Annotated in this window: 55 protein-coding genes and 1 tRNA gene (1 of these 56 only partly in view); 28 read left to right on the top strand and 28 right to left on the bottom strand. The window is 32.9% G+C overall.

The window, feature by feature from the left end; genetic code table 11:
- Nucleotides 1-1,006, top strand: the 3' end of a protein-coding gene (locus tag ACEN2K_RS09560) for an ATP-binding protein (RefSeq protein ID WP_441759104.1). Its footprint begins 1,235 nt before the window's first position; the window shows 1,006 of its 2,241 coding nt (coding positions 1,236-2,241); its start codon lies beyond the left edge, outside the window; its stop codon occupies nt 1,004-1,006.
- Here the strand turns inward: ACEN2K_RS09560 and ACEN2K_RS09555 are convergent.
- Nucleotides 1,003-1,557, bottom strand: a complete 555-nt coding sequence (locus ACEN2K_RS09555; protein WP_441759103.1) for a biliverdin-producing heme oxygenase — start codon at nt 1,555-1,557, stop codon at nt 1,003-1,005. The two genes, ACEN2K_RS09560 and ACEN2K_RS09555, sit on opposite strands and share 4 nt — an antisense overlap.
- 178 nt (nt 1,558-1,735) lie before the next feature.
- On the opposite strand from ACEN2K_RS09555, the gene ACEN2K_RS09550 reads away from it, so the two are divergent.
- From ACEN2K_RS09550 to ACEN2K_RS09525, 6 genes are all read left to right on the top strand, one after another.
- Entirely contained in the window at nt 1,736-2,686 is a 951-nt protein-coding gene (locus ACEN2K_RS09550; protein ID WP_441759102.1) for an isopenicillin N synthase family dioxygenase, read from the top strand.
- A 171-nt stretch (nt 2,687-2,857) separates the two neighbouring features.
- Nucleotides 2,858-3,187: a translation initiation factor gene (locus ACEN2K_RS09545; RefSeq protein WP_441759101.1), complete on the top strand. Its 330-nt coding sequence runs from the start codon at nt 2,858-2,860 to the stop codon at nt 3,185-3,187.
- A 162-nt stretch (nt 3,188-3,349) separates the two neighbouring features.
- Entirely contained in the window at nt 3,350-4,219 is an 870-nt protein-coding gene (locus ACEN2K_RS09540) for a nucleoside phosphorylase (protein ID WP_441759100.1), read from the top strand.
- A 95-nt stretch (nt 4,220-4,314) separates the two neighbouring features.
- The gene (locus tag ACEN2K_RS09535) at nt 4,315-4,842 is read left to right on the top strand and encodes a GNAT family N-acetyltransferase (RefSeq protein ID WP_441759099.1); all 528 of its coding nucleotides are present in this window, start codon (nt 4,315-4,317) and stop codon (nt 4,840-4,842) included.
- 2 nt (nt 4,843-4,844) lie between these two features.
- Nucleotides 4,845-5,696 carry a substrate-binding domain-containing protein gene (locus ACEN2K_RS09530; RefSeq protein WP_441759098.1) on the top strand — a complete coding sequence of 284 codons (852 nt, stop codon included), beginning with the start codon at nt 4,845-4,847 and terminating at the stop codon, nt 5,694-5,696.
- A 21-nt stretch (nt 5,697-5,717) separates the two neighbouring features.
- A complete protein-coding gene (locus ACEN2K_RS09525; protein ID WP_441759097.1) occupies nt 5,718-6,650 on the top strand; it encodes a transglutaminase in 933 nt (310 codons plus the stop codon).
- On the opposite strand, the gene ACEN2K_RS09520 is transcribed toward ACEN2K_RS09525, so the two are convergent.
- Complete coding sequence (locus tag ACEN2K_RS09520) at nt 6,647-7,564, bottom strand: bestrophin family protein (protein ID WP_441759096.1); 918 nt, start codon at nt 7,562-7,564, stop codon at nt 6,647-6,649. The two genes, ACEN2K_RS09525 and ACEN2K_RS09520, sit on opposite strands and share 4 nt — an antisense overlap.
- 75 nt (nt 7,565-7,639) lie before the next feature.
- Nucleotides 7,640-7,714 (bottom strand) — tRNA-Val (locus ACEN2K_RS09515).
- 215 nt (nt 7,715-7,929) lie between these two features.
- On the opposite strand from ACEN2K_RS09515, the gene ACEN2K_RS09510 reads away from it, so the two are divergent.
- Nucleotides 7,930-9,717, top strand: a complete 1,788-nt coding sequence (locus tag ACEN2K_RS09510; protein WP_441759095.1) for an ABC transporter ATP-binding protein — start codon at nt 7,930-7,932, stop codon at nt 9,715-9,717.
- A 14-nt stretch (nt 9,718-9,731) separates the two neighbouring features.
- Nucleotides 9,732-11,054: a hypothetical protein gene (locus tag ACEN2K_RS09505; protein ID WP_441759094.1), complete on the top strand. Its 1,323-nt coding sequence runs from the start codon at nt 9,732-9,734 to the stop codon at nt 11,052-11,054.
- Between the two features lie 79 nt (nt 11,055-11,133).
- On the opposite strand, the gene ACEN2K_RS09500 is transcribed toward ACEN2K_RS09505, so the two are convergent.
- Nucleotides 11,134-12,303, bottom strand: a complete 1,170-nt coding sequence (locus ACEN2K_RS09500; RefSeq protein ID WP_441759093.1) for a proline dehydrogenase family protein — start codon at nt 12,301-12,303, stop codon at nt 11,134-11,136.
- A gap of 603 nt (nt 12,304-12,906) precedes the next feature.
- Between ACEN2K_RS09500 and aroB the strand changes: the two genes are divergently transcribed.
- The 7 genes from aroB (at nt 12,907) to ACEN2K_RS09465 (ending at nt 19,842) form a co-directional block, all read left to right on the top strand.
- A complete protein-coding gene (gene aroB, locus ACEN2K_RS09495) occupies nt 12,907-13,983 on the top strand; it encodes a 3-dehydroquinate synthase (RefSeq protein ID WP_441759092.1) in 1,077 nt (358 codons plus the stop codon).
- 57 nt (nt 13,984-14,040) lie between these two features.
- Nucleotides 14,041-14,220, top strand: coding sequence for a hypothetical protein (locus tag ACEN2K_RS09490; RefSeq protein ID WP_441759091.1), 180 nt, complete (start codon nt 14,041-14,043; stop codon nt 14,218-14,220).
- 52 nt (nt 14,221-14,272) lie between these two features.
- Nucleotides 14,273-15,673: an arginine decarboxylase gene (locus ACEN2K_RS09485; protein WP_441759090.1), complete on the top strand. Its 1,401-nt coding sequence runs from the start codon at nt 14,273-14,275 to the stop codon at nt 15,671-15,673.
- Between the two features lie 93 nt (nt 15,674-15,766).
- Nucleotides 15,767-16,738 carry a deoxyhypusine synthase family protein gene (locus ACEN2K_RS09480; RefSeq protein ID WP_441759089.1) on the top strand — a complete coding sequence of 324 codons (972 nt, stop codon included), beginning with the start codon at nt 15,767-15,769 and terminating at the stop codon, nt 16,736-16,738.
- Nucleotides 16,739-16,747: 9 nt separating this feature from the next.
- Nucleotides 16,748-17,149 carry a DNA primase gene (locus ACEN2K_RS09475; protein ID WP_441759088.1) on the top strand — a complete coding sequence of 134 codons (402 nt, stop codon included), beginning with the start codon at nt 16,748-16,750 and terminating at the stop codon, nt 17,147-17,149.
- A gap of 97 nt (nt 17,150-17,246) precedes the next feature.
- Nucleotides 17,247-19,358, top strand: coding sequence for a DNA helicase RecQ (recQ, locus tag ACEN2K_RS09470; protein ID WP_441759087.1), 2,112 nt, complete (start codon nt 17,247-17,249; stop codon nt 19,356-19,358).
- A gap of 7 nt (nt 19,359-19,365) precedes the next feature.
- Nucleotides 19,366-19,842: a DNA-deoxyinosine glycosylase gene (locus tag ACEN2K_RS09465; RefSeq protein WP_441759086.1), complete on the top strand. Its 477-nt coding sequence runs from the start codon at nt 19,366-19,368 to the stop codon at nt 19,840-19,842.
- A 1-nt stretch (nt 19,843) separates the two neighbouring features.
- Here ACEN2K_RS09465 and ACEN2K_RS09460 read toward each other — a convergent pair whose 3' ends face one another.
- From ACEN2K_RS09460 to ACEN2K_RS09445, 4 genes are all read right to left on the bottom strand, one after another.
- Nucleotides 19,844-20,359 (bottom strand): DinB family protein, encoded by a 516-nt coding sequence (locus ACEN2K_RS09460; RefSeq protein ID WP_441759085.1) that lies wholly within the window; start codon nt 20,357-20,359, stop codon nt 19,844-19,846.
- A gap of 11 nt (nt 20,360-20,370) precedes the next feature.
- Entirely contained in the window at nt 20,371-22,956 is a 2,586-nt protein-coding gene (locus ACEN2K_RS09455) for a phosphoenolpyruvate carboxylase (RefSeq protein ID WP_441759084.1), read from the bottom strand.
- A gap of 101 nt (nt 22,957-23,057) precedes the next feature.
- A complete protein-coding gene (locus ACEN2K_RS09450) occupies nt 23,058-23,537 on the bottom strand; it encodes an Lrp/AsnC family transcriptional regulator (RefSeq protein ID WP_007139244.1) in 480 nt (159 codons plus the stop codon).
- A 77-nt stretch (nt 23,538-23,614) separates the two neighbouring features.
- Complete coding sequence (locus ACEN2K_RS09445) at nt 23,615-24,769, bottom strand: M14 family metallopeptidase (RefSeq protein WP_441759083.1); 1,155 nt, start codon at nt 24,767-24,769, stop codon at nt 23,615-23,617.
- 311 nt (nt 24,770-25,080) lie between these two features.
- On the opposite strand from ACEN2K_RS09445, the gene ACEN2K_RS09440 reads away from it, so the two are divergent.
- On the top strand, nt 25,081-25,557 hold the full coding sequence (locus ACEN2K_RS09440) for a helix-turn-helix domain-containing protein (RefSeq protein WP_441759082.1): 477 nt from the start codon (nt 25,081-25,083) through the stop codon (nt 25,555-25,557).
- A gap of 54 nt (nt 25,558-25,611) precedes the next feature.
- Here ACEN2K_RS09440 and ACEN2K_RS09435 read toward each other — a convergent pair whose 3' ends face one another.
- Nucleotides 25,612-26,163, bottom strand: coding sequence for a 1-acyl-sn-glycerol-3-phosphate acyltransferase (locus tag ACEN2K_RS09435; protein WP_441759081.1), 552 nt, complete (start codon nt 26,161-26,163; stop codon nt 25,612-25,614).
- A 62-nt stretch (nt 26,164-26,225) separates the two neighbouring features.
- Between ACEN2K_RS09435 and ACEN2K_RS09430 the strand changes: the two genes are divergently transcribed.
- The 3 genes from ACEN2K_RS09430 to ACEN2K_RS09420 all read left to right on the top strand — a co-directional run bounded on the left by ACEN2K_RS09430 (nt 26,226) and on the right by ACEN2K_RS09420 (nt 29,756).
- Complete coding sequence (locus ACEN2K_RS09430) at nt 26,226-26,891, top strand: spermidine synthase (protein ID WP_441759080.1); 666 nt, start codon at nt 26,226-26,228, stop codon at nt 26,889-26,891.
- A 124-nt stretch (nt 26,892-27,015) separates the two neighbouring features.
- Nucleotides 27,016-28,893 carry a glycoside hydrolase family 3 protein gene (locus ACEN2K_RS09425; protein WP_441759079.1) on the top strand — a complete coding sequence of 626 codons (1,878 nt, stop codon included), beginning with the start codon at nt 27,016-27,018 and terminating at the stop codon, nt 28,891-28,893.
- A 152-nt stretch (nt 28,894-29,045) separates the two neighbouring features.
- On the top strand, nt 29,046-29,756 hold the full coding sequence (locus ACEN2K_RS09420) for a potassium channel family protein (RefSeq protein WP_441759078.1): 711 nt from the start codon (nt 29,046-29,048) through the stop codon (nt 29,754-29,756).
- Here ACEN2K_RS09420 and kdsB read toward each other — a convergent pair whose 3' ends face one another.
- Together kdsB and ACEN2K_RS09410 are read right to left on the bottom strand one after the other, a co-directional pair.
- Entirely contained in the window at nt 29,757-30,482 is a 726-nt protein-coding gene (gene kdsB, locus ACEN2K_RS09415; RefSeq protein ID WP_441759077.1) for a 3-deoxy-manno-octulosonate cytidylyltransferase, read from the bottom strand.
- Nucleotides 30,483-30,583: 101 nt separating this feature from the next.
- The gene (locus tag ACEN2K_RS09410; RefSeq protein WP_441759076.1) at nt 30,584-32,008 is read right to left on the bottom strand and encodes an ATP-dependent DNA helicase; all 1,425 of its coding nucleotides are present in this window, start codon (nt 32,006-32,008) and stop codon (nt 30,584-30,586) included.
- A 159-nt stretch (nt 32,009-32,167) separates the two neighbouring features.
- Between ACEN2K_RS09410 and ACEN2K_RS09405 the strand changes: the two genes are divergently transcribed.
- The 3 genes from ACEN2K_RS09405 (at nt 32,168) to ACEN2K_RS09395 (ending at nt 34,959) form a co-directional block, all read left to right on the top strand.
- A complete protein-coding gene (locus ACEN2K_RS09405; RefSeq protein WP_441759075.1) occupies nt 32,168-34,336 on the top strand; it encodes an endonuclease MutS2 in 2,169 nt (722 codons plus the stop codon).
- A gap of 8 nt (nt 34,337-34,344) precedes the next feature.
- Nucleotides 34,345-34,758, top strand: coding sequence for a thiol-disulfide oxidoreductase DCC family protein (locus ACEN2K_RS09400; RefSeq protein WP_441759074.1), 414 nt, complete (start codon nt 34,345-34,347; stop codon nt 34,756-34,758).
- 72 nt (nt 34,759-34,830) lie between these two features.
- Complete coding sequence (locus ACEN2K_RS09395; RefSeq protein WP_441759073.1) at nt 34,831-34,959, top strand: hypothetical protein; 129 nt, start codon at nt 34,831-34,833, stop codon at nt 34,957-34,959.
- 51 nt (nt 34,960-35,010) lie between these two features.
- Here ACEN2K_RS09395 and ettA read toward each other — a convergent pair whose 3' ends face one another.
- The 8 genes from ettA to holA form a co-directional block, all read right to left on the bottom strand.
- The gene (gene ettA / locus ACEN2K_RS09390; protein WP_441759072.1) at nt 35,011-36,705 is read right to left on the bottom strand and encodes an energy-dependent translational throttle protein EttA; all 1,695 of its coding nucleotides are present in this window, start codon (nt 36,703-36,705) and stop codon (nt 35,011-35,013) included.
- Between the two features lie 174 nt (nt 36,706-36,879).
- A complete protein-coding gene (locus ACEN2K_RS09385) occupies nt 36,880-38,004 on the bottom strand; it encodes a hybrid sensor histidine kinase/response regulator (protein WP_441759071.1) in 1,125 nt (374 codons plus the stop codon).
- Nucleotides 37,994-38,551: a chemotaxis protein CheB gene (locus ACEN2K_RS09380; protein ID WP_441759070.1), complete on the bottom strand. Its 558-nt coding sequence runs from the start codon at nt 38,549-38,551 to the stop codon at nt 37,994-37,996. The genes ACEN2K_RS09385 and ACEN2K_RS09380 overlap by 11 nt, the downstream gene beginning before the upstream one ends.
- Before the next feature lies 1 nt (nt 38,552).
- Nucleotides 38,553-39,365 (bottom strand): CheR family methyltransferase, encoded by an 813-nt coding sequence (locus ACEN2K_RS09375; protein WP_441759069.1) that lies wholly within the window; start codon nt 39,363-39,365, stop codon nt 38,553-38,555.
- Nucleotides 39,366-42,455 carry a response regulator gene (locus ACEN2K_RS09370; RefSeq protein WP_441759068.1) on the bottom strand — a complete coding sequence of 1,030 codons (3,090 nt, stop codon included), beginning with the start codon at nt 42,453-42,455 and terminating at the stop codon, nt 39,366-39,368.
- A gap of 146 nt (nt 42,456-42,601) precedes the next feature.
- The gene (locus tag ACEN2K_RS09365) at nt 42,602-43,420 is read right to left on the bottom strand and encodes a hypothetical protein (protein ID WP_441759067.1); all 819 of its coding nucleotides are present in this window, start codon (nt 43,418-43,420) and stop codon (nt 42,602-42,604) included.
- A gap of 97 nt (nt 43,421-43,517) precedes the next feature.
- On the bottom strand, nt 43,518-43,700 hold the full coding sequence (locus ACEN2K_RS09360; protein WP_339920073.1) for a CAL67264 family membrane protein: 183 nt from the start codon (nt 43,698-43,700) through the stop codon (nt 43,518-43,520).
- A gap of 45 nt (nt 43,701-43,745) precedes the next feature.
- The gene (gene holA, locus ACEN2K_RS09355) at nt 43,746-44,750 is read right to left on the bottom strand and encodes a DNA polymerase III subunit delta (protein WP_441759066.1); all 1,005 of its coding nucleotides are present in this window, start codon (nt 44,748-44,750) and stop codon (nt 43,746-43,748) included.
- Between the two features lie 80 nt (nt 44,751-44,830).
- Between holA and ACEN2K_RS09350 the strand changes: the two genes are divergently transcribed.
- The 3 genes from ACEN2K_RS09350 to ACEN2K_RS09340 all read left to right on the top strand — a co-directional run bounded on the left by ACEN2K_RS09350 (nt 44,831) and on the right by ACEN2K_RS09340 (nt 47,221).
- Nucleotides 44,831-45,274: a type I restriction enzyme HsdR N-terminal domain-containing protein gene (locus ACEN2K_RS09350; RefSeq protein ID WP_441759065.1), complete on the top strand. Its 444-nt coding sequence runs from the start codon at nt 44,831-44,833 to the stop codon at nt 45,272-45,274.
- A gap of 51 nt (nt 45,275-45,325) precedes the next feature.
- Nucleotides 45,326-46,315 carry a glycosyltransferase family 2 protein gene (locus ACEN2K_RS09345; RefSeq protein WP_441759064.1) on the top strand — a complete coding sequence of 330 codons (990 nt, stop codon included), beginning with the start codon at nt 45,326-45,328 and terminating at the stop codon, nt 46,313-46,315.
- A 72-nt stretch (nt 46,316-46,387) separates the two neighbouring features.
- Complete coding sequence (locus ACEN2K_RS09340; protein ID WP_441759063.1) at nt 46,388-47,221, top strand: OmpA family protein; 834 nt, start codon at nt 46,388-46,390, stop codon at nt 47,219-47,221.
- Nucleotides 47,222-47,468: 247 nt separating this feature from the next.
- Here the strand turns inward: ACEN2K_RS09340 and ACEN2K_RS09335 are convergent, their stop codons facing one another.
- The 3 genes from ACEN2K_RS09335 to ACEN2K_RS09325 all read right to left on the bottom strand — a co-directional run bounded on the left by ACEN2K_RS09335 (nt 47,469) and on the right by ACEN2K_RS09325 (nt 51,420).
- Nucleotides 47,469-48,089: an L-threonylcarbamoyladenylate synthase gene (locus ACEN2K_RS09335; RefSeq protein ID WP_441759062.1), complete on the bottom strand. Its 621-nt coding sequence runs from the start codon at nt 48,087-48,089 to the stop codon at nt 47,469-47,471.
- A gap of 67 nt (nt 48,090-48,156) precedes the next feature.
- Nucleotides 48,157-50,487 (bottom strand): ATP-dependent helicase, encoded by a 2,331-nt coding sequence (locus ACEN2K_RS09330; protein WP_441759061.1) that lies wholly within the window; start codon nt 50,485-50,487, stop codon nt 48,157-48,159.
- 162 nt (nt 50,488-50,649) lie between these two features.
- Entirely contained in the window at nt 50,650-51,420 is a 771-nt protein-coding gene (locus ACEN2K_RS09325; RefSeq protein ID WP_441759060.1) for a sulfite exporter TauE/SafE family protein, read from the bottom strand.
- Between the two features lie 134 nt (nt 51,421-51,554).
- Here ACEN2K_RS09325 and ACEN2K_RS09320 point away from each other — a divergent pair, with 134 nt between their 5' ends.
- The gene (locus ACEN2K_RS09320) at nt 51,555-52,076 is read left to right on the top strand and encodes a DUF7935 family protein (protein WP_441759059.1); all 522 of its coding nucleotides are present in this window, start codon (nt 51,555-51,557) and stop codon (nt 52,074-52,076) included.
- 97 nt (nt 52,077-52,173) lie between these two features.
- Here the strand turns inward: ACEN2K_RS09320 and ACEN2K_RS09315 are convergent, their stop codons facing one another.
- The gene (locus ACEN2K_RS09315; protein WP_441759058.1) at nt 52,174-54,249 is read right to left on the bottom strand and encodes a M1 family metallopeptidase; all 2,076 of its coding nucleotides are present in this window, start codon (nt 54,247-54,249) and stop codon (nt 52,174-52,176) included.
- 100 nt (nt 54,250-54,349) lie between these two features.
- Between ACEN2K_RS09315 and ACEN2K_RS09310 the strand changes: the two genes are divergently transcribed.
- A complete protein-coding gene (locus ACEN2K_RS09310) occupies nt 54,350-55,087 on the top strand; it encodes a diphthine--ammonia ligase (RefSeq protein ID WP_441759057.1) in 738 nt (245 codons plus the stop codon).
- Nucleotides 55,088-55,143: 56 nt separating this feature from the next.
- Here the strand turns inward: ACEN2K_RS09310 and ACEN2K_RS09305 are convergent, their stop codons facing one another.
- The 5 genes from ACEN2K_RS09305 to ACEN2K_RS09285 form a co-directional block, all read right to left on the bottom strand.
- Nucleotides 55,144-55,572: a hypothetical protein gene (locus tag ACEN2K_RS09305; protein WP_441759056.1), complete on the bottom strand. Its 429-nt coding sequence runs from the start codon at nt 55,570-55,572 to the stop codon at nt 55,144-55,146.
- A 68-nt stretch (nt 55,573-55,640) separates the two neighbouring features.
- Nucleotides 55,641-56,195 carry a DUF1697 domain-containing protein gene (locus ACEN2K_RS09300; RefSeq protein ID WP_441759055.1) on the bottom strand — a complete coding sequence of 185 codons (555 nt, stop codon included), beginning with the start codon at nt 56,193-56,195 and terminating at the stop codon, nt 55,641-55,643.
- Nucleotides 56,196-56,347: 152 nt separating this feature from the next.
- On the bottom strand, nt 56,348-56,794 hold the full coding sequence (locus tag ACEN2K_RS09295; protein WP_441759054.1) for a YhcH/YjgK/YiaL family protein: 447 nt from the start codon (nt 56,792-56,794) through the stop codon (nt 56,348-56,350).
- A gap of 54 nt (nt 56,795-56,848) precedes the next feature.
- On the bottom strand, nt 56,849-56,998 hold the full coding sequence (locus tag ACEN2K_RS09290; protein WP_441759053.1) for a hypothetical protein: 150 nt from the start codon (nt 56,996-56,998) through the stop codon (nt 56,849-56,851).
- A 30-nt stretch (nt 56,999-57,028) separates the two neighbouring features.
- The gene (locus ACEN2K_RS09285; RefSeq protein ID WP_441759052.1) at nt 57,029-57,532 is read right to left on the bottom strand and encodes a TlpA family protein disulfide reductase; all 504 of its coding nucleotides are present in this window, start codon (nt 57,530-57,532) and stop codon (nt 57,029-57,031) included.
- Between the last annotated feature and the right edge of the window lie 139 nt (nt 57,533-57,671).

Here is a 57,671-nt window from a genome sequence, read left to right as displayed (position 1 = left end):
TAATGATTTCCCCGGTATTAATTTCTATTCCCTGAAAAATGATTCTGACTGCCTTATTTGGTATAGAACACACACTATTAAAGAGATTCATTGGGCTGGAAACCCAGACAAAGCTATTGAAAAGATAAATGATAGACTGTCGCCAAGAAAATCCTTTGCTCTATTTACGGAAAGCGTTAAGGATTCGAGTAGAATGTGGTTAAAGTCTGAAATAAATGCCTGCAATAGTTTTTATAATTATTTCCAAATACACTTGCGCTCTATATTATTAAACGAAGAAAAAGAGATCCAGAAGAAATTAACTGAAATCCTAGAAGAAACTAACGCTGAGCTAGAAAATATTAATTGGATTAGTACGCACGACCTTCAAGAGCCACTGCGTAAAATTAGAATGATGGCTTCTGTTCTTGTGGGAGGAAATGAATTAAAAGTATTGCCTGAGGATGTACAATCAAAAATTGTAAAAATTCAGAATTCAGCAGAAAGAATGCAAAATCTGATAGCAGATATTTTAAAATACACTAAGACTGGATCTCAAAATTCTAATTTTGAAGATATTAGTTTAAATAATTTATTGTCAGAACTACGAGAAGAACTTGATAGTACTTTAATCGATTATGATACAACATTAATCATTGAAGATTTACCTAAAATTCAAGGTATTCCATTCTTACTGAAGCAACTATTTTTAAACATAATTAACAATTCACTTAAATTCAGGAGCCTAACTAACAAGCCATTAATTAAAATCAGTGACAAATCTAGTTTAAGTCCAAATAAATACACAATTATTCAAATTGAAGATAATGGTATCGGATTCGATAATGAATATAAAGACAAAATATTTAAAATTTTTGCTCGCTTAAACAATAAAGATACCTACGAAGGTTCAGGAATTGGCTTGGCTTTATGTAAAAAAATCATGATTAAACATAATGGTCTAATTACTGCAGATGGAGAACTAGGAAAAGGAGTAAAAATTACATTGTATTTTCCAGTTGATTAATCTTTAGTCAACCACATCTCTAATTTCTCAAAAGTTTCTTTAGCCCCTTCTACTACACTATTTTCATCGATAGTTAATAGAATGATGTCGTAATTATTTTTGAAAGAGCTCCACATACTCATTGTTTTTTCTCCGTAAGACAAGAAATAACTTAGTTGATTGTTGTTTAGAGATGGTATTTGTTTTTTAAGCATCGAAGCTATGATTTGACCACCTAATGTTGAGCCTTCAATGACATACAGCACTCCTATAGCCGTTGATATCGAATCGATAGTTTCAGCAAAAGGATTTTCAATGTTTTCAACTGTACGACCTAAAGAATTCAAATCAGATTTTAAATTTTCAACATGCTTCCTTTGACTAATATCAGGTACTATTGAGGAATTAATTAAGGAATGAACAGTTGCTTCAACCGTGTTGTAAAACCCGTACAGCTGATAGAGTAATGTAGCGTAATCTTCTTTACTAGATAAATTTTTAAGTTTGCGAACAAGAATTTTTTCAACACTACTATGATGACTTTTTGTAGCCTGTTTGATGGTTTCTAACAAAGGAATTCAATTTAATTAATTAGCACAAAAATACTTTTTTTATTTATTGCTTGCCTAATTAAACAGCAATTAATGATTTTAAAAATTATCAAATCTTTAAAAAAGGAATACAATTATAATTATTATATTTACACCATAAAATTTAATATACCATTTATATTAAAAAATATTTTAAAGTATGCAAAACATTCCTAGTGTTGACTTGCGTGATTTCCTGTCGGATGACCCGGCACGTAAACAAAAATTTGTAAATGAAATCGGAAGTGCATTTGAAGATATTGGCTTCGTAGCACTAAAAGGTCATTTTTTAAATGATCAATTGGTAGAAGAGTTGTATGGTGAAATTAGAAATTTTTTCTCTTTACCCCTAGAAACAAAACGTGGTTATGAGATTCCAGGTATTGGAGGTCAGCGTGGATATGTTTCTTTTGGTACTGAACATGCAAAAGGAAGAAAAGAAGGAGATTTGAAAGAATTTTGGCATTTCGGTCAGTATGTGAGCGAAAACTCAAAATATGCTTCAGAGTATCCTGAAAATGTAGAAGTTAAAGAATTACCTCGATTTAATGTTGTTGGTAAAGAAGCGTATCAAATGTTAGAAAAAACAGGGGTGTACGTTTTAAGAGCTTTAGCGTTGCGTTTAGGTTTAGATGAATTCTATTTTGACAATTATGCCAAAGACGGAAATTCGATTTTAAGACCTATCCACTACCCACCTATTACATCAGAACCTGCTAATGCTATTCGTGCTGCTGCTCACGGTGATATCAACTTGATTACACTATTAATGGGAGCGCAAGGAAAAGGTTTACAAGTTCAAAACCACAACGGAGAATGGATTGACGCCATTGCTGAACCGGACGAATTAGTAATTAACGTAGGGGATATGTTATCACGTCACACGAATAATAAATTGAAATCAACAATTCACCAAGTGGTTAATCCACCTAAAGAATTGTGGGGAACTTCAAGATATTCTGTACCGTTTTTTATGCATCCTGTTAGTGATATGCCGTTAAATTGTTTAGAGAACTGTATTGATGCAGAAAATCCAAAACAATTTGAAGACATTACTGCTGGAGATTACCTATACGAACGTTTAGTAGATTTAGGATTAATCAAAAAATAATTCCTAATTTTACTTCTAGTAATAAAAGACATTGAGTTTACTTAATGTCTTTTTTCTTTTTACTAATATCAGTTAAAAAAGAAATGGAATAATGATAGCAAAGCTTTTACATATTATTATAGATTAAAAAATTAAATCTTTGTTATCTCCGTTCAACAAAAACATTAAAATATGGACTTACAAGACCAATTAAAAAACCTGTTTCCTGATCACGAACCTGGTCCTGAAGAAAAAATAGAAGAAGTTCCGCATGAGTTATATGTTCAAAAAGAACCTATGATTTGTAAATTCGAAAAAAGAAAAGGCAAAGCAACTACTATTATCGAAGGCTATGAAGGAACGGATGAAGACTTTAAAATCCTAGCCAAAGAGATCAAAACAAAACTGAGTGTAGGCGGGAGTTTCAAGGACGATTCTATTATCATTCAAGGGGATTACCGTGATAAAATAATGGAAATTCTTAAATTAAAAGGATTCAAAGTGAAACGTGTGGGCGGATAGCCCCCTAACCTCCATAGAGGGGAGGAAACGGAACCAGTAAAAATAAAAAAAATTGAGGCAGGTTTCCTCATAAAGGCCTCCTCTAATATAAACAACCATGCGAACTTTGCGTATCCCGATAGCTATCGGGATTGCGAATTTTGCGGTTAAACAAAAAAATACATGATACAATCATCAGAATTAATATTAAACCCAGATGGTAGTGTTTACCACTTGAATCTGAAACCAGAGCACATTGCACACGACATTATCTTTGTAGGCGATCAAAATCGTGTAGAGAAAATTACACAGTTTTTTGATAGCATCGAGTTTTCTACTCAGAAAAGAGAATTCAAGACGCAAACCGGAATTTTTAAGGGAAAGAGAATTACAGTAATGTCAACCGGAATAGGTCCTGACAATATTGACATCGTAATTAACGAATTAGACGCATTAGTCAATATCGATTTAGAAACACGCCAACCAAAAGAACAATTAACAAGTCTAAATATCATCCGTATCGGTACTTCAGGTTCTTTACATGCTGATATTCCTGTAGATAGTTTTGTGATGTCTAAATTTGGGCTAGGTCTGGATAATATGCTACGCTCCTACTTGATCGACGAAGTGTCTAATACCAGTATTGAAGAAGCTTTTGTAAACCATACTAATTGGGACATTCGCAAAGGAAGACCGTATGTAATTGCTTGTTCTTCAACATTAGAAAAAGTAATCGAAAGTGATAAAATGCATAAAGGGATCACAGCTACAGCGGGAGGTTTTTACGGTCCACAAGGACGTGTATTGCGTTTGAATATTCAAGATGAAAATCTGAATTCTAAAATGGATAATTTTACTTTTGAAGACAATAGAATTACTAACTTAGAGATGGAAACAGCTGCCATATATGGGCTTTCGGCGCTTTTAGGACACAACGCCTTATCGCTTAATGCTATAATTGCAAACCGTGCTTCGGGAACTTTTAGCGCTGATCCTTACAAAGCCGTAGACGAGTTAATCGCTTATACATTAGATAAATTGGCTACTAATTAATTTTAGGAGCCAATTCCTGCTATCCGCTGTATCTCTTGTGTCCGCTACCGCTGCCACAAGAGGATGCCGCTCCTATCAGGGCTAACAAACCAATCATGAGCATCATCATCGAAACCGAAAGATTACTTTTAAGAGAAATTCTCAATACTGATCTAGAAGGAATGTTTGCATTAGACAACAATCCTAAGGTTCATGCTTTTTTGGGCAATAAACCTGTAATTTCGATTGAAGAAAGCAGCGCATACATTCAAAACATTCGAAAGCAGTATGATGAAAATGGAATTGGTAGGTATGCAGTTATTCTTAAAGAAACCAAGGAGTTTATAGGATGGTGCGGTATCAAGTACATCACAGAGCCAATTAACAATCATGTAAATATTTACGAAATAGGCTATCGATTTATTGAAGATTTTTGGGGAAAAGGATTTGGATATGAGTCAGCCAAAGCATGGCTAGATTATGGCTTCAACACCATGAATATTAAAACCATCTATGCCTCGGCACATTTAGATAATATAGGTTCGCGTCATATTCTTGAAAAAATAGGAATGCAAGCTAAAAACAAATTTGATTGGAATGGTATTCCTTGCATTTGGTATGAAATGGATAATAAAACAATTTAAAAATGACAACAATAAAAATAGCTGGAGTTCCAGAACACTTTAATTTACCTTGGCATCTATCCTTAGAAAACAATGAATTTGAAGCTCAAGATATCGACTTGCAGTGGACCGATGTTCCTGAAGGCACCGGAAAGATGTGCGAGATGCTACGTTCTGGAGAAACGGATATTGCAGTGATATTAACAGAGGGAATTGTAAAAGATATTGTTGCAGGTAATCCATCTAAAATTGTCCAAGTTTATGTGGAATCCCCACTAATCTGGGGAATACATGTAGCTGCTAATTCTAGTTATAAAACCGTAGCCGATTTAGAAAACTCTAAAGTAGCTATTTCGCGTTTAGGTTCTGGCTCTCAATTAATGGCTTATGTAAATGCGAATAATCAAGGATGGAAAACAGATGATTTAGAATTCGAAATTATCAATACCATTGATGGAGCTGTGGAAGCACTGACTGCAGGAACTGCTGATTATTTCATGTGGGAACGTTTCATGACCAAGCCATTAGTTGATAAAGGTGTTTTTAGACGTGTTGGCGACTGCCCTACTCCTTGGCCTTGTTTTGTAATAGCTGTTCGTGAAGAAGTTTTGCATAAACAACCAGAGATTATCAAAACGATTCTAGAAACGATCAATAAAAAGACTAAATCTTTTAAAAATATTCCTAATATCGACCAAACATTGGCATCCAAATACCATCAAAAGAAGGAAGATATTCAAGAATGGCTTTCTTTAACAGAGTGGTCTCAAAATCCATTGTCTAAAAATTTGTTAAACAATGTCCAAAATCAGTTATTTGAGCTTCAAATTATTGATAAAATAGGTACTTTTGAAGAAATTGTAAAAACAATATAGTTCTTACATTTTTTGCTAAACATGATAAACTTTAAAAATATTTCTTTTCAGGATATAAAACAAAAACTACGGGTGAAGAAGCCGTGGGATGATGTGATTATATTTGTATTGAATATTTTAATTGCTGTTCCCGTTTTTATCATAGCACACCAGAATTTAATTGAATTAAATTGGGATTTTAATCTTGATCGAATTCTTCTTTTTTTGATTCTGGTCATCGCCATTCAACTAATCTTACGACTTCTAAGAACGATCATCATCATCTGCATCTTGCTGTACATTTTGATTTTGTTTTACGGGACTGTTTTTGGCAATTATGGTTTTAATAGTGTGTATGAAGATTATGATTCAATGATCTATACCATGTCAGATAATCCCTATCCACAAGACATCATCATTTCAAAATTATTGCCTTTTCCTAACAAGTCTAAAATTTTGAATGCTATTGAGTATAAAAATCCGCAAGTGAGGAATTTTGCTATTATGGCAACTTCTAAAAATTTCAAGGATATAAAAGGCTATTCTGATTACAGAACGATCATTCAGTGCTTTGCCGTTTTTAAAGAAATAAATAGTCGTTGGAATTATGTAAATGACCCTAAAGACACTGATTATATTGCCACAGCAAGTGAATCACTAGATTACTTTTCAGGAGATTGTGATGATCATTCCATTTTGATGGCTGCAGCAGTTAGAGCCATTGGCGGAACTCCGAGATTAATTCATACTAAAGGACACATTTACCCTGAAATATTAATTGGTACACTAAACGATTTAGAAACCGTCAATTTTTTAATCAAAAATGTACTTTTTGTAAATGAAAGTTATAAAAAGCAATTGCATTATCATATTGATGAGCGCAATCAAGTTTGGTTGAATCTTGATTATACGGCCAGATATCCTGGTGGACCATTTTTATCTGAAGAAATTTTAGGAGCGCTTACACTTAACTAAATAATGTAATACTCTTTGGGTGGCGGGATAGCTTCTATTGTTTTGTTATCTATTTCGGCCAACGTATTTTCAATCATTGCAGCCATTGCTTCTAAGGCCAAATCATTTGGCTGGACACCAAAAGGATCTTCTAATTCGTCCGCTATGGCTTCCAGAGCCACAAAAGTGTAGGCAATAAAAACGATGACAAATGGTGTTAACCAAACCATAGTTTCTACAAAACCAAAAGGCAATAAAAAGCAATAAATATAAACAGTACGGTGCAGTAAAATACTGTACGTATACGGTATAGGCGTACTTGCAATACGCTCACAACCGCCTATTATATCAGAAATCTTATTTAGGTTGGTATCTAAGTTGGCTTGCGTTATGGTATCAATCCTACCAGAAACTTTTGCTTTATTGACCCATACGCCTAATTCCTTCAAAATCATAATAGGCTTAAAAACTACAGTTTTAAATCGGTCACTATCCGTACTTGATAACAAGCGATTAAAATCCTTTTCAGTGTCTGTTTGTCTTAATTGATGTTTTAATGCATGAACTAAAGCAGTTAGCAAATGAATAAAATGGGATCGCTCCTTATCATAATCATTTCCTTCTACTAAGGTGTGTGCTTGTCTTGCTAAAGATCGCGTGTCATTTAATAAGGCACCCCATAATTTCCTTCCTTCCCAAAATCGGTCATAACTTACTGTGTTTCTAAACCCGAGAAATATAGCCAATGCAATACCAAAAAGGGTGAAAATGGCTGGATTAATATATAATTCAAAGCCTAGTATTTCATCTCTAAAATACACGATCAACATGGAATAGCAAAAGAGGATAAATAATCGTGGTAATAACTGCGGTAGCACAGATCCATTCCACTCAAAAAGCATTCCGAACCAGTTTGTTTTTTTCTTTGTAATCATAGTGCAAATTTACTGATTAAAGAATGATTTGAATATAAAGCAAAAAAAAACTTCTCAATTTCTTGAGAAGTTTTGTGGGCGATGAGGGGTTCGAACCCCCGACCCCCTCGGTGTAAACGAGGTGCTCTGAACCAGCTGAGCTAATCGCCCTATTTTCACAATTCGAATAATTTCTTGTCCTTATTGCTGGTGCAAATATACACCTAGAATTGGTATTTACAAGCGCTTTTTTAAAATAAATTAATATTTTTTCACAACTTTTTTCTTTGTTCCTCAAGCACAGCTTATTAATAAAAAAGCCACTCCTATTATTTTTTTGTAATGAATTCCTATAGTGGTACATTTGCAGCATAAACAACATAATAATGGCACGGTACAAAGAAAATGATTTACCAAAATCAAAAATTACTCGTAGTTCTCTTAGTAAAGCAACACTTATATTTAAATATGCTGACACCCATCGCTGGAAATTCTATGTAGGTTTACTCTTTTTATTGCTTACTGGTGCCACAGCACTAGCTTTCCCTAAATTGATGGGAATGTTAATTGACTGTGTTAAAAATAAAAGCTATACACAAGCTAATAATATTGCACTGTTACTAATAGGTATATTGTTCATGCAATCTATATTTTCTTTTTTCAGGTTGTCTTTATTCGTCAATTTTACTGAACATACGTTGGCTAACCTGCGCTTATCCTTATATAGTAATTTGGTAAAACTACCTATGTCCTTTTTTTCCCAAAAACGCGTGGGAGAATTAAATAGTAGAATTAGCTCCGACATTACGCAAATTCAAGATACTTTAACTTCAACTATTGCTGAGTTTCTTAGACAATTCATCCTTATTATCGGTGGTGTTGCTTTATTGGCTACCGAAAGTTTCAAACTTACCTTACTAATGTTATCTGTAGTACCGTTAGTAGCTGTAGCGGCTGTGATATTTGGTCGCTTTATTCGAAAATTCTCCAAAAATGTGCAAGATCAGGTTGCTGAGAGTCAGGTTATCGTAGAGGAAACCATGCAAGGGATCAGTATTGTAAAAGCTTTTGCTAATGAATGGTATGAAATTGCCCGCTACAATGGAAAAATTAAAGAAGTAGTAAAACTTGCTATTAAAGGAGGAAAATACAGAGGCTATTTTGCTTCGTTCATCATCTTTTGCCTTTTTGGTGCCATCGTGGCCGTTGTTTGGTTTGGTGTTCGATTGAGTATTAGTGGCGAAATGAGCGTGGGACAGCTGATCTCCTTTGTGTTGTACTCTACTTTTGTGGGGGCCTCTTTTGGTGGGATTGCTGAATTGTATGCCCAAATTCAAAAAGCCATTGGTGCAACTGAACGTGTCTTTGAATTATTGGAGGAAACTCCAGAAAAAATCATGTCAGAACAAAACATAGCTACTTTACAAAAAATAAAAGGGAATGTCAGTTTTAAAAATGTTGCCTTTAGTTATCCTACTCGAAAAGAAATTACTGTATTAAAGGATGTTAATTTCACAGCAAGTTTTGGTCAAAAAATTGCCATTGTCGGACCTAGTGGAACCGGAAAATCAACTATAGCTTCGCTACTACTGCGCTTTTACGATATTGATAGTGGAGAAATAATCATAGATGGCAAAAATATCTATGATTACGATTTAGAAAATCTTCGTGGAAATATGAGTATTGTTCCCCAAGACGTAATATTATTTGGAGGAACCATCAGAGAAAATATAGCTTATGGGAAACCAAATGCTACTGAAGACGAAATCATGATAGCGGCTAGACAAGCCAATGCTTTGAATTTTATCGAAGGATTTCCTGAAAAATTTGAAACCATTGTGGGTGAAAGAGGAATTAAGTTATCAGGTGGTCAAAGACAGCGTATCGCCATTGCTCGTGCCTTATTAAAAAACCCAAGTATATTAATTCTTGATGAAGCAACTTCTTCATTAGATAGTGAGAGTGAGAAATTAGTACAAGAAGCTCTTGAAATATTAATGCAGGGACGTACAAGTATTATTATTGCGCACCGTCTCTCTACTATTCGTAGTGCTGATCAAATCTTAGTCTTAGATAATGGTATCATATCTGAGCAAGGTACGCACCAGGAGCTAATAGCACTTGAAAACGGGAAATACAAAAATTTAAGCAACTTACAATTTACCGACTTTTAATTACGAATTATTCCATGAAATCAAGATTTACTAAAGCAGCTAGCCTACTATTTATAATGCTGTTGCCCACTTTTGCAGCTCAAGCTCAAGAAACCAAAAATCCATTTAAAGTAAACTTAACTGAAGACGGAAAAAAATATATAAAATTTGGTGCTAATTTACAATTATGGGCACGTTATACTGAACTGAATCCGAATAGCAAAATTGGAGATAATGTAGTTTCAAAATCTTCTGATATTGTTATCAGGCGTTTGCGTTTACAAGCAATGGGGATGCTTACAGATAATGTTTATTTTCATATACAGTTGGGTCAAAACAACATTAATTTTAATCAGAATACTGGTCCGTCAAATGCCCCTTTATCCCTATTAGATGCAATAGGAGAATATCATTTTAATGAAAAGCTACATATAGGTGGTGGATTAACAGCTTGGGGCGCGGGAACCACACGCTATTCTGCTAATAGTTCTTCTTCTCAACTAACACTGGATGCTCCTATTTACCAGCAAAACATTAATATTTCTTCGACTTTTGGAAATAGAAATTTAAGTATTTATGCTAAAGGAATGCTTGATAAACTAAGCTACCGCATTGCAATTACAAATCCTTATCGCAATGTGACAAATACGCTAAATAGTAATGCTACAATTAGTACGCATACACCCAAAGCTCAGTATGCAGCAATGTTGACGTATGCTTTCGCAGATAAGGAGACTTATACAGAACCTTATAACAAAGGTACCTATTTAGGAACAAAAAAAATATTCAATATTGGTATGGGATATTTAACACAGTCGAAGGCCATGTGGCGAGTAAATCCTGCAGATGCTGCCGCTCCTATTTATGAAGATATGAAAGTTTTAGGTATTGATCTTTTTTATGATAAACCTGTTAGTACCAGAGGAGATGCTTTGACACTTTATGCGGCTTATAATAATTGTGATTTTGGTAAAAATTATACTAGGGTTATCGCTACACCTAATCCCGCTGTTGCTGACGGTTCGTTAGTAAACGGATCAGGAAACGGTTTCATAGGTATTGGAACAGGAAATAACTACTACGGACAAGTGGGATATTTATTTGCTAAACCTTCCAATCCAGCCATTAAAGGACGAATTCAGGCTTACGCGGCGGGTCAAATTGCCGACCTAGAAGCGCTTGATAACCCCATGAGTTTGTATGAACTGGGTGCCAATTATTATTTGACAGGATCGCTAGGACCTAAATTAAGTTTAGGATGGCAAAACAGAGCTATATTTGAACGACCAGTAACAGGTAAATACACACAAAGTGATCGTAAAAACATGCTAATGATGCAGTTTCAAGTGTCCTTTTAAAATAGGAGTTTGTAAATAATACAAAAGGTTTCGCTGTACTAGCGAAACCTTTTTTTATAAATATAAACTAACAGAAGAATTATGCTTTTTTTCTTCTTTTACGTTCTTTTTTAATCATTTCTAATTCGCGACTAGTTTGTCCCGCTACAGAAGTATTTTCTTCAGCTCTACGTATTAAATACGGCATCACATCCTTAACTGGACCAAAAGGCAAATATTTAGCTACATTATATCCATTTTCAGCTAGATTGTAACTAATATTATCACTCATACCATACAGTTGACCAAACCAGATTCGGTTATCATTGGAAGCTATTCCCGTTTGTTTCATTAACTCCATTAACGCATAAGTACTAGACTCATTATGAGTACCAGCAAAAATAGACATCTGATCTAAATGATCAAGCATATATTGAACTGCTGTATCATAATTCAAATCTGTTGCTTCCTTTGAAGCACATATAGGTGTTGGGTAGCCCTTTTCTTCAGCACGGCTATTTTCTTTTTCCATGTAAGCACCACGGACTAATTTCATACCTATATAAAATCCTTCCTTTTTTGCTACTTCATGAATAACTTTTAAATAATCCAAACGGTCCCAACGATACAATTGTAAGGTGTTAAATACAATCGCTTTCTCTTTATTGTATTTGCGCATCATATCAGTAACCAAATCGTCAGCTGCATCTTGCATCCAACTTTCTTCGCCATCTATTAATAACGCTACATCTTTTTTATGACCTTCACTACAAACTAAATCAAAACGAGCCACTACTCTATCCCACTCTGCTTGTTCAGTAGCAGTTAGTGTTTCTCTTTTCCCAATTTTTTCATACAAGGCAAAACGCCCCAAACCAGTTGGTTTAAAAACAGCAAAAGGTATCGCTAATCGTTCTTTAGCAAATTCGATTGTTTTGAGTGTCATTTTTAAAGCGGCGTCAAACTGCTCTTCTTCTTCCTTCCCTTCAACAGAATAATCTAAAACTGATGATACTCTTTTGGTAAACATTTTGTCAACCACTGATAAACAGTCTTCTTCATTAACTCCACCACAAAAATGATCAAATACGGTTGCTCTAATCAATCCTTCCACTGGAAGATGCGCTTTTAAAGCAAAATTAGTTACGGCTGTTCCAATTCTTACTAATGGCTCATTTGCAATCATTTTGAATAAAAAATAAGCTCTATCTAGTTCAGTATCACTCTTTAATGAAAAGGCTACTTGCGTATTGTTAAATATTTTTTCCATGTACTGGTTTTTTTACGCAAATATAGATATACTTTGATTTTTCTTTGACAATTTCTCATTAAAATAATCAAAATGTTTTTTTATGATAATTTGAACATTATAAAGATGATAAAATTAACTATTTGATAAATTTTAAGTTCCAAATTTTAAATATAAAGTATGGCTTATAAATCTTAAAACTTGATCAAGTTTTGAATGCTCAAAAAGCTTAATGGTGAATCATAAGTTTTTTTATAGATCAATAGCAAAAGATTTTATATCTTAATCTTCGCATAATAACTAGACTACACATTACTTTTTTTAAAATAAAAATAGGCTCGATTTGATCCTTTAAAATATTGTCAACGAAGCAAAAAATCTATTAATAACACAGAAAGGACAAATTTGTTATTTTAAGCTAAATCAATTTGAAACGGCTATATTTTATTTAGAAAAAACCTTAAATTCGCAACTCTTAAAAGGTAGACATGTTGAGATGTACTCAATCCATCTTTTGTAGTATCAAAAATAAACCAAGAAAGCTTTAAGTATGAACACTGTAGCTTTATCAAAAATTTATCCTAATGCTAAAAATTAGCACTAGAATATAGTAAATAATATATTATGTCAAATCCGTTACCAACTATAGAAGCACAAAACCCAATCCATTTTAACGAGAAAGGGTACGAAGCTTTGAACCAGCATTTAGCAGCAACAAAATATTCTACTATTTTCATTATTGTTGATAGCAATACTAATGAATATTGCCTTCCCAAGTTTTTACCCACTTTAGAAACTGATGTTACGATTGAAATAATCGAATTTGAGAATGGTGAAATCAATAAGAATATTGAAACCTGTGTCGAAATCTGGAACGTTTTAACTGAGTTAGGCGCCGATAGAAAAACCTTGGTAATAAATGTAGGAGGTGGTGTAGTAACTGACTTAGGAGGATTTGTTGCTTCTACATTTAAAAGAGGAATAGACTTTATCAATGTTCCTACAACATTACTGTCCATGGTTGATGCTTCAGTGGGAGGAAAAAATGGTGTAGATCTAGGAAACCTAAAAAATCAAATAGGGGTATTTAATTTACCTATCATGGTTATTATTGATAAAGACTATTTAGAAACATTGCCACAAAACGAAATGTGCTCTGGCCTAGCTGAAATGCTAAAACATGGTTTGATTTTCGATAAAAATTATTGGGAACAGTTTATCAATTTAAAAGCAATAGACTTTGCTGATTTTGATGCTTTGATTTACCGTTCAGTAGCAATTAAAAACGAAATTGTAACTTTAGATCCAACTGAAAAAAATATCCGAAAATCATTAAACTTTGGACATACACTAGGACATGCAATAGAAAGCTACTTCCTTGAAAATGAGAATAAAACTACTTTGTTGCATGGGGAGGCTATTGCAGTAGGAATGATTTTAGAAAGTCATGTCGCATTCAATAAAGGTTTACTTACTTTAGAAGAATATAAACAAATAAAGAGCACAATAAAAGCTATATTTGATGATATTAGCTTTGAAGATCGCGATATAGAACCAATACTTGAACTACTGATTCACGACAAAAAAAATGAGTATGGTAGTATTCAGTTTGCGTTGATTGAAACTATTGGAAAAATTAAAATAAATCAATTGGTTGAAAATGAATTAATTCTTCAGGCTTTTGAAGATTATAAATCTTAATTTTTTTTTAGCAAAAAGGATTGCATTACGTATATATTATTTTTTACATTTGTCCCGATGAAAAACCAACAAAACAAAGAGAATTACCACAGCAATCGAAATGAAAACAATAGCTCTTTTTTAAGATTATTGAGACGTTTCTATTCGATTATAGGCGATTCAAATTTTGACGTTTTTCAATATTTAAAAGTGGAACAAGAGAAATTACAAATCATTTATGCCAATATAAGAGTTTGAATTATAGCTTAATTTCGTTTCAATTTAATTAATCTATAATACGCAAAGCTAAATGAATACTAAATATTCCGACTTAATCAATCAAACCTATTATTTCCCACAAGAAGAGTTCACCTTAAACAAGGACAACTTATCATTTCACAATATCGATTTGATGAAATTAGTTGAGAAATATGGAACACCTTTAAAATTCACCTATTTACCTCAAATTTCCAACAACATTAACAAAGCCAAGACTTGGTTTCGTAAATCAATGGAAAAGAACAATTATGACGGTAAATATTTCTACTGTTATTGTACTAAAAGTTCTCATTTTGAATTTATCATGAATGAAGCTTTTAAAAACAATATTCATGTAGAAACATCATCTGCATTTGACATTAATATTGTCGAAAATTTAATGGCAAATGGTAAGATAAATAAAAGTACATACGTTATATGTAACGGTTTTAAAAGAGACCAGTACATTGAAAACATAGCTCGTTTAATTAATAACGGACATAAAAATACTATTCCAATTATTGATAACTATGAAGAGCTTGATTTACTGCAATCAGAGATAAAAGGAAAATTCAAAATAGGAATTCGTATTGCTGCAGAAGAAGAACCAAAATTTGAGTTCTATACTTCTAGATTAGGAATAGGATATAAAAATATTGTGAGTTTTTACAAAAAACAGATTCAGGAAAACGACAAGTTAGAACTGAAAATGTTGCACTTTTTTATCAATACAGGAATCAACGATACAGCCTACTACTGGAATGAATTAGTAAAATGTATTAAAGTATATATTGCCTTAAAAAAAGAATGTCCTTCCCTTGACGGATTAAATATAGGTGGTGGTTTTCCTATCAAAAACTCTTTAGCTTTTGAATACGATTACCAATACATGATCGACGAAATCATCAATCAAATTAAAATAGCTTGTGATGAAGCCGAAGTAGATGTACCTAATATATTTACAGAATTTGGTTCATTTACTGTTGGTGAAAGTGGTGGAGCTATTTACCAAATTCTTTATCAAAAACAACAAAATGATAGAGAGAAGTGGAACATGATCGACTCTTCATTTATTACTACTTTACCAGATACTTGGGCAATCAACAAACGTTTTATCATGTTAGCCGTAAATCGCTGGAATGAAACCTACGAAAGAGTACTTTTAGGTGGTTTAACTTGTGATAGTGATGATTATTACAACTCAGAACAAAACATGAATGCCATTTATTTACCAAAATACAATAAAGAGAAACCTCTGTATATTGGATTTTTCAATACCGGAGCTTATCAAGAAACTATTGGTGGATATGGAGGATTGCACCACTGCTTAATTCCGCAACCAAAACATATTTTAATTGACCGGGATGAAAACGGAATATTAGCAACTGAAGTCTTTTCAGAGCAACAAACATCTGATGATGTATTAAAAATTTTAGGTTACAATAAAAAATAAATAATTACACAATTAGTCAATTTAAAAATTCAGTATATTTGAAAACACACATTTTTTCAAATGATTCATTTTTAAATATTTAAATCCAACAAAATGAGTAAAGGACCTATAAGTCAGTTTATAGAAAAACATTATCTACATTTCAATTCTGCGGCTTTAGTAGATGCAGCAAAAGGCTATGAAGAACAGCTTGCTAATGGAGCTAAAATGATGGTAACTCTTGCTGGAGCAATGAGTACTGCCGAAATCGGAAAGATCTTTGCAGAAATGATTCGTCAAGACAAAGTGCAAATTATATCTTGTACAGGTGCAAATTTAGAAGAAGATATCATGAACTTGGTTGCTCATTCACATTATGAAAGAGTACCTAACTACCGTGATTTGACTCCAGAACAAGAATGGGATTTACTGGAAAGAGGGTTAAATCGAGTAACAGATACTTGTATTCCTGAGCATGAAGCATTCCGTCGTTTGCAAAAGCACATCTACAAAATTTGGAAAGACGCAGATGACAAAGGTGAACGTTATTTACCGCATGAATTTATGTACAAAATGCTTTTATCAGGCGTTTTAGAGGAATATTATGAAATTGATTTGAAAGACAGCTGGATGTATGCCGCTGCAGAAAAAAACTTACCAATTATCTGTCCTGGATGGGAAGATAGTACTATGGGTAATATTTTTGCTTCCTATGTTATTAAAGGAGACTTAAAAGCCTCTACGATGAAATCTGGAATAGAATACATGACGTTTTTAGCAGATTGGTATCCTAAAAATTCTGCTAATGGAGTTGGATTCTTCCAGATCGGTGGTGGAATTGCAGGAGATTTCCCAATTTGCGTAGTTCCGATGTTGTACCAAGATATGGAAATGCCTGAAACACCTTTTTGGAGCTACTTCTGTCAAATTTCTGACTCTACAACCAGTTATGGTTCGTATTCAGGAGCGGTACCGAATGAAAAAATTACTTGGGGTAAATTAGACATAAAAACACCTAAGTTTATTATTGAGTCAGATGCTACCATTGTAGCACCATTAATTTTTGCTTATTTATTAGACCTATAGAATATCAATATGAAAAGAGTAATTGTTGATTACGCAAAACTTACAAACGAAATCTTAAATCTTTTAGTAGAAAGATTTCCTGACGGATATGATGACTCAGATATTATCCGTTTTAGAAATGCTAAAAACGAATTAATTGAGGCGGTTGAAGTTCGCACGGAAGACACTATTTATTTAGTGAAAGTGAGTATGAAATTAGCTGATCGAATTGAAAATCATGATGATGATGATGAAATCGATGACGTTATTGAACCAATCATTCCTATCAAAGGACTTGATTTAGATGATGATGATGACGATGACGACGATGATGATAATCTGGACAAACCAGATATTGATGATGAAGATGATGAAGACTCAGATAAAAAAGATTATTCTGATGAAGATGACGACGACGACGATGAAGATTAATTCATTATAAAATAATAAAGGAACTCTTTTTTTTGAGTTCCTTTTTTTATGACGTCTACGCAATACTTATTAAAACGCTACAGCTGCACTGCTATATATGATTACATCCCAGCAATTACACGATACACTTAAAGATAATTTTGGTTTTGAAAAATTTCGCACCAACCAGGAAGCCATAATTAATACTGTACTTTCCAAACAAGATACCTTAGCAATCATGCCCACGGGTGGTGGAAAATCAATCTGTTTTCAGCTACCTGCTTTGTTATTTCCTGGAATAACAATTGTAATCTCACCATTAATAGCATTGATGAAAGATCAAGTGGACAGTTTAAGAGCTAATGGAATCGAAGCTTGTTATATCAACAGTTCACAATCGGAAGCAGAACAAAATGCACATATCCAAGATCTAAATGACAACAAAATAAAGCTTGTTTACGTTGCTCCAGAAAGTTTGTCTTATTTGGAAAATGTCTTTAATCAGATTACTGTAAGTTTAATTGCTATTGATGAAGCACATTGTATTTCTTCCTGGGGACATGACTTTAGACCCGCTTACACTAATTTGGGTTATTTAAAAAATCGCTTCCCTTCTACTCCCATTTTAGCATTAACAGCTACCGCTGACAAAGCAACTCGTAGGGATATCAGTAAACAATTAAATCTAAAGAATCCGCAAACCTATATTTCTTCTTTCGATAGAAAAAATTTAAGTTTAGAAGTACGACCTGCTATAGACAGAGTAAAACAAATTATAGATTTCATTAATTTAAAACCCAATGATTCTGGGATAATTTATTGCTTAAGCCGAAAAACAACCGAAGAACTAGCTACAAAACTGCAAAAAGTAGGTGTAAATGCAAAAGCTTACCACGCGGGCTTAGATGTTACTACACGATCACAAACCCAAGATGATTTTATAAACGACGAATGTCAGGTGGTTTGCGCTACGATTGCTTTTGGTATGGGGATTGATAAATCTAACGTTCGATGGGTCATTCATTATAATTTACCTAAAAATATCGAAGGATACTACCAAGAGATTGGTCGCGCTGGAAGGGATGGTCTCCCCTCTGAAACAATTTTGTTTGAAAGTTACGGTGACCTGATTCAGTTACAAAAGTTTGCCTCTCAAGGCTTAAATGCTGATGTGCAGTTAGCAAAACTGGAACGCATGAAACAATATGCAGATGCATTGAGTTGTCGCAGAAAAATTTTATTATCCTACTTTGGCGAATTAGTGACATCAAACTGTGGTAATTGCGATATTTGTAAAAATCCTCCCGCCTTTTTTGATGGAACCATACTGGCTCAAAAAGCATTGTCAGCAATCATTCGCTTAAAAGAAGCTGAACCACTGGCTGTTATTGTAGACTTTTTAAGAGGTTCTAAAAATGCTTATATTTTTGAAAATGAATATCAAAATCTTAAAACCTATGGTGTAGGTAGTGATGTTTCTTGGCATGACTGGAATCAATACATCATCCAATTAATTAATCAAGGATATTGTGAGATCGCATTTCATCAACAAAATAAGATAAAATTAACGTCTTTAGCTCGCGAAGTTTTATTTGAAGGAGACAAAGTACAGTTAATTACTGTACAAAAAACAGCGGCCGAAAAAGCAGTTGCTAAAGAAATTAAGGCCAAATCAATAGTAAATTCTCTTTTTGAAACCCTAAGAAAATTGCGCTACGATATTTCTAAAAAAGAAGAAGTGCCTGCCTATGTTATTTTCAGTGATGCGGCTTTACGCCAAATGGAAACACTGAGACCCATGAGTGATGACGAGTTTATCGCTATTGATGGTGTAGGGAAAGCCAAATTAGAAAAATACGGAGATGCTTTTATTAAAGCAATAATCGATTTCCAAAAAAACAAAAGTGTCAGACCCAAAAAAGAGGCTAGTACATATAAAGAAACGTTAGCAATGTATAATAACGGACTTAATCCTAATGAAATTTCGATAAAAAGAAAATTAGGCTTAGGCACAATTATGTCACACTTTGCAAAGTTATATTTAGATGGTGCGCCGATTGATTTAAAACTGTTTGTAAGTAACGAAGAGGTAAAAGAAATAGTAGTTGCTAAAACAAAATTAGATAGTCCATCAACGCTAAAGCCATACTATGATTTTTTTGACCAAAAAATGGCTTATGACAAAATACGTTTAGCATTAGCGATAATTGAAAAGGAAAATTTAAATTAAAATTGTTATGATCAAATCCTTTACTCCATATATAAATGCAAGTACTAAGATAGTAATTTTAGGTACGATGCCTGGAATTGCTTCATTAGAAAAACAAGAATACTATGCTCATAAAAGAAACCATTTCTGGCCAATTATGCATGCTCTTTTAGGTAATGTACCTGTTTCAGAATTGTTTGAGGAAAAAATAAAGCTTTTGCAAGAAAACAATATAGGATTGTGGGATGTTTTAAAAAATTGTGAGAGAAAAGGCAGTTTAGATATTCATATAAAAAACCATGAGGTAAATGATTTTGAAACTTTATTTCAAGAATATCCCGCTATTAATAAAATAGTCTTTAATGGAAAAGAGAGTCATCGCTATTTTATCAAAAAATTTGGACAAATAGAAGGCATCACTTATTACGTAATGCCTTCTACTAGCCCTGCCAATACCATGTCTTTCGAAAATAAATTAAAATTATGGTCGGCATTTTTAGATTAACTTATAAATACCTTTCTTGAAAAATTCTTTGGTGGTGTTTTTGATGACCAATAATGATAAATCCTATTGCTCGCACAGAAACTGTACTATTCGACGCTACTCCTATTCTCAGCAATTGTTCCTCTGTAAAACTTTTAAATAATGATAGCGTTGATTGTCTTACTACGGCAAGTTCAGTCAATAAACTTTGTAAGTTTCTGCCATTTGCATTCGTATTAGCTACATAATCATTTTCTTCAAAACCAGGCAAAGCTGTTTTATCATTTCTTGAAATTCTCAAAGCACGATAGGAGAAAATGCGTTCAGAATCTATTAGATGCTGAATAATATCTTTTATTGTCCATTTTCCTTCAGCATAGCGATAATCAAATTTGTCCATTGGGATATTTTGTACAAATCGTATAAAGTCATGCAGGCAAATTTCTAATTCTTCATTTGCATTATCAGTATCAGCGGCAGCAATATATCCTGCATAAAAAGGAGCAAATTCATTATTTGCCAAGTCATTTGATGTCATATAATAAAGAATTAAGCAGAGTTTCTACTAGCGTTTGTATTTCCAAATAAAGAGCGCATTACTAATTTCTCATACACCTTGATTAAGTTTTCATCCGGAACTGCAGCTTTATTTAATTCGTTTATCCTTAATAAAGCATATTGTTGTATTGTCAACAATGGCAATACAATACGTTCTCTAATTTGAATAGAAGCTTTACCATCAGGATAATTTTCCATCAACTCCTTATGCCCTGCTATTTTCAATAAGAGACGTTTCGTTTCTAAAAATTCATTGTAGATGATAAGCCAAAACTCCCCAAATTCAGGATCATTTTTCATGTATGCTGTAAGTGGAAAAAACGACTTAGCCAAAGACATCATACTGTTTTCTAAAAGCGTTTTAAAAAATAATGAGTTATCGTATAAATCCTGAACACGATCCCATTCACCTGCTTCTTCAAAATATTTTAATGCCGTACCCACACCAAAAAATCCAGGAACATTTTGCTTTAATTGACTCCAAGAACCTACGAATGGAATTGCTCTCAAATCAGCAAAATCTAATTGGGCCGATTTACTTCTTTTAGAAGGACGGCTTCCAATGTTGGTCTTTGCATAATATTTCAAAGTACTCATTTGTTCTAAGTACGGGATGAATTTTGGATGATTTTTAAAACTTAAGTACTTTTTATACCCTAAGTCAGCTAACTGTCCCATCACTTCCTTCTCATTTTCAGAAAACTCATTTTTATTTTTGCTAAAAACCTGATTGGTAACACCGGCACTCAGTAAATTTTCTAAATTATAACGGCAAGAATCCAATGTTCCAAAATTAGAACTAATAGTTTGACCTTGTACTGTGATTTGAATCTCTTTATTTTCGATAGTTGGTCCTAAAGAAGCGTAGAATTTATGCGTCTTACCTCCACCTCTAGCTGGCGGTCCACCGCGACCATCAAAGAAGATGACATTAATACCATATTTTCTAGACATATCGGTAAGCGCTTCTTTGGCTTTAAAAATACTCCAGTTTGCCATCAAATAACCACCATCTTTAGTACCATCAGAGAAACCAAGCATTATGGTTTGTTTCATTCCTCTATCTACTAAATGCTTTGAATACATAGGATTCGTATACAATTGCTCCATAATATTATGTGCATTCAATAAATCTTCGACTGATTCAAATAATGGAACCACATCAACCGTAGGTTCTTCCCAGTTACTCAAACGAATTAAGGCAAAAGTTTCCATTACATTTAGCGCACTCTCGTTGTTGCTTATTATATAACGATTGGCTCCAGCCTCTCCGTTGTTTTCTTGAATTACTTTAATTGCCTGAATAGATTCAATTGTAGATCTGGTGATTTCGTTTTCAAAATCTTTCGGATCTAGATTCCCTTCTACTTTTGAAAGTACTTCAAATTTTTGTTCTTCTGTTAACTCATAATAGTTTTCTGGAAAAATATTAGTACCTGAATTTCGGTAGAAGTCATAAACATCTTTAAAAACAGCGTCATGAATTCTACTATTTTGACGAATATCTAAAGTTGCAAAATGAAAACCAAATAAGTTTACTTTAATTAAAAGTGCTTCTAAATCATCTAAATACAACGACTGATGCTGCTCAATAACTATCGCTTTTATCTTATTTAACTGCGCTTTAAATTCTTCTAATGTGATGTATATTTCACCTTTAGAATAGAACACAGAACGGTAAAGTTTTTGTTCAAGTTCAGTTACTAAAACATCTACATTAAAGAAAGTTAGCTTCCTTTTAAGATTTCGCATTTCGATATAATAACACTTTAAAATTGAAGTTCGCAAACGCTCTGCAACTTTTAAAGTTATCTCTGTAGTCACGTAGGGATTTCCATCACGATCACCTCCTGGCCAAAAACCCAGATTGATAATTGGATTCTTTATCGGATCTCCTTTAAAGACATTTTTTTGAAGGTAATGAACCATATCTCCAGAAGTATGGTAAAAAACATTCTCCAGATACCAAATTAAACTAACCGCTTCATCAAAAGGGTTAGGCTTTTCATTTTTAATAAAAGGCGTTTTTCCCAGCTGCGCTAACAAACGTTTTATATTCAATAATTTATTATCACGAATAGCTTCAGTCAAGTCGTTAATAATCCCCAATACTGCTCCGGGATAAAACTGTGTAGGATGCGCTGTTAATACTGTTCTAACGTTAAAGTTTTCCAGAAACTCAATCAGTTCCTGTTTCTTTCCTTTGGCATCCGCTTTCTCTTTTATATCACGCAAAGAACCTCTACCTTCCATATTATTAACAATTGGAAAGGCAGCATCTTCAACAGCATCAAACAATACAATTTGGCGTTCGATATACTGAATAAAACGGAACATTAAATCTATTTGATCCTCTTCTACTGTACTATGAAGGTATTTCTCAGAGAAAAAATCGATGATTTCTTTAGGAGTTTCTTGTTTCTTAAAACCTGACTCGCAAACCTCTGTAAATAAAGGCAATAACACTCCTGTATTATCTATCGAATCGAAAGGCAAAGTAATAAATACACTATTATAAATATTGTATTTGGACAACACGTTTTGGTTAAAACGCTCAATTTTTGGAAGCGTGTACATAATTTGTTATAGTTGGTTGGTTTAAGTAGAAAATAGTTATAAAAAAATAACCCCAAGAACTAACTTGAGGTTATATTTAAAATATAGCGTTCAAGTTTGTATTACATATTTTTAAAAATAGTATGCATTAAACGCTTCTTATCATTGATACTTTCCTCAAGTGAAATCATAGTTTCTGTTCTATAAACACCATCAATATCATCAATCATAAAAATTACATCTTTAGCATGCTTAGTATCTTTTGCTCTAATTTTACAAAATATATTAAACTTCCCTGTAGTAACAGAAGCCACAGTTACGAATGGAATTTCGTTAATACGTTGCAAAACAAATTTAGTTTGTGATGTATTGTTTAGAAAGACTCCTACATAAGCGATAAAAGAATACCCTAATTTATCATAATCAAGCACCAAAGATGAACCCATGATAATACCAGCATCCTCCATCTTTTTAACTCTCACGTGAACAGTACCTGCAGAAATCAATAATTTTTTTGCAATATCTGTAAATGGAACTCTTGTGTTGTCAATCAACATATCTAAAATTTGATGATCTACTTCATCTAAACGGAACTTACTCATATTTCTTTAATTAATATTATTATTCGCTAAAACAAAGTGTAAAAATATACATAAAAACAACAAAAAGATATAAAAAATTATTTTTTTATCAATCCATTAACAAATTCAATGCTGTTATTTAAATAAAAATCAGCTTTTTGATTTAATTTCGGAATGTTATCTTGCTCATCTGTATACAGCGCTTCTTTTGCATCGTACTCTATGTGTCCAAAATAACCGTCCAAATTGCCAATTTCTACTATATAAGCGTTAAATGTTACATTATTATCAATTAACTCTTCTTTGTATTGCGCAGCAAAATTCGTTATTTTTTCAATACCATCATAATTTATTCTGACATTTTTATATATAAAATCATAAAAAACAGCTTTATTCTGAGGAATATTCAAATATTTGTCAATTCCATTGCTAACTATATCGTTTTCGTTAAGTGCAATAAAACTTGAAATTAATGCGAAAAATATAAATTTCCTTGTTTCTTCACGCTGATAATCACCTGGAAAATGCCCTGCCTCAAACAGTAATGTAGAGGAACCTAAATACTGAAAAGTATCTCCAATACAATTGATATTAAATGAATCATCAAACCTAGCCACTTGCTCAGGAATGTACTGTTGTAAGACCTCATTTATGCTACTAATGAGATGAATGGCTTTTAATCGAGATTCATTTACCTCCCGCTCTTCATTATAAGATGGCGCTAAAAAGGATACCGTTGCCGACTTACCTGTGTTTCCTACACCAAAAATAGTGCGCTGATCATGAAGGTTAAAACTATAATCTGGTTGGAACGTATCAAAAGTAGCTCTTAATACAATACTTTCTGGCTGTGTCAAATCCTGAGAGTCGCGGTTTAAATCTATCAAATTAGCATTCGCACGTGTATACAGGACAGCTCCATCAGGATTCAGCATAGGAATGGCGCAAAACGTAAATTTTGACAATAATTCTTTCGCTAATTCAGAATGATTAGTCAGAACATTTAAAAAGTCAAACAGCGCCTTAGTGGTTGTACTTTCATTTCCGTGCATTTGAGACCAAAGCAAAATTCTTACTTTCCCAGTTCCTATTTGATACTTATAAATAGTCCTGCCTTGAACTGACTTTCCAATAACAGAAAGTTGATTATTGGTATTTAATTTTTCTAATAAAGGTTCTATATCATCTATGGTAAGATATCTACCCGCTATTGATTGCTCTTTATTTTCAAGGAACAATTGTTCTAAATTCATAACTAATTATTTAATTTACAAAAGTAAACATCTTTATTTTTACAAATGTAAACAAGATGTTTAGTGTGCTTTTTAGAATTGTAAACAGTAAAAGTACACTTTAATTACTTTGGGATTAGTAAATAAGTAACAAATGTTATCGCTATTTGTTTTTCGATTTTATAAATTATTAATCAGGTACTTACATTATATTTATTAAAGTAATAATTTAGCCTTTTAGGCGGTTTATCTGCTTTTTACAGTTGTAAAATTGTATGTCTATTGCTTTTTAATTACATTTGTAAATAGTTTTGTTTTAAACGTAATTTACAATGGTAAACACTGAGGATTTTATAAAGCGTCTCGAGATAATTTTGGATTATTTCAGTATTAATGCCTCTTCCTTTGCAGATAAAATTGGTGTGCAACGTTCTAGTTTGTCCCACCTCCTTTCTGGAAGAAACAAACCGAGCTTAGACTTTATACTTAAAATTTTAGAAGTTTATCCGGAAGTGGATTTGTACTGGATCTTAAATGGAAAAGGTAGTTTTCCAAAAACGACAGATATAAGTAGCCAGGAGACTATCAATGTAGAACACAAAACGACTGTACCTTTTACAGCTCCAAAAGTAGAACCAGAATCAGTTCAAGATTTATTTACAGATAACAATAGTATTGCAATGGAAGCTGGTCAAAGAGAAACTAGTAACAAACTAAATCATTTGCTAAACGAAACAACTACTGGGGATATAGAAAAAATTGTCTTTTTTTATAAGGATGGTACATTCAAGGTTTTTAATTCAAAATAAAACAGTTCGTCTTTTCTAAAAAAAAAAGAAACGAACTGTTTCTTTAATTTACTTTTATACTTCGAATCCTTTTTCGGGTACCTTGCCTAATACACCTATGTAATGCTTTTTTAACTGCGCTAGGTCTCGATCTATATCACCAGATGGCATAAGCGGCAAACCTAGATAAACTGTTTTTCTACCAAAATCAAAAGCCACAGGAATAATGGGAACATTTGCTTTTAAAGCGATGTAGTAAAATCCTGTTTTTAACGTATCTACTTTTTTTCGTGTTCCTTCAGGTGCTACAGCCAGTCTAAAAACTTCTCTTCGCTCAAAAATAGCAGCAATAGAGTCTACCTTATTTAAACCACCACTGCGATCTAACGGTTCGCCACCCATATATTTGAAATAATATCCTAAAGGAAATTGAAATAACTCTTTTTTTCCCACCCAGTTCATTTCTAGTCCTGTAATTCCTCTTGTAAAAATACCCAAGTAAAAATCATGCGCGCTTGTATGAGGCATAACCATCATTACACATTTTTTAATTTTGGGATCAATGGAGCCTTGAATTTTCCAACCCATCAGTTTAAAAAATATCCATTTGTAAAATTCTTTCTTCATTGTTGTTCTATTTGTTGCAAAATAAATGATTTAAAACTTATTTTTGATAAAAACTGCGTTTGATGCTAAAAAAAATACTAAGCTACTTTATTCCTATAAAAATTCATTCGGTCAAATCGGCCTTGAGTAAATCAATTGAAGTTACTTGGGCAAATGGTGAATTAGTAATAGATTCTGAAAACACCAATTATTCTTATGGAAGCCTACAGCGTATTCTACGATTGGGTTTGAAAAATATTGGCTTTGATAGAATCGTAAAAATGAATCATATTTTGCTACTAGGTGTCGCTGGAGGAAGTGTCGTGAAAACATTGGTAGACGAAGTTAATTATAAGCAAAAGATCACGGGTGTAGAAATAGATCCGGAAATTATCACATTAGCTAACGACTATTTTAAATTAAACGAAATCCAGCAGTTAGAAATTATTATAGACGACGCTTTTGAATTTATTTTAAAAACGAAAGATAAATATGATCTAATTATTATTGATGTTTTCCAGGATACTACTATGCCTAATTTTCTATTTGAAAACTTCTTTATCAACCGCATTTGCTTTTTATTGAATCGAAAGGGAGTTGTATTATTTAATACTATGCTTTTAAATAAAAAACAAAATCTTAGGAATAAGAATTACATTTCTAGTTTTGATGCAAGTCAGTATAAAGTCAAAGCGATTCCAAGAGTGGAAAGTCATAATGAATTAATTATTGTAGAGAAAACATATTGATTTTCAATTACATATTCGACAAAAATTAGAATCTTTTTTTGTTCCAATAATAAATTAAATGTACATTGCGTCATAATAACACAATAGTTATTAGAACTACCATTAACCTTTTAATTGTTTATTTATGGAAACTTCCAAAATTAAGAAAGCCACAGTAACACTTAGCATTGTTACAAGCATGGCTTTATTCTCGTTTATACCCCCTACAAAATATCGTGATCTCAATAAAAGTGGAAAAATGGATCCGTATGAAGATAGTAGTCTTCCTATCGAAAAAAGAATTGATAATTTGATTTCTTTGATGACATTAGAAGAAAAAGCAGGGATGATGTTCATCAACGGTACCTTAATAAATGCGGATGGGACTATAGACAAAAAAGAAGGAGCTACCGGATTTGCAGCAAAGTTGCCTACCGCTCGCGAATTAATAGTTGGTAAAAACATGAATCATTTTAATTACTGGCAAGCTCCAGAAGTAAAAGAAATTGCGATGGGTTACAACGCCATTCAAAAAGTAGCCGAAGAGACCCGGTTAGGGATTCCTGTAACTATTGCATCAGATCCTCGTCATTACTTTAGTAACAATATTTTTGCTATGCAAGCCAATGGTTTTTCACAATGGCCTGAACAGTTAGGTTTTGCTGCAATAAATGATGCTGCGTTGATGCAACAATTTGGAGATATTGCTCGTCAAGAATACTTAGCAGTAGGCATACGTGAGGCATTACACCCGATGGCTGACCTAGCTACAGAACCACGCTGGCCACGTGTTAGTGGGACTTTTGGTGAAGATGCTACACTAGCTGCTAGAATGATTAAGGCATATATTTTAGGATTTCAAGGAGAACAATTAGGTGTTAACAGTGTCGCTACAATGACTAAACATTTTTCTGGTGGCGGACCACAAAATGAAGGTTTGGATCCCCATTTTCAGTATCATAAAGGACAGGTCTATCCTGGGAATAATTTTGACTATCATTTAATTCCATTCGAAGCGGCTTTTGAAGCCCATACTGCTTCTATTATGCCCTATTATGGCGTTCCAGTTGATCAAACTTCAGAAAATGTGGGTTTTTCATATAATAAAGATATTATAACCACATTATTACGTGGCAAATACAAATATGATGGAGTGGTATGTACAGATTGGGGATTAATAACTGATACGCATATGGGAGCAGTTGTATGGCCTGCACGTGCTTGGGGTGTGGAAAATCTTAGTGAAAAACAACGTGTTAAAAAAATTATTGAAGCTGGTTGTGATCAGTTTGGAGGTGAGAATTGTCCTGAATACATTGTCGCTTTAGTAAAGGAGGGACAAATTAAAGAATCTCGCATTAACACATCAGTGCGAAGGTTGTTACGCCAAAAATTTACACTAGGATTATTTGACAATCCTTATGTTGATATTGAACAAGCTACTAAAATTGTGGGTAATTCTGAGTTTAAAAAATTAGGAGAAGCGACACAACGGCGTTCAATGACCTTATTAAAAAATGACCTCAATCTACCATTATCAACTGCTTCAAAATTAAAAATATATGTAAAAAATATTGATGTAACTGTAGCCTACAAATACGGTGTTGTAGTAGCACTTCCTGAGCAAGCAGACATTGCCATTGTTCGATTAGAGACACCTTGGGTTCCCTTAGAAACTGACAATCCATTTGCTAAAGGTTTTCATCATGGTGACCTGGATTTTAAAGGTAAAGACCTCGAGGACGTACTTGATATTTGCAAAAAAGTTCCAACAATTATTGATATTTATTTAGATCGTCCTGCCGTTTTTCCCGAAATAAATAGTGCAGCAAAAGCAGTTTTAGCCAACTATGGAGCGAGTGATGCCGCTTTAATGGATGTTGTCTTTGGCATTGCAAAACCAGAAGGTAAATTACCATTTGAACTACCGTCGTCGATGGAGGCTGTAAGGAATCAAAAAGAAGATGTTCCATTTGACTCAAAAGATCCATTGTACCCGTTTGGTTTTGGATTGAGTTATTAGTTATAATATCATTGTTTATTTAGTTAATTATTGTTAATGAGAATGCTTCATCAATTGTGATGGAGCATTTCTTTTTTTGTAACTCCTCTTAAATTGGAAAATTCTAAATTAATTATTTGTACTTTCGAGGAGAATAGCAAAACTATAATTGGATGAAAAAGACAGTAAGAAAACTACTTTTAGGAAATGTTGCTCAAATGGAACAGCCAAAATTCAATCCTATTCAAAGAAGAATTCAAAACATTCAAGCCATTTGGAATAACGATCATCAGGACGATAATGGAATAGAAAAAATTGTACGCCTCTTTCTTTCCTCCTCTCAATTATTTTTTCCTGGAATCTATATTAAATATTTAGCTTCAAAAAAAGGACCACAATATGAGGATTTGGCTTTAGATTTTTATGTTCTATTCAAGGTGGCCTTGCCTTTACTTATTATAATCAATGGATGGCAGGACAACCAATTTATTTTAGGTGTAATGGTTTATGTAATGCTGGAAACTGTATTCTATATTCCAACCTTAATTTTTGCCTCAGACTTGTTCTCCAAACCACGTTCTTACAAAAGATCAATGCTACTACTCTTTTTCAATTATCTAGAAATGGTTTTTGCTTTTGCAGTACTGTATTCTTGTCAAAACTACTTAAACAGGCCTTTTGAACACTGGTTTGATGCTATTTATTTTAGTACTGTAACCTCCTCGACAATCGGTTTTGGGGATTACTATCCAGTTAAACCTTTTGGGAAATTTTTGGTAAGCATGCAATCACTTTTAGTACTGATGTACGTAGTATTGTTTTTAAATTTTTTCTCTACCAAAATTAAATCAAAAGGCTATTTTGATCCTGACAATGAAGGCTAATTACAGCATTTTTCGTGCTTTCTCTAAGTCTTCTAAAGTATCAATTCCAATACCAACATGAGTGGTTTCAAGCATTTTTATTCTTTTTCCAAATTCTAAGTAGCGTAACTGTTCTAACTTTTCAGATGCTTCTAATGTCATCATTGGCAAGTTATAAAAATCTAATAAAGCTTGTTTTCTAAAGGCATAAATTCCAATGTGCTGCATATAACGCACTCCTACATTTTTTTCTCTTGGAAATGGGATTACCGACCTTGAGAAATACAACGCAAAATTATTTTGATCCGTAACTACCTTTACGTTGTTAGGGTTATATATTTCCTCTTCATTACTGATTTCGCGCATCAAGGAAGCCAAATCTACCTTTTTATCCAAATCATTTTTAAAGACTTCAATCACTTTTTTCAGTGGTGCCGCATCAATAAAAGGTTCGTCTCCTTGTACATTCACTACAATATCTACCTCTAAATTTTCAACTGCTTCGGCAATTCGATCACTACCCGACTCGTGTTCTTTTATACTTCGAATCGCTTTACCACCATGAGAAACAATTTCGTCATAAATTAAGTCTGAATCAGTAACTACAAATACATCATTAAATAAATCGGTGTTGATAGCGGCTTCATAAGTTCTTAAAATCACTGTTTTACCTCCCAAATCTTGCATTAATTTGGCTGGAAATCGTGTGGATGCGTACCGTGCGGGAATTACTGCTATTATTTTCATTTTATTATCCTTTTGAGAAAGTGCTAAATTAATTGTAAATTTTGAAATAATAAGCATACTGCATTTTCATCTCAATCTTTTTTTATTTAAAATACTTGAACTTATTCTACAAAACTTTCATCTTTAAATCCAATTAAATACAGTTTGTTTTTTGCTCGTGTCATTGCGGTATACAGCCATCTTATATAATCGCGATCAATACCATTGGGTAAATACGGTTGTTCTACAAAAACAGTGTTCCACTGCCCACCCTGTGATTTATGACAGGTAATTGCATAAGAAAACTTCACCTGCAATCCATTAAAATACTCATTTGCTTTTACTTTCTGGAACTTCTTATATTTGGTCGTTTCACTTTCGTAATCTTTCATTACTTCCTCATACAGCCTGTTAGACTCTTCATAAGTCAATGATGGAGACTCACTTTTAATAGTATCTAATAACAACACAGTTTCAAATGGCATTTGTTTTGGATAATCGACCATTCTTATTTTAACTTTAGCAAATTTAAAACCGTACAGTTCCTGAATTTTAAAGATTTCGAGTATTTCAATAATATCTCCATTGGCAATAAAACCAGCTTCATCCGAATCTTTCAACCAAAAATAGTTGTTTTTTACAACCATCAGGAAATCTCCAGTGGAAAGTTCGCTTTCTTTATCTAAAATTTTAGTTCTGATTTGTTCATTGTATTGATTGGCTCTTTTATTAGATCGAACGATAAACGCAGTGTCCTCGATGCTATAATTACTGTAAGCTGAATTTATGGCATCTTGAATATCATATCCATCTGTTAACCGAATGATGTCTTTGAATTTCTTAACATCAAATTGAAAATCAGTAATAAAAGAATCCTTTAGTAATTCACGTAATTCTGTAGCATTGTACAAAATACCTGAGCTCTCTTCTTGTCGCATTACTTCATCTAACTCAATATGCTCAATTTCTTTGTTATAGTGCAGTCCCAAAGTTTGAATATCCAAAGCTGGACTTATATCCAAATTGACAGGAGGTAGCTGCGCTGTATCTCCAAGTAAAATCATTTTACAATTTGTTCCAGAATAAACATACGAAATCAAATCATCCAATAATGAGCCATTTTCGTATAGTTTTGAATCTGAATTAGCGTCGGATATCATAGAAGCTTCATCTACAATAAAGATCGTGTTTTTATGCTTGTTTTGTTGCAGAGTAAAGGACACACCTCCACCCGATGACTTCTTAGGGAAATATATCTTTTTATGAATAGTAAAGGCTGGTTTTTCAGAATAATTAGCAATTACTTTTGCTGCTCGCCCCGTAGGTGCTAATAACACATATTTTTTATTAAGCTCCATTAGGTTGTTTACAATCGTCGAAATCACCGTAGTTTTACCCGTACCTGCATATCCTTTTAATACAAAGATGGTGTCATTGTGCGTATCAGTAAGGAAGACGGCAATCTTTTGAAAAAAGATATCCTGATTATACGTCGGGCTAAAAGGAAATTTTTTTCGTAAAAGACTATAAAATAAGGAGGAATTCATTATGGTGCTGTTGTTGTAAAATGAACCTCAAATATAAGAATGAAATTCCGAGCGACCATATAATAATCCTATAAATCAGCTAAAAAAGGGCAATAAAACTATTGCTAAATTTAACATGGATTCTTTGTAACTTTGCAGCTTTACAACTTACAATAAAGAATGATATCTATTACCGATAAAACATTACAAGATTTACAATTTCCAACTGTTCTCGAAACCATTTCGACAATATGTAATACTGAATTAGGCAAACAAAAAGCATTAGAAATCACGCCGTTTAGAGATAAAGAGAGCTTGATGGATGCTTTGATGCAAACCTCTGAATATGTTTCCTCATTTGAAAATAACAACGCGATACCAAATCACGGTTTTGACGCTATCACACATGAGATTAAATTTCTTGCCATAGAAGACAGTTTTTTAGAAGTGGGCAGTTTTCGAAAAATTGCCACACTTTCGGCTACAGTGAATTTTTTATTGAATTACTTTAAGAAATTTGATGATTATTATCCCTACTTAAATGCAAGAGCGAGTCAAGTTGAATTAACCAAAGATATCGTTACACAAATTGATGTTATCGTTGATAAATACGGTGAGATAAAAGATAGTGCTTCCCCAATGTTACAAGACATTCGTAGGAATATGAATGCTGTGCGCGGGAAGGTTAATCAAAGTTTTGGTTCGGCATTGACGCAATACAATAGTTTGGGTTATTTGGACGACATCAAAGAAAGTTTCGTTCAAAATCGTCGTGTTTTGGCTGTTTTAGCTATGTACCGTCGTAAAGTGAAAGGTTCCATTTTAGGAAGTTCTAAAACAGGAAGTATCGCTTATATAGAGCCAGAAGCGACTTTAAAATATTCTCGCGAATTAAGTAATCTAGAGTACGAAGAAACAGAGGAAATTACTAGAATATTAAAGCAATTATCAAATACCATTCGACCTTTCTTACCTCTATTAATTGAATATCAAGAATTTTTAAGTGATATCGATGTTGTTGCTGCTAAAGCCAAATATGCCAACCGCATTAACGGAATATTACCTCAAATAACAGATAATCGTCGTTTGTATTTTAGAGATGCCTACCACCCTATTTTGTATTTGAACAACAAGCAAAAAAAGGAAATAACGCATCCACAAACTATAGAGTTGCAACAAGAAAACCGCATCATCGTTATTTCTGGACCTAATGCAGGTGGTAAAACCATCTCTTTAAAAACGGTTGGTTTACTACAATTGATGCTGCAATCCGGAATGTTAATTCCCGTGCACGAACGCTCAGAAACATTTTTATTTGACAGGATACTTACAGATATCGGAGATAATCAATCTATTGAAAATCATCTCAGTACATACAGTTACCGACTCAAGAACATGAACTACTTTTTAAAGAAGTGTAATGCTAAAACCATGTTTTTAATTGATGAATTTGGTACGGGTTCTGATCCTGAATTAGGAGGTGCACTTGCAGAGATTTTCTTAGAAGAGTTCTATCACAGAGAAGCATTTGGAATTATTACGACACACTACTCCAACCTTAAAATATTAGCCAATGAACTGCCTTTTGCTACTAATGCCAACATGCTTTTTGACGAAAAAACATTAGAGCCTATGTACAAATTAGTCCTGGGTCAAGCAGGAAGTTCTTTTACTTTTGAAGTGGCACTGAAAAACGGAATTCCGTTTAGTTTAATCAATCGCGCGAAGAAGAAAATTGAAGTGGGTAAAGTTCGATTTGATAAAACCATTGCTACGCTTCAAAAAGAACGCTCCAAGATGGAAAAAACTTCGCAAACATTAAAAGAAGAAGAAACCAAAGCGCGTGAAGAAGGTAAAAAGATGGAAAACATCAATACCAAAATCAAGCAAAAATTAGAAAGCTATCAAGAATTGTATGATAGCAATCAAAAAACGATTTATATAGGTCAAAAAGTAGAAGACTTGGCTAACAAGTATTTTAACAATAAAAACAAAAAAGACCTGATTGGGGAATTTTTGAAAATTGTCGAAATAGAAAATTCTAAACGTAAAAAAGCTACTCCAAAAGAAGTTAAAGCGATAGTTGCTAAGAAAAAGGAAATAATCAAAGAAGCCGAAGTGATTGTGGAAGAAATACGCAAGGAGAAAAAAGAGAAAAAACTTAAACCTGTAATTGAAAAACCTAAAGCCATCATCCGTTTAGGTGATCGTGTGCGTATGCTGGATGGTAAAGCGGTAGGAACAATTGACGCCATCGAAAAGAATAAAGCTACAGTAAATTATGGTATGTTTACTTCAAAAGTTAGCATGGACGAACTAGAATTAGTAGAAGCAATGAAGAAGAAATAATATATAGTATGCAAAAACTACCCGAAAATAAAAAAATTATTCTTTTTGATGGTATTTGCAACCTGTGTAATACTGCTGTTCAATTTGTAATCAAACATGACAGCAAGGACCTATTTCGTTTTGTAGCTTTACAGTCGGATGTAGGACAAGAAATCACCAAACATATTGGGATGGATGACTCCAAAGTTGACAGTATTATTCTCTACGAACCCGGAATTGCTTATTATTATAAGTCGGAGGCAGCTTTAAAAATCGCTAGTTATTTAGATGGAAGCATCCGTTTGCTTTCCATTTTTAAAGTGTTACCTACTGCTTTTTCAAATGCGGTTTATGACTATGTTGCCAGAAATCGTTACCGCTGGTATGGCAAAAAAGACAGCTGTATGATTCCGACTCCAGAATTACAATCTAAGTTTTTATAATTGCAGTCCTTTATGACTTTTATCATATAAATTGTACGTGCCGATTTCTATTTTTGATTTAAAATAAAAATCATGAAAAATATAGCACTTTTTAATTGGGATAACGGTTCAATAATCATTGTTTTCGTTTTTGGATTTGTAGTAATAGCTTTGATTAGTACTGTGTTACTTTTGATGAAAAATGATAAGAAAAAGAAATAAAAAAAGGATATCCAGTACGGATATCCTTTTTTATATAAAAGTAACAAGAGATTAACCTCTGATCAATTTTCTATATTTCAAACGTTTTGGCGTTAAATCACCACCTAAACGTTTTTTCTTATTCTCTTCATATTCAGAGAATCCTCCTTCAAAGTAGTACACTTCAGAGTTCCCTTCAAAAGCTAGAATATGTGTACAAATTCTATCTAAGAACCATCTGTCGTGAGAAATTACAACTGCACAACCTGCGAAATTATCCAATCCTTCTTCTAATGCACGTAGTGTATTAATGTCCAAATCATTGGTAGGCTCATCCAATAACAATACGTTACCTTCTTCTTTCAAGGTCATTGCAAGGTGTAAACGGTTACGTTCTCCTCCAGAAAGTGAAGACACTTTTTTATTTTGATCGCTACCTCCAAAATTGAATCGGCTTAAATAAGCACGAGAATTCACTTGGCGTCCACCCATCATAATTAATTCCTGTCCGTCACAAAAGTTCTCCCATATTGATTTATTAGGATCAATATTAGAGTGCGCTTGATCGACATAAGCAATCTTCACTGTTTCTCCAATAGTAAATTCACCTGCATCAGGTTTCTCTTCACCCATTATCATTTTAAAAATCGTAGATTTACCTGCACCATTGGGTCCAATTATTCCAACAATTCCAGCCTGTGGCAAAGTAAAGTTTAAATTATCATATAATAATTTCTCTCCAAATGCTTTTGCAACACCCTTAGCTTCAATAACGTTCGTACCTAAACGAGGTCCATTAGGAATATAAATTTCTAATTTTTCATCTAAGGCTTTTTGATCTTCGTTTAACAATTTGTCGTAGTTCTGTAAACGTGCTTTTTGTTTTGTTTGACGTCCTTTGGCTCCTTGACGAACCCAGTCCAACTCACGTTCTAAGTTTTTTCTACGTTTTGATGCTACTTTTTCTTCTAATGCCATACGGCTTGACTTTTGATCCAACCAAGAAGAATAATTTCCTTTCCAAGGAATCCCTTCTCCTCTATCTAACTCAAGAATCCATCCTGCAACATTATCTAAGAAGTATCTATCGTGTGTCACAGCGATTACTGTACCCACATATTGCGCTAAATGTTGCTCTAACCAAAGTACACTCTCTGCATCCAAGTGATTGGTTGGCTCATCTAAAAGCAATACATCTGGTTGTTGCAATAACAAACGACATAAAGCCACACGACGACGCTCTCCACCAGAAAGGTTTTTAATAGGTGTATCTCCATCTGGAGTACGTAAGGCATCCATGGCAATTTCTAGCTTAGTATCAATTTCCCAAGCACCAAGCGCATCGATTTTATCTTGTAAAGCTGCTTGACGGTCCATTAATTTGTCCATCTTGTCAGCATCTTCATAATTTTCTGGAAGACCAAACAAATCATTGATTTTGTTATACTCTTCTAATACAGCCATCGTTTCAGCAACACCTTCACGAACAATTTCGATAACTGTTTTACTATCATCTAAAATTGGTTCTTGTTCTAAATATCCAACAGTGTATCCTGGCGCAAAAACCACATCGCCTTGGTAGTTCTTATCTACTCCAGCAATAATTTTTAATAGAGAAGATTTTCCTGAACCATTTAAACCTAGGATACCAATTTTAGCTCCATAAAAGAAACTCAAATAGATATTTTTAAGAACTGGTTTATCTGCTCCTTGGTAGGTTTTACTCAATTTTGACATTGAGAATATTACTTTTTTATCGTCTGACATATATTATTTTTTAATTGTTTTTAATGATTATAGCACTTAAATTGTACTGAAAGTACTTTTCAAACCCCATTATCACCCACAAAATTAATAAATTTTTAAAGTGCAAAGGTATTATTTTTTTGTCAAGAAAGCTCAGTTTAACAAGAATGAATGATGGAGCTTGCCAAATATTTTTTAAACTAAATTTAACTCTATTGATGCATTATTACTTGTCATTTCTAGGTTTGAAATCACAAAATTACAACCTGCATCAGCATTATTAAACACCTCGATAGTTACATCATTTCGTTCAACTAATTTCTTAACTAAATTAAGGCCAATCCCTGTGCTGCTTTCTCCATTATAACTTTTACCTAAAGTTTGAAACATCTCAAAGATTTTAGCATGATACTTTGCATCTATTCCTGGACCATTATCTTGAAACGATAAAGAAGCATTTTCCTTATCAAAATAAATGCGGACTTTTAAAATTTCTTTATCATTGTATTTAATCGCATTAGAAACAATATTAGAAATAATTTGATGAAAAGCTAAAGGTTGAAATAATACATCATGATTCAAATTAATTTTTTCAATTAGAACATTGGAAGATGGGTTGATCATTTGTAAAACTGCGTCAAGAGCATCTTCAATATTTACTACTTCCTTACCTTCATTATCTTGCACATTCTTACTGTAATAAAGCAAGTCTTCAATTAACTTAGACATATTTTTTGAAGATGTTTTTACCATATCAAATAGGTCAGCAACTTCACCATCTATATCAAGAATATGATCTTCTTCAATTAAGTTAATTAAGGTTTGAATGTTTCCTAATGGTGTTTTTAAATCATGCGCGATAATATGAGCAAACTGTTCTAGTTCTTCGTTCTTTTGAGCAAGGGTTTCATTTAATTTTTTGAGTTCTTGGTCATAATCCCAAATCTTTAAAAAAGACTCTACTTTCTTACGCGTTATTTCAGTGTTCAATGGTTTCGATAAAAAATCGATGGCACCTAGATCGTAAGCTTTAGACAGATACTTCTGCTCATTACTTATGGCCGTGACGAAGATGGTAGGAATAAATACCGTATCAGGGTGACTTTTAATTATTTCAACAAATTCATACCCATCCATCTCAGGCATTTGCACATCCACTAATATTAAAGAAACCTTCTTTTTCAGCAACACTTGCAAAGCTTCATTACCTGATAGACAACTTATAATTTCTCTGTCTGGTAAATCAAGAATACTCTTTAAAGCCATTAAATTTTCTGGCTTGTCATCAATCAGTAAGAGAGTATGTTTTTTATTTGGCATAATTATTCATTTTTTTAATAATATTGTTTAGTGTACACACTGTATGATTTTTATATAATTCTACTGCTGCGCGAGGCATAGATGGAAATTCAGCTTCATTGTAATCTTGGACGATGGTTTCTCCACCATTTTCTGCAATTATTTTTAAGCCTGCTGCTCCATCATGATTGGCTCCTGACAGCAAAATTCCACAGCATTTTTCCTTCAAAGCATAGGAAAATGATTCAAAAGTAACATCAATAGAAGGCCTACTGTAATTAACTTCCTCTGATACATCCAGTGAAAAACTAAGGTTTTCATCTAATAAAAGATGATAATTAGCTGGAGCAGTATAAAGGTGACCTGGTTTAATAAATTCTTTGTCTTCTGCTTCCTTCACAATGTAATGGGATTGAAATTGCAAATAATCCTCCAAAATTGTCTTTGCACTTTTTAATCTATGCAATACAATTACAATAGGAACAGTCATTTCTCTATCCAATTCTTTTAAAATTGAAATAATAAGATTAAAAGATCCCGCCGAACCACCAATAATAATCATTTTCATATTATTTTATTTTCTGGTAAATTTTTTGCTTACTATCTATAATTTTAAATTTATCTTGAACGGAACTAAAACGTAATGTTTCTTTATTTCCAAGGGCTAAGAAGCCGTATACTGGTAAACTTTCGTGAAAAAGTTCGAGTACTTTATTTTGTAATTCCTCATTAAAATAGATTAAAACATTCCGACATAAAATAAGCTGACATTCTTTAAATACACCGTCAGTAACTAAATTATGCCTAGAAAATAAAATGTCTTTTTTCAAATCTGAGCTAATAATCGATTTTTGTCCATCTGAAACAAAGTAATTATTCAAGGATTCTTTTCCTCCGCAAGAAAAATAATTATTTGAATATTCTTTAAAATCCTTTACTGCATATATTCCTTTTTTAGACTTATCCAGAGCATTAGTACTAATATCTGTAGCATATATTCTTGATTTACTCAGCAAATTTGCCTCTTTTAAAAGAATTGCTAAAGAGTAGGTTTCTTCTCCAAAAGAACATCCGGCACTCCAAACATTAATTTTAGGGTAACTTTCTAAATAAGGAAAAACCTGTGTAAGCAGTGCTTTAAAAAAATCTGGATCTCTAAAAAACTCGCTGACATTCACCACTATTTCGTTTACAAAACTATTGAAATTCTCAGGATTATTGATTAGTTCATTTTTTAAGTGAACAATACTACTCAGTTTTGATAATTCCATATAACGATTGATACGCCTAAGAAAAGATGCTCTTGAGTACCCTTCGAAGTCATAGCCATATTGTTTTTTTATTAAAAAAACAATGTCTTCTAAATCATTAAATTCTATCATCTATTTGTAAACCCAAATGCTAATTAAAGAAATAAGTTGTTGAATATCTATTGGTTTTGATTGGTAATCAGATGCACCTGCTTTCAAAATTTCTTCACGATCGCCTTTCATTGCCTTCGCCGTAAGGGCAATAATGGGAAGGTTCTTCCATTTTGGGTTTTCTCTTATTTTTTGTGTTGCTTCAAAACCATCCATCTCTGGCATCATGATATCCATCAATACAATATCAATAGCTGCATTATTTTTCAATACTTCTAAAGCTTCGATACCATTAAAGGCTGTTACTATAGTTGCCCCTTTTGTTGTTAAGGCACTTGAAAGTGCATAAATATTTCGGATATCGTCATCAACTATTAAAATGGTTTTGTCTTTAAGAACTTCGCCTCCCAGCAAGTTTTGGACTGTTTTACTTACCTTTTTGTTGGATGTCTCTACAGTGTCTAAAAACAATAACAGTTCGTCTTTTAATCGTTCCGTAACATTGCTTGTTTTGATTACAACTCCGTCTGCACTGTTTTGTAATTCTAATTGTTCCTCATCAGTTAACGATTGCCCCGTATTAACAATGATATTAATCTGATCATTCTTAGAAATTTTTCTTAGCGCAGCTATATGTGCTATATTCTTAGAATCAGGCAATCCTATGTCCATTATAGCACAGTCGATATCATCATTTTTCAAGATATTTTCTGCTTCTTTAAAGGTGTGCGCTTGAACACAAATCACATTTCTATCACAATTATGAATTAATTCTTTTATAGAATAATTAAGGCTGACATCATCCTCTAAAATCAGTACTTTTTTAAATACCTTATTAATTTGATCGTCAATAGATTCAAAAGCACTTTTTAACTTATCCGTGGTAATAGGTTTAATTAAGAAATCAAAAGCACCCATTTCTTTGGCTAATTTTTCTCTGTTCATCCCAGACATTACATGTACAGGAATATGCTGCAATTCTTTGTCTTCTTTCAACCATTTTAAAACAGTCCAGCCATCTATTCCAGGTAATTTCATATCTAAAATGATTGCCTTTGGTTTGTATTTTTTGGCATACTGATAGCCTGTCTCACCTTGGTAAGCAACGATGGCTTTGAAGCCGTTGTCATGAGCAACCTGAAGTAATACTTCAGCAAAGGAAGCATCATCTTCAATGATTAATATTGTTTTGTCATCAACTGAAACTAAATTTCTGTCATCTTTGAGGTTTTCGCTTAAATCTACAACAGCTTCAGACGATAACGGTGTTTCTACCCTCACCGACTCTGCAAGCTTATCTACCGCCACTTTAGCATCTATAGCGGCCATCTTATGATCTTGAAAAGTGGCCGGAATATGCACGCTAAAAACACTACCGTTGTTCAACTCACTTTTAAATTTGACCTCTCCACCTAGTAATATGGCTAATTCTTTAGAAATAAACAAACCTAAACCTGTACCACCATATTTTCTACTAGTAGAACTATCTGCCTGCTGGAAAGTCTGGAATAGTTTCTTTTTATTTTCATCAGATATTCCAATTCCGTTATCCTCAATATATATAGATAAGATTTCATCTGATTTTAACTGAGTTAATACTTCAGAAGTATATTCTTTGTTTTCTGAACCTGATGAAAAGCGCAAAGAAACTTTACCATTCTCTGGAGTAAATTTTAACGCATTTGATAAAAAGTTTTTCAAAATTTGTTCAAGTTTTCCAATGTCAGTATGTAGTTTTCTTGGACAATCTTCAGAAATGGTAGTTAGAAACTCAATATTCTTCTTTTCCATTTGTGCTCTAAATAGCCCATCCATGTCTGAATAAACTCTTTCAACGATGGACTCTTCAGCGTAAATTTCGACTTTACCTGCCTCTATTTTTGAAATATCTAAAATATCTGTAATCAGATTTAAAAGATCTTTTCCAGACGAATTGATTACAGAAAGATTATCAATTTGTGGATCCGTTAAATTACCTAAATTATTTTCCTTTAATAAATCAGAAAGAATTAGAATACTATTTAAAGGGGTTCTCAATTCATGTGACATGTTAGCTAAAAACTCCGACTTGTACTTGCTTGCTTGCGCAATCTCGTCAGCTTTAATGTTCAATTCCTCTTGAGCAATAACTAGTTCTTCATTTTTAATCACAACCTCGTGATTTTTATGTTCTAATTCACGCCCTTTTTCTTCTAAATAAGCATTCGTTTGCTCTAATTCTGAGGCTTGATTTCTTAGCTCTTCTTCTGACTGCTGCAATAGAAGGGATTGCTTATTCAATTCTTCATTACTTTGTCTAAGTTCTTCTTCCTGAACTTGAAGAATATTATTTTTTCTATTAATTTCATCAACTGAAACTTTTAGTTCCTCATTACTAACATATACTTCAATAGCACTACCTATCGATTCAGATATCGTTTTTAATAATTCTTTATGATCATCATTGAAATTAATCAAAGATCCTATTTCGATAACTCCAATAACCTCATTTCTAAATGATACCGGAGTAATCAAGACATTAAAGTACGGAGATTCACCCAAAGAAGATGACAAATATGAATAATTTTTAGGCAAATTATTCAAACAATTTTGACGATTAGATAGCGCCACCTCTCCAACTAAACCTTCACCTATTTTAATGACTGAAGGAGTGTCTTTATGATCAGCATAACCACCTATTTTATATAGTTGATTTTTATCTTTGGTCGTGTTAATAATATAAAAATTAGCTTGACAACCCTGAGTTTGTTCTACAAGAGTATGGCATATGTTCTTTCCAAATTCCTCTAAATTAGTAGATTCTAAAATTGAGTTGTTGATCCTACTAATGCTTTCTTTAACTTTATTCAGCTCTATAGAATCTTCTTCCATCCTTTTCAACTCTACAGACATTACATTCATAGCCTTATTCAAAGTATCATTAGGACTCCTTAAATTAACTTGAGTTCCATATTCACCTGAACTTATTTTTGTTGCAAGTTCAACTTGCTCTTTCATCCCTACTAATAATTGACTGAAAGAATTGCTTATATCTAAAAATTCTATATTGCCTGAAAAAGTAGGATTGTTAATGATTTTACCTTGAGATATCTTTCTTATTGTAGTTGACATTAAGTATAATGAACCTGATAATTGATTTACCAATTTATATAATAAGAAAAAGCTTAAAGCTAAGAATAGTAATAATATGGATATTAGTATAACAACGCTTCTTAAAGCTGCTGCTTTCTCATTACTGGCAAAATTAACTATGTATTTTAAATTGTCTTTTCTAAAATCGCAATGTTTTTAACGATCAGTGTTGAGTGCTCCCACCATTGAGATGGAGATAATTTCAACTTGTAATTAATGATATCTTGTGCATCACTATTAAAGGAACTATAATAATTAGATTTTTGAAATTTAAATAAGTTTCTATTTATGGAATCAAGTTTAAAATTGGATAATTTGAAATCAACGCTTCGCATATAAACTTTAGATTGAAAGAATAAATCAATTAAAGTGTCATTATTTTTTTTATCCATTAAACTTTGTAGTACTACCCCTCTCTTTAGTAAAGCCGCTCTCTTTAGCAATACATAATTAGTATAATTATTTGCAAGCGTCGTTATTTTAGGATATTTACTATAAACTACTTCCCTATCAATTAAGTTTATCAAATGTTCGTTGATGACAGTATATTTAACAAACGATGTTATAGGACTTTCTACTTTCTCATCTATACTTTCATGAAGATCTAAGATAGTTGCATGCAGCTTTTTCAAATCATTAGAGATGAGTGTATCTTTAATGGTATTTTTTAAAAACCAATCATTTGTATTTTGTTTACTTTTAAGGTAGTTTTTCTTTACAGATGAATCAAAAGAGGAATAATTACTCAAACCCCTTTCAGTACCAATTAACTCAATTCCAGCCGAAAGTGTCGCAATATTTTCAATATTCTCTAAGCTTTTGTTGATACTTTTATAATGCTGTAATGAGAAATTTATATTTGAAATTGTAATATAAATTAATCCTACAAAAGGGATTAATAGAATTAATATTAACTGTGATTTAATTGATAGTTTTTTCCACATATATGCTTGAAATTTTATTTTATAAATATATTATTATAAACAAAAAAAACACTATTTACATAGTGTTTTTTTTAAGTTATTTTTCCCTATAAAAAATTTATAATCGCCCTTTTAACGAACTAAAAACCCAAGCATTTGCTAAAAAACCAACACCTACTGCAGCAAAGCCCCATCCTGATACATCACTGTATCTAAAAGCACCCAGGCCTATTAAAAGTAAACCCATTACTATCATTATAAAAGTCGCCCATCCTAAAACGGTATTCTTATTCATTCCCATAGTTTAATTATATTTTAAAGTACAAATATCGCTAATTTTTAAGCGTTAATTAAATATTTGATATAGCATTTCTTTCAATAAATCTGAATTTGACATCGATTGCGCCCCCACTCCTTTGCTTTTGACGTCAATATCACGTAAAGAAGCGACAATTTGACTCACCTTTCGCATTGGGTAATTTTTTAATGCAACATCATATTCTTTTAAGAAAAACGGATTTACACCTATAACTGCAGCAACATTTTTTGGATTTCTATCTTTTAGCCCATGGTATTTAAGTAGTTGAATAAAAAATCCAAACACCAAGCTGGTCGTAACTACCATTGGGTTTTCTTTGGGATTATTAGCAAAATTCTCAGCAATAGTATATGCTTTTAATTGGTTGCGCTCTCCTAAAGCTTTTCGCAATTCAAATACATTAAAATCTTTACTGAATCCAATGTTTTCTTCTATATCCTTTGGAGTTATGGTACTTCCTTTGGGTAAAATAATTTGTAGTTTCTCTAATTCATTGTTTATTTTACTTAGATCAGTACCTAAAAACTCAACTAGCATTGCAGAAGCTTTTGGTTCAATACTATATTTCTTGCCAGCTAAGACACGTTTAATCCAGTCACCTACTTGATTCTCGTATAATTTTTTACTTTCATAAACGACACCTGATTTAGCTAATAACTTTGTTGTTTTTTTACGTTTATCTAATGTTTTGTACTTATAACAAAGCACTAAAACTGTAGTTAACATCGGTTTTTCAGCGTAACTTTCTAGTTTGTCAATCGTGCGGCTTAAATCTTGCGCTTCTTTTACAATAACCACTTGACGTTCGGCCATCATGGGATATCTTTTTGAAGTCGAAATAATATCCTCAATAGTAACATCACGCCCATACAAAACAGTTTGATTGAACCCTTTTTCTTCTTCTGATAGCACATTTTTTTCAATGTAATCAGATAATTTATCGATGTAATAGGACTCTTCACCCATTAAGAAATAGATGGGTTTAATGTTACCTGCCTTTATATCATTTACTATTTTAAGAACTTCGTCCATGCTGTTTGTAATTTGTAAACTAATCGTTTAAAGTTTGTTGTAACCTATGCAACTTTAAACTAAATAACTATTTTTGCTCCATGCAAAAACTAAATTTTCCTTCTTATCCTTTTCGATTCAAAAATAGTGAAAATAAAGTGTCTATCTTTGATGAAATCAGGAAAAAATTTATCATTCTAACGCCAGAAGAATGGGTTCGACAACACGTGGTTTGTTTTTTATTAGAAGAAAAAAATTACCCTAAATCATTGATTAATGTCGAAAAAGTTTTAAAAGTCAACGGATTAAGGAAAAGATACGATGTAGTTGTTTTTAATCCAGACGGTTCCATTTTTATCCTAATCGAATGTAAAGCACCTGAAATTAAAATAGCACAAGCCACTTTTGATCAAATTGCCCGATACAATATGACACTTAAATCAGAATATTTGATGGTGACCAATGGTTTGAATCATTACTTTTGTCAAATGGATTTTGAGAATGAAAAGTATGATTTTTTGAGGGATTTACCCAACTATAACTGAGAATTCCAAAGCAAAAACAGACAATTTTAAACATAAATTTAATTCATTATTTTGAAAAAAATAGCAGTCGTAATACTTAACTGGAACGGAGTCCAATTGTTAGAACAATTTTTACCTACAATTATCCAGTTTTCGCCAGAAGCTTCTATTTACGTTGCTGATAATGCCTCAACGGATGATTCTGTAGCATTTGTGCGAACAAATTTTCCATCAGTGCAAATAGTAATTAATAAAAGTAATTATGGCTTTGCTCAAGGCTATAATGAAGCACTACAGCATATTGATGCTGAAATTTATGCATTGGTAAATTCAGATATTGAAGTAACTGAAAACTGGTTACAACCTATATTAAAAGCCTTTGTAGAAGAATCTAACACAGCTATTGTACAGCCAAAAATACTGGATTATAAAAAGAAAAGTCATTTTGAATACGCTGGAGCTGCCGGTGGTTTTATAGATCAATATGGCTATCCATATTGTAGAGGACGAATATTTGATACGGTTGAAGAAGATTTAGGACAATACGATGATAACTGCGAACTATTTTGGGCATCAGGTGCTTGTTTTTTTATTAGAAGTACTGTTTATCATGAGCTTGGTGGTTTTGACGCATCATTTTTTGCACACCAAGAAGAGATTGATTTATGCTGGCGTGCCATTAATAGGGGTCATACGATACAGTACATTTCTAAATCAGTAGTTTATCATGTAGGAGGAGCTACACTCCAGCAAGGAAATCCTACAAAAACCTATCTAAATTTCAGAAATTCACTATTAATGTTAAGCAAAAATTTACCCAAAGAAAAGTTATATATTATTCTTTTTTCACGAATGATTTTAGATGGAATTGCAGGACTACAATTTATTTTAAAGGGAAAATTTTCTCATTTCGTAGCTATTATCAAAGCCCACTTTAGCTTTTATAGTTTATTTTCAAACACTTACAAAAAAAGAACTGATTTTCAAGTAAAAAAATACTACAACATAAGAAGTATCGTTTATAACTACTACATAAAAAATGGCAAGGTATTTGTTAAATAATTTTAACAGAATTTTATAACAAATATCTAATCATTTAAAACTAACTTTGTAATTCAACTAAACATTAAATTTATGAAAAAAATCGTAATCGCCTTATCTGTACTGGCACTTTTAACTTCTTGTGTTTCTAAAAAGAAATACGCTGACTTAGAAGCAAAAAACAAGGAAACTCAAGATTTATTAAATTCTGCAACAGTAAAATTAAACTCTTGTTTAGAAGAAAAAGCGGGACTTACAGCTACTGTAGCTGGATTAAAAGACCACAATCAAACACTTATCAATACATCTAAAGACATGACTGTATTGACAACGAAAGGTGCTGAAAATATCGAAAAAGCTTTAGAATCTATCAAAGAAAAAGATTTAAAAATTAGCAGAATGCAAGATGCATTAACTAAGAAAGACAGTGTTACACTTGCTGTTGTTACTAGTTTAAAAAGCGCTGTTGGTTTAAATGATCCAGACATCGAAATTAATGTTGAAAAAGGAGTAGTATTCATCTCAATTGCTGATAAACTATTATTCAAATCTGGTAGCTATGAAGTTACTGATAGAGCTAAAGGAGTTTTAGCTAAAGTAGCTAAAGTAGTAAATGACAAACCTGATTTTGAATGTATGGTTGAAGGTCATACTGATAGTGTTCCTTACATTGGAAACGGAATATTACTTGACAACTGGGATTTAAGTGTAAAACGTTCTACCTCTATTATCCGTGTTTTAACAAACCAATTAGGTGTTAAACCAGAACAATTGATTGCAGCTGGTAGAAGCTCTTATGTACCATTAGTAGGTAATGATTCTGCTGAAAACAGAGCACGTAACAGAAGAACTCGTATTGTTGTTTTACCAAAAATTGACCAATTTTACGAAATGATTGAAAAAGAAATGAAAAAACAAAAACAATAGTTTTTAAACTTCATTTAAGTATAGTAAAAACGCCTCCAAATGGAGGCGTTTTTTTATGCTTTACAATTCCTGACGTACTAAAAAGAAAAAGCAGGTCCGGAGACCTGCTTTTATGCATCCTTAATCTTTTCTAATAACCAATTAAATATGAATTAAGAATAACATGCGTATATATCTTACAAAAGTATTTCTGCGAATATAAATATTATAACTATACAAACAAATATTTTGCCAAGTTTGTTTCTTATTATAAAATATCTAAACTTCCTTTTCCTTCCCTTACAATTACTGGCTCGTGTTCTGACAAATCAATTATAGTCGAACCTACATTGTCTCCGTATCCTCCATCTATTACCATGTCTACTAAGTTTTGCCATTTTTCGAAAATTAATTCTGGATCTGTTGTGTATTCAATTACATCATCTTCATCACGAATAGATGTAGAAACAATTGGATTTCCTAACTGGCGTACAATTTCTAAAGCAATTGCATTATCAGGTACTCGAATACCTACAGTAGTTTTCTTTTTAAACTCCTTAGGTAAATTGTTATTACCCGGTAGAATAAAAGTATAAGGACCAGGCAAGGCTCTTTTCAAAATTTTAAAGGTAGCGGTATCAATTTGTCTTACGTAATCTGATATGTTGCTTAGATCATGGCAAACAAAGGAGAAGTTTGCTTTATCTAATTTAATGCCCTTTATTTTCGCAATTCGCTCTAATGCTTTGGTGTTTGTAATGTCACATCCCAAACCATATACGGTATCTGTTGGATAAATCACTAAACCTCCGTCTTTTAATACCTTAACTACTTTGGCTATTGCCGCTTCATTAGGCTTGTCTTCATATATTTTTATAAACTGTGCCATACTTGTAATGTTTAAAATTTAATACTTAAAGATGTCTTTACAACAGCTTTAAACAGTTGTGTACTCTTTACCCTATCACGTCTAATTTAGCAAAGCGCAATAAAAGTTTCTTAATTCCACCTACTTCAAATTTAATCTCCGCTTTTTTATCAGCAGCTGCGCCTTCAATATTTAATATTTGTCCTTTTCCAAAACGTTCATGCATCACCACATTTCCTACGGCAAGAGAATTATCAAATAAATTAGGACCTGAAGAAGAAGGAGAACCTAAAGGTTTTAACTTCCTCACATTCACTTCTGATTTGGGTTCGTTGTAAGCACTTTTTTGAGGAGGCGTTCCATTGGAAGGTTTTGACAAACGCATTTTAGATTTGTCTACATCCCCAAAAATGTCTTTATCGATCATTGGCTTATATCTGTAATTACTCTCCGCTGGAGTCAGGTACTCTAAGTATTGCGGATCAATTTCTTCGATAAAACGGGACGGTTCACTATCTGTTAATTTTCCCCAGCGATAGCGGGACTGAGAATAGGTTAGATAAGCTTGGTGTTCAGCACGTGTTAATGCCACATAAAACAATCGGCGTTCTTCTTCAAGTTCACTTCTCGTACTCATACTCATTGCACTAGGAAACAAATCCTCCTCCATACCTACTACAAAGACATGAGGAAATTCTAATCCTTTGGCAAGGTGAATGGTCATTAAAGCCACACGATCCTCATCACTTGTATCTTTATCTAAATCAGTAGCCAATGCTACATCCTCCATAAATTCAGACAAAGCACCTCGCGCACCATCTATTTCTTTTTGTCCTTCAGTGAAATCTTTAAGACCATTTAGTAATTCCTCAATATTTTGAATTTTAGCCATTCCTTCTGGAGTAGCATCTTTTTTAAGTTCTTGAACTAATCCTGTTTTTTTAGAAACATGTTCTGCAACGTAAAATGCATCATGATTTTCTTCAATGGCCTGAAAACTCATAATCATCAATACAAAATCCTTTAATTTTTGCTTGGTACCATTATTTAGTTTGAGATCAATTTTATCAATATTTTGCATTACTTCAAATATGGAACGCTTGTAATGATTAGCCGCCACAACTAACTTTTCAACTGTGGTATCCCCTATTCCTCTAGCTGGATAATTAATCACACGCATTAAAGCTTCCTCATCTTTGGGATTAATCACCAATCGCAAATAACACAGCACATCTTTTATCTCTTTTCTTTGGTAAAAAGACAAGCCACCATAAATACGGTACGGAATATCACGTTTACGCAGCGCATCTTCCATAGCTCTTGACTGTGCATTAGTGCGGTAAAGAATGGCAAATTGACCATTAGTCATCTGATTGCGCATCTTTTCCTCAAAAATGGTACTGGCTACAAAACGTCCTTCTTCAGCATCCGTCATGCTTCGATGGATTTTTATTTTTGGACCAAAATCATTCGCAGTCCATACAATTTTATCTAATTTGACTTTATTTTTATCAATAATAGTATTTGCTGCTTCAACAATATTCTTGGTCGAACGGTAATTTTGTTCTAATCGAAAGGTTTTAACGCCTTCATAATCTTTTTGAAAGTTTAAGATATTGTTGATGTTTGCACCACGAAATGCATAGATACTTTGAGCATCATCACCTACCACACAGATGTTTTGAAATTTATCAGATAATGCTCTTACGATCAAATATTGTGAATGGTTGGTATCTTGGTACTCATCTACAAGAATGTATCTAAATCGGTTTTGATATTTTGCTAATACTTCTGGGAATCGTGTTAATAATTCATTTGTTTTCAATAATAAATCATCAAAATCCATGGCACCAGATTTGAAGCATTTCTCTACATATTTTTCGTAGAGCTCTCCCATTCGTGGTTTTTTGGACATGGCATCAGCCTCTTGTAACTCTGGATCGTTAAAATAAGCTTTAACGGTAATCAAACTATTTTTAAAATTAGAAATCCTACCTAGTACTTGTTTGGGTTTATATACATCCCTATCTAACTGCATTTCTTTAATGATTCCTGAAATGGCACGTAGAGAATCTTGTGAATCGTAAATTGTGAAATTAGAAGGGTAACCCAAAAGTGAAGCTTCTGATCGCAGAATTTTTGCAAAAACCGAGTGAAATGTTCCCATCCAAAGATTTTTTGCCTCACCAGAACCTACAATATCAGAAATACGATTTTTCATTTCACGTGCTGCCTTATTGGTAAAAGTCAGTGATAAAATATTAAAAGCGTCAATTCCTTGATGCATTAAATAAGCGATTCTTATCGTAAGTACACGTGTTTTTCCAGATCCAGCACCGGCAATAATAATCATTGGACCGTCCTTTTGTAAAACAGGTTCGCGTTGTGCTTCGTTGAGTTGGGAAATATATTGTTGCATGAAGATTTTCTATTTATGCAAAAATAAGAATTTAAGAATTAATATAATCGGAAGCAGTAAAGTTTTAACTACATTAAATAAGCAGTTATTTTGATTAAAAACAATGTCCAAATGTTCTAAAAAGCGAATAATGATTGCAATAAACCCCTATTTATTATGCGCTTAACGATTCCAATAAACATCATAAGCAAAGCGAATTAACGTTCCTACTACGATAACTAAGAAGAAAATCCGTATGAACCCATTTCCCTTACTGATTGCTAGTTTAGCACCTAACCAACCACCCAATGCATTGCATGCCGCCATGGGTAAGGCAATAGCCCAAATGATTTTACCTTTCAAAGCAAACAAACATATCGAACCAAAGTTAGTGGCGAGATTCACCATCTTAGCATTTGCAGAAGCGTGAAGAAAGTCAAACCCCATCAAAGCAATAAAAGCCACTACAAAGAAACTTCCCGTTCCAGGACCAATAAATCCATCGTAAAATCCAACAATAAAACTTATTAGAACAGCATTTAAAATTAAGGTACTGTCAGATAAGTTTTTGGCAACATGTTGTCCAAAATTTTTCTTAGCATAAGTATAAATTGCTAATAAAGAGAGTATAAAGAGCAGCAATGGTTTCATGAAATCATTACTCATATAGGTTAATAGTGTAGAACCTAAAAAAGCAGATGGCAAGGCTAAACCCATCATTATCAACAATATTTTCCAGTTCATGGTGACCTTTTTCATATACTGGTAAGCAGCAAAGGAAGTTCCGCTAAAAGCAGGAATTTTTAAAGTTCCAATAACGGTTGAAACAGGCAAATTAGGTAATAAAATAAGACCCGCAGGCGTTTGAATTAGTCCGCCTCCACCTACGATAGCATCGATAAAACCTGCAGCAAAAGAGGCTACACACAGTAAAACAATAATATAAGTCTCCATGAGATAGTAAAATGGGGTAATAGAACACAAAGCATGTCTTAAATGCAAAAATAGTATTCCGCAATCTAAATAACACTATAAATTTGAGGTAATTCCGTCAAAAAGTATATTTTTGTTTCTCAAAAGAAAACACAATGGATTCTACTACAATCACTCAAATAATTGCCTATACCATTCCCTCTGTAATCACAGCGGCAGTGGCCTATTTTTTATTTGAAGCTCATTTTAAAGACCAACAAAATAACAGACGATGGTTGCTACAAAAAGACAATCAATCAGCGATACTTCCGTTACGATTGCAGGCTTATGAGCGCATGACTTTGTTTATGGAACGAATTAATCCTTCTCAATTAATGGTGCGTATTACACCTGTATCTGACGATAAAAACGAATATGAAAATTATGTTATTGCTCAAATAGAACAAGAATTTGTACATAATTTATCACAACAAATCTACATTACTGAGGAGTGTTGGTCCATTATTCTTGCCGCAAAGAATGCTACAATCCAAATGATACGTTTAGCAGCAAAAAATGAAAAAGTAACTAATGCGGATAGCTTGAGAGAAATCGTTTTGACTGACTTAGTAAACAAAACTTCACCTAGTAACGCGGCTTTATCTTTTATTAAAAATGAAGTAGGCCAATTGTGGTAATTGAACTCCCCTGGATTAAAAGTATCCCAATGAATAAAGCCTCCAATATTTTCGACAAATAATGGAGGCTTTTGCATTTAATAGTATTATTTTCTACTTAGTTTTCTAATTCTTTTAATAAACGTTCCAGTTGAAAATGCTCCTTTTCATTTAGAGTTGGTAAAATACGCTGAAAAGAAACCACCATTTTCGGGTCTTTAAGTAGCAGACGAATATTATCTCTACCAAATTTTGAAAATTGCCACATATGATGTGTGGTGGCATTCACTAAATTTTGTAAAACAGTATCATTAATCAGTTGAAAAGCAATCAGTTTTTCTAAGGCATTTTGTCGCGTAGTTGCTTCATAATTAATAGAAGAATAACCTACTAGTTCGCTCACTAAGTTTAATTTATCCTGTTCATCATATTCTGCTGTTGCTAGCGCTAATGACAGCCATAAAGTCTTTAAATTATAATCGTTGAATCCGATCCAGTTTTTAGTTTGTTCTAAATAGGTTATTCGTTTTTCGGGAAAGTTATTCCATAAATTATACAAAGCTATTTCCTGCGTTTGATACGATTTATCTGTTAATAGTTTTTCATATTCCGGTCTAAAATCTTCTGGTATTTTAGGCAAGCTACTCGCTACTGCTTGTCGAAGCTGTAGATTATTAGTAGCTAAAGCTAACGATAATAAAGCCTTTTTTGACTCAAATTTTTCGTTTTTTAATTGGTTGACAATAGCAATTTTGGTTTCAAAATAAGCATCAGACTGCAACACTTCTGCAAAGAAACCAGCTTTCTCAGCTAATGGGTTCTTTTTTAATTTTTCTACTTCAAAAAGCAGCTTAATGTTTTTATTTTTTAATAGCAACTCATTTGCTTGCTGTGTATTAAACACGGTTGACTCAAGCCATACTTTACTAAACTCTTCTGTATTAAAACGGGCTGTTTTTTTTATTTCTGCAAAGAAATCATCAGTAGTAACTGTTTGGTATGCATATTTATTTAAGTAATTGCATACCGCTTTTTTAAAGGCTTTGTCTCCTATCGATTCGTGTAAAACAAAAAGTGCCCAAGCTCCTTTCTGGTAAAAACTCAACGAACTTGCCTTTGCATTTAAAACCGGAATACTATCTGTTCTAGATGCGTATTTTATTTGCTGTGCAGACTCATACAACTTGTAATAAAAGTAGTCATCACCATATATTTTACGCTCTGCTAACAAAGCATAATAAGTTGCAAATCCTTCCTGAAGCCAATGGTGTTTTCCGCTTTCAGCAGTAATCAAATCGCCAAACCACTGATGTGCTAATTCATGTGCATTCACATTGGTATAAGTACGATCTTCAAAGCCTGTAGAATCAACCACGTACCGTCTTGCAAAAAGTGTTGCTGAAGTATTTTCCATTCCTGCATACAGAAAATCACGTACTGGCACTTGCTTATAAATTTCCCAAGGGTACTTCACTCCTATTTCTTTTTCTAAGAAATTGAACATTTCTACACTGTAGCGGTAACTTGGCTCATAATTAGAACTATCTGTTGTTTCGATATACCATTCTAATGGAATGCCCGACTTCGATTTTTGGAGCTGCTTTTCAAATTTCCCAATTGCTAGCATCAATAAATAAGAGCTCATCGGTTTATTCATCGAAAACTCCCAGTGATTCTGGTCTTCCTCTATCCTTTTTGATTGCAGCAGTCCGTTTGCAATTACCTGATAATTCTTATCAAAATCAATCGCTAAATTAAAGACAACTTTCTCATTAACATCATCAAAACTCGGAAACCAATTGCTCGTATATCTCCCCTGACCTTGTGTCCAAATTTGAAGGTTATTTTTTTCTTCTGAACCTACAAAATACAGCGCTTGTTTAGGCTCAGCTACATAATTAAATTGAACCGTATATTTTCCTTTTGCAAATGCAGCAATTAAAAGCAACTGTTTTTTAGTGTTTACGTATTCAATATTTTTTTGATCGACTGCCACATCAGAGAAGGTCATGTTTTGAGCATCTATCTTAATAGTATCTAATGGTTTCAACACTTCGAATACATAAGTTACTGTTCCTGATATGTTTTTTTTAGTAGGATTTAACGTAATATGTCCTGTAGCTGTTTTAAAATCAACTGAATGTGTTTGTTGTGCAAATGCTATAGTAGAAAGGAGCAGTAAAAGGTATTTCATTTTTAAAAATATAAAATTTGAATTGTTCAAAGTTACAAAGGTTTGATCAAGAAACAGAACAAATTTTGTACGTTTACAATCCAAACACAATCATATTAAATTGAAGAAAAAAGCCTTATTTAACTGGAGCAGCGGAAAAGATTCTGCTTTAGCATTATATAAAATCTTACAAAATTCAGAATTTGAAATTAGCTGTTTACTCACCAGTGTTAATAAGCAATTCCAGCGCATATCGATGCATGGCGTTCGGGTAGAATTACTACATCAACAAGCTCAAAGTATTGGAATACCATTGGAAATCATGCAAATTCCCGAAATGCCTACCATGGAAGTTTATGAAAAGGTAATGCAGGAAACATTAGCGAAATTAAAAACACAAGGCGTAACTCACTCTATTTTTGGAGATATATTTTTAGAAGATCTGAGGAAATATAGAGAAGACAAACTCACTCAAATAGGTTTTGAAGGTGTTTTTCCGTTATGGAAAGTACCCACAAAGGTTTTAATAGAGGAATTCATTACTCTTGGCTTTAAAACAATCGTGGTTTGTGTAAACGAACGCTTTTTAGACAAAAGCTTTGTAGGCCGTGTGATTGACCAAGATTTTATTAATGATTTACCAGAGAATGTTGATGTATGTGGTGAAAACGGAGAATTTCATACGTTTACTTTTGACGGACCACTATTCTCTCAACCAATTGATTTTGAAATTGGGGAAACAGTATACCGCAAATATGAAAAACCAGAGAAGGAAGAATCATCAGATACTGCTTGCGACACGAATGCTTCAGATGCATTCGATTACGGGTTTTGGTATTGTGATCTTATAGCCAAATAATAAAATAAAAAGCTCCGAAATGATAATTTAGGAGCTTTAGAAATTAAGTTTATTACTTACTGTACTTTTTTATATTCTAATCCTGGACCATCACAGTTTTTCCAAGTGCTGGATAAAACCGAATTAGGAAGTACAAAAAGTTCTTCTTTATTGTTACCATAACAACTTCCTATAAGCTCACTGTCAGTTTTATAACTCAGTTCAAGATACGTCTCTTGTTGAATTTTTTTAACAATAAAGGAACCCGTTATTTCTTTTTTTACGCCATTGTTGGTTCTGGATTTCTTGAAACTACCATCCTTATTGAAAATATAATTTTCCTGCCACTCCATTGCCGCTCCAGTAGTTTCTGAATTCATCATAGAACCCGACATTTGATACAAATTCCACTGTCCCTGATATTCCGTTGCAACCACTTTGATGTTGTCATTAGAACAAGAACCAAGGGTAAATAGCAGCGTACAAAAAATAATTACTTTCTTCATGTCTATAGTTTTTGATTTACTTATAGATGCTATTTAATTAAAAAGGTTGCTTTAAATAGCTGATTTTTTTACTGAGCAATTCTATCCTCATACATTTTCAACAATTGAGTTACGGTATTCCAGTTTCGTATTGTTGCTGTAAGACTTAGTTTTTTCTCAATGTATTTTTGATCTAATCTTGTTTTACCTGCACCTACAGCGTACTTAATAAAAATCCTATTAGCATCTATCTTAGCTTCATCAGGCTTAAATTGACTAATTTTCAGATCATTAATGTTTTCTGGACGTAATTCCTTAGATACAAAAGCCACATATATTTTTTTTATATCCAACTCTTTTTCTTTCAAAAAAGGATTGTTTGAAAAGCATTTTTGTAAATCTTCAATACCTAAAACAATTGTAGGTACATCATGACCAAAGACTTTAAAAATTTCTTGTTTGATTTTAAATCCTACTGCAGCAGCACTTTCCTCTTCAGAATCTACGAAAACATTCCCTGACTGTATATAAGTTTCTACATTCGTGAAGCCTATTTTCTCTAAAGTCGTTTTCAATAAATCCATTTTCATCATATTATGTCCAGAAACATTGATACCACGAAGAAGTGCGAGATGCGTTGTCATTTTTTACCGTTTTTGTTATTGTTCCAAAGATATTGTGTTTAAAGTAGAATTCACAACTTTATTAAAATAGAAAAATAGCGGTTTGCTTTTCAGCAAAAAATCCGAAAGTATTTACACTTTCGGATTCCTATAATTGTGATAACAACGAGTCATTAAATCTGAACTTTAACTACCACTTTTTTAACTCTTGAACTACGACCGTCTTGCACACATGGCATATGTAAATCATCTGGAAAAAACACAGTAAACATCCCGGCTTCTACTTTAAAGAACGAGGTTTCACCTTCATAAAAAGTATAATCTTTTTCTACATTATTTTCCACTACTTTTTGATCCTTTTTGGTAGTAACTCCCATCAATTCGGCTCCCTCAATTACATACTGAATGTCGATAAATTTTGTATGACCTTCTAATACACAATCTTTTATCTCTTTAGTATCATACTCCTGAACAATCGCAAAAACTGCTTTATTTTCTATTTCATAAGTCCCCGATTCTATTTTACCCCAATCTGTGTTTTTAATAAAGTCAAATCCTTTAGTTAATCTTTCTGTAAGGTTAGCATAAAGGCTATAATTTTCAATTTTATCGATTATCATGTTTTCTTCTTAACTATTTAAATCTGTTTTATTGCTTTTGCAAAAATGGCAAAATTATCGTTCAATCAAAATTTTATGTGGAGGCAAAGCAAACACTTCATCATTTTCTTTAGTTTCCGTTACTTTGACGGCTTCCCCCTCAAAGTCTTGACTGTAACCAGAAAAGGTAAAAAATAATATAACTAGAATGAGTGTTTTATTCATATTAAACGTTGCTGTAAACCGATTTTTAAATTAAATTTTTTCTTTATTATATTTCTCAATAATTTCCTTTATAACCTCAGATGTTAATTCAAAACCTTTTAATATTGGATAACCTTCCCATCGCACAATTCCGTCAGGATCAATTAAAATACAGTGTGGAATAGCCGCCACCTCAAGTGAGTTATACATTTTATTTCTGGTGTCAATTGCACTGTAATATTCAATTTTAGGATTAGTCATTTGATTTACCACCTCTTTTGTTTCATCACTAATGCCAATTACTATTAAATCATTATCAAACTCAGTTTTAAACTTATTCAATTCTGGAATTGCTCTTTTACATGGACCACACCAAGTAGCCCAAAAATCGATTAGTACAAATTTTCCTTTAGTATCCGGCTTGTCTGAAAGCCATTTTTCAACAACTAATTTTGGTGCTTTTTGATTGATGAATGATTTTGCCCACATTTTTTTTTCTTGTGAGAAGGCATTTAAAACAAATAAAAAGGTTAAGAGTAAAAGTGTCTTTTTCATATTATAAAATTTATTGTATTACAATCCTATTTCAAATATACTCTTTTTTCCTACATCACTTTCAATCCATCCCATTTCCAAATTTCCAAACAAAAAACTATCTTCGCTTCATCAAAATAAAAATCCGCATTAATCTGTG

Source organism: Flavobacterium sp. W21_SRS_FM3 (genome assembly GCF_052113625.1).
In the GTDB taxonomy this organism is placed as follows: Bacteria; Bacteroidota; Bacteroidia; order Flavobacteriales; family Flavobacteriaceae; genus Flavobacterium.
Note: the sequence above shows the minus strand (reverse complement) of the source record. Positions and strands in the feature narration are given on the sequence as shown.

Excerpts from the sequence above, each read along its gene's own strand:
- ACEN2K_RS09550 (WP_441759102.1), top strand. The coding sequence starts at position 1,736 with ATGCAAAACATTCCTAGTGTTGACTTGCGTGATTTCCTGTCGGATGAC.
- ACEN2K_RS09545 (WP_441759101.1), top strand. The coding sequence starts at position 2,858 with ATGGACTTACAAGACCAATTAAAAAACCTGTTTCCTGATCACGAACCT.
- ACEN2K_RS09540 (WP_441759100.1), top strand. The coding sequence starts at position 3,350 with ATGATACAATCATCAGAATTAATATTAAACCCAGATGGTAGTGTTTAC.
- ACEN2K_RS09535 (WP_441759099.1), top strand. The coding sequence starts at position 4,315 with ATGAGCATCATCATCGAAACCGAAAGATTACTTTTAAGAGAAATTCTC.
- ACEN2K_RS09530 (WP_441759098.1), top strand. The coding sequence starts at position 4,845 with ATGACAACAATAAAAATAGCTGGAGTTCCAGAACACTTTAATTTACCT.
- ACEN2K_RS09525 (WP_441759097.1), top strand. The coding sequence starts at position 5,718 with ATGATAAACTTTAAAAATATTTCTTTTCAGGATATAAAACAAAAACTA.
- ACEN2K_RS09520 (WP_441759096.1), bottom strand. The coding sequence starts at position 7,564 with ATGATTACAAAGAAAAAAACAAACTGGTTCGGAATGCTTTTTGAGTGG.
- ACEN2K_RS09510 (WP_441759095.1), top strand. The coding sequence starts at position 7,930 with ATGGCACGGTACAAAGAAAATGATTTACCAAAATCAAAAATTACTCGT.
- ACEN2K_RS09505 (WP_441759094.1), top strand. The coding sequence starts at position 9,732 with ATGAAATCAAGATTTACTAAAGCAGCTAGCCTACTATTTATAATGCTG.
- ACEN2K_RS09500 (WP_441759093.1), bottom strand. The coding sequence starts at position 12,303 with ATGGAAAAAATATTTAACAATACGCAAGTAGCCTTTTCATTAAAGAGT.
- aroB (WP_441759092.1), top strand. The coding sequence starts at position 12,907 with ATGTCAAATCCGTTACCAACTATAGAAGCACAAAACCCAATCCATTTT.
- ACEN2K_RS09490 (WP_441759091.1), top strand. The coding sequence starts at position 14,041 with ATGAAAAACCAACAAAACAAAGAGAATTACCACAGCAATCGAAATGAA.
- ACEN2K_RS09485 (WP_441759090.1), top strand. The coding sequence starts at position 14,273 with ATGAATACTAAATATTCCGACTTAATCAATCAAACCTATTATTTCCCA.
- ACEN2K_RS09480 (WP_441759089.1), top strand. The coding sequence starts at position 15,767 with ATGAGTAAAGGACCTATAAGTCAGTTTATAGAAAAACATTATCTACAT.
- ACEN2K_RS09475 (WP_441759088.1), top strand. The coding sequence starts at position 16,748 with ATGAAAAGAGTAATTGTTGATTACGCAAAACTTACAAACGAAATCTTA.
- recQ (WP_441759087.1), top strand. The coding sequence starts at position 17,247 with ATGATTACATCCCAGCAATTACACGATACACTTAAAGATAATTTTGGT.
- ACEN2K_RS09465 (WP_441759086.1), top strand. The coding sequence starts at position 19,366 with ATGATCAAATCCTTTACTCCATATATAAATGCAAGTACTAAGATAGTA.
- ACEN2K_RS09460 (WP_441759085.1), bottom strand. The coding sequence starts at position 20,359 with ATGACATCAAATGACTTGGCAAATAATGAATTTGCTCCTTTTTATGCA.
- ACEN2K_RS09455 (WP_441759084.1), bottom strand. The coding sequence starts at position 22,956 with ATGTACACGCTTCCAAAAATTGAGCGTTTTAACCAAAACGTGTTGTCC.
- ACEN2K_RS09450 (WP_007139244.1), bottom strand. The coding sequence starts at position 23,537 with ATGAGTAAGTTCCGTTTAGATGAAGTAGATCATCAAATTTTAGATATG.
- ACEN2K_RS09445 (WP_441759083.1), bottom strand. The coding sequence starts at position 24,769 with ATGAATTTAGAACAATTGTTCCTTGAAAATAAAGAGCAATCAATAGCG.
- ACEN2K_RS09440 (WP_441759082.1), top strand. The coding sequence starts at position 25,081 with ATGGTAAACACTGAGGATTTTATAAAGCGTCTCGAGATAATTTTGGAT.
- ACEN2K_RS09435 (WP_441759081.1), bottom strand. The coding sequence starts at position 26,163 with ATGAAGAAAGAATTTTACAAATGGATATTTTTTAAACTGATGGGTTGG.
- ACEN2K_RS09430 (WP_441759080.1), top strand. The coding sequence starts at position 26,226 with ATGCTAAAAAAAATACTAAGCTACTTTATTCCTATAAAAATTCATTCG.
- ACEN2K_RS09425 (WP_441759079.1), top strand. The coding sequence starts at position 27,016 with ATGGAAACTTCCAAAATTAAGAAAGCCACAGTAACACTTAGCATTGTT.
- ACEN2K_RS09420 (WP_441759078.1), top strand. The coding sequence starts at position 29,046 with ATGAAAAAGACAGTAAGAAAACTACTTTTAGGAAATGTTGCTCAAATG.
- kdsB (WP_441759077.1), bottom strand. The coding sequence starts at position 30,482 with ATGAAAATAATAGCAGTAATTCCCGCACGGTACGCATCCACACGATTT.
- ACEN2K_RS09410 (WP_441759076.1), bottom strand. The coding sequence starts at position 32,008 with ATGAATTCCTCCTTATTTTATAGTCTTTTACGAAAAAAATTTCCTTTT.
- ACEN2K_RS09405 (WP_441759075.1), top strand. The coding sequence starts at position 32,168 with ATGATATCTATTACCGATAAAACATTACAAGATTTACAATTTCCAACT.
- ACEN2K_RS09400 (WP_441759074.1), top strand. The coding sequence starts at position 34,345 with ATGCAAAAACTACCCGAAAATAAAAAAATTATTCTTTTTGATGGTATT.
- ACEN2K_RS09395 (WP_441759073.1), top strand. The coding sequence starts at position 34,831 with ATGAAAAATATAGCACTTTTTAATTGGGATAACGGTTCAATAATCATT.
- ettA (WP_441759072.1), bottom strand. The coding sequence starts at position 36,705 with ATGTCAGACGATAAAAAAGTAATATTCTCAATGTCAAAATTGAGTAAA.
- ACEN2K_RS09385 (WP_441759071.1), bottom strand. The coding sequence starts at position 38,004 with ATGCCAAATAAAAAACATACTCTCTTACTGATTGATGACAAGCCAGAA.
- ACEN2K_RS09380 (WP_441759070.1), bottom strand. The coding sequence starts at position 38,551 with ATGAAAATGATTATTATTGGTGGTTCGGCGGGATCTTTTAATCTTATT.
- ACEN2K_RS09375 (WP_441759069.1), bottom strand. The coding sequence starts at position 39,365 with ATGATAGAATTTAATGATTTAGAAGACATTGTTTTTTTAATAAAAAAA.
- ACEN2K_RS09370 (WP_441759068.1), bottom strand. The coding sequence starts at position 42,455 with ATGTCAACTACAATAAGAAAGATATCTCAAGGTAAAATCATTAACAAT.
- ACEN2K_RS09365 (WP_441759067.1), bottom strand. The coding sequence starts at position 43,420 with ATGTGGAAAAAACTATCAATTAAATCACAGTTAATATTAATTCTATTA.
- ACEN2K_RS09360 (WP_339920073.1), bottom strand. The coding sequence starts at position 43,700 with ATGGGAATGAATAAGAATACCGTTTTAGGATGGGCGACTTTTATAATG.
- holA (WP_441759066.1), bottom strand. The coding sequence starts at position 44,750 with ATGGACGAAGTTCTTAAAATAGTAAATGATATAAAGGCAGGTAACATT.
- ACEN2K_RS09350 (WP_441759065.1), top strand. The coding sequence starts at position 44,831 with ATGCAAAAACTAAATTTTCCTTCTTATCCTTTTCGATTCAAAAATAGT.
- ACEN2K_RS09340 (WP_441759063.1), top strand. The coding sequence starts at position 46,388 with ATGAAAAAAATCGTAATCGCCTTATCTGTACTGGCACTTTTAACTTCT.
- ACEN2K_RS09335 (WP_441759062.1), bottom strand. The coding sequence starts at position 48,089 with ATGGCACAGTTTATAAAAATATATGAAGACAAGCCTAATGAAGCGGCA.
- ACEN2K_RS09330 (WP_441759061.1), bottom strand. The coding sequence starts at position 50,487 with ATGCAACAATATATTTCCCAACTCAACGAAGCACAACGCGAACCTGTT.
- ACEN2K_RS09325 (WP_441759060.1), bottom strand. The coding sequence starts at position 51,420 with ATGGAGACTTATATTATTGTTTTACTGTGTGTAGCCTCTTTTGCTGCA.
- ACEN2K_RS09320 (WP_441759059.1), top strand. The coding sequence starts at position 51,555 with ATGGATTCTACTACAATCACTCAAATAATTGCCTATACCATTCCCTCT.
- ACEN2K_RS09315 (WP_441759058.1), bottom strand. The coding sequence starts at position 54,249 with ATGAAATACCTTTTACTGCTCCTTTCTACTATAGCATTTGCACAACAA.
- ACEN2K_RS09305 (WP_441759056.1), bottom strand. The coding sequence starts at position 55,572 with ATGAAGAAAGTAATTATTTTTTGTACGCTGCTATTTACCCTTGGTTCT.
- ACEN2K_RS09300 (WP_441759055.1), bottom strand. The coding sequence starts at position 56,195 with ATGACAACGCATCTCGCACTTCTTCGTGGTATCAATGTTTCTGGACAT.
- ACEN2K_RS09295 (WP_441759054.1), bottom strand. The coding sequence starts at position 56,794 with ATGATAATCGATAAAATTGAAAATTATAGCCTTTATGCTAACCTTACA.
- ACEN2K_RS09290 (WP_441759053.1), bottom strand. The coding sequence starts at position 56,998 with ATGAATAAAACACTCATTCTAGTTATATTATTTTTTACCTTTTCTGGT.
- ACEN2K_RS09285 (WP_441759052.1), bottom strand. The coding sequence starts at position 57,532 with ATGAAAAAGACACTTTTACTCTTAACCTTTTTATTTGTTTTAAATGCC.